Origin of the sequence: Luteimonas aquatica (assembly GCF_022662575.1) — a bacterium.
GTDB classification, from domain to species: domain Bacteria; phylum Pseudomonadota; class Gammaproteobacteria; order Xanthomonadales; family Xanthomonadaceae; genus Luteimonas; species Luteimonas aquatica.
The window spans coordinates 1-50568 of the sequence record NZ_JALBFU010000014.1; the positions used below are offsets into that span (position 1 = coordinate 1).

Here is a 50568-nt window from a genome sequence, read left to right on the forward strand (position 1 = left end):
CCGCTCGGCTTCGACCCGCTCGGCTTCGACACGCTCGGCTTCGACGCGTTCGGCTTCGACACGCTCGGCTTCGACACGCTCGGCTTCGACGCGTTCGGCTTCGAGACGTTCGGCCGCAAGCCGCGCTTCTTCCTCGCGACGTACGACATCCAGCAGCAATGCTTCCGTTTCGGCGCGCGCGGCTTCGGCAGGATCGTTCGCGGCTTCCGGAACCGCGCCGGAGCCGTCGAGCAGTTCCCGGCTGTCGTCCAGCTGGACGATGTCGTCCTCGAAGGGATCGAAGTCAAGGGACGGCGCGGCGACCTCCGGCAAGGTGTCGCGCAGCGCGCCCAGACGCGCCGCCTGCGGCACGCAGGTCGGCACATGCGGCGAGGCGGCATGCAATCCGGCGATCGTCGCGCGGATCAGCGCGGCCAGCTCGCCCATCGCCGCCACGCCCTCGCCGTCGGCGTCGCGCCTGGCGGCCAGCAGCCGCCGTACCCAGGCCTCCGCCGGCCCGAGCGCCTCGTTGATCACCGGCACCTCGGCCATCGCGAAAGCGCCGTTCATGGTGTGCACCGCGCGCAGCAAGGCGTCGCTGGCGGGCGTGGGCGCGCCGCGCGCCTGTTCCAGCCAGGCGTCGACGGTCGTCAGGTGCCCGGCCACCTCGGCGTCGAGGATTTCGAGCAGCAACGCATCCACCGATGCGGGCACGGTCGCGGGGACCGGCGGCGAAGCCGGCACGACCGCCGCCGCTGCGACGGTCGCCGCCGGCGTCCCGGTGGCGACCGGCACGGCGACCGCGGCCACGAGGGCGGCGGGCACGTGCACCTCCTCGCCCTCGGCGATGCGATCGGCGAACGCCTGCAATCCGGCGAGATCGACGGCGACGGCGCCGCCGTTGCGCAGGGCCTCGTGCAGGTGCGGCAAGGCGTCGAAGGCGCGCTCCACCATGCCTACCACCGCAGGGGTGGGCGCGCGCGCGCCGTCGAGCACGCGATTGAGCAGGCTCTCGATCTTCCAGCTGAACTCGCCCAGCGTGCGCGCGCCGACCAGGCGGCCGCTGCCCTTGAGCGTATGGAACACGCGCCGGATCGGGCGCAGCCGCTCCAGCTCTTCCGGCTGCTCGCGCCAGGCGGGCAGCAGGGTTTGGAGATTGAGGGTCTCCTCGGCGAACTCCTCGAGGAACACTTCGCGGATCTCGTCGTCGATCTCGTCGCCGGCGGCTTCGAAGCCGCCGCTGCCGACCGCCGGCGCGGGCGCCGCGACCGGTGCAGGCGCCTTCGCCGCCCCGGCGGCGGCCTGCGTGGCGACGACGTCCGCGGGCGATTCGGCCACGATCGCCTCGACAACGGCTTCGTCGGCGGCCATTTCGTCGACGGCCGCTTCGTCGACGGCCGTTTTGTCCTGCGCCGCGTCCGCGATCGCGACGACGGCGGCCGGCTCGTTGGCCTCGACCGCGTCGGGCTCGGGCAGCGGCCAGTAGCCCAGGCTTTCGAGGCTGCCGCGGGCCACGTCGAGGATTTCCTCGCGATTGGCGCGATGCTCGCGCAGCGCCTCGGCGTAGTACTCCAGGCTGGTGAGCACGTCGGCCACGGTGTCGAGCTGGCGGCCGCTGGGCACGCGCTTGCGCCCCAGCAGCTCGGTCTCGGTGTACAGGCGCATGCCGCTCAGGTATTGCGCCGGCTGCGACAGATCGAGCATGGCCATGGCGCCGGCCACCTCGCGCAGCAGGCGCGGCACCTCGCCGAGCTGGCTGTGGTCCCAGCCGGTCTCCACGAACGCGACGAACGCCTGCCGGGCATCGGCGAAATTGACGCCCGCCTCGCGCGAGACGTTCTCGATGATCTTGCGCGATTCGCCGCCGAGCGAAGCCTCCTGACCGATCTCGGCGTCGCTGTCGGCCAGGCGCGCGACCTGCTCGTCGAGCGTCACGTCCACGAACAGCAGGGCGCTGGCGATGTCGAGCAGGGAATCGTCGTCGGCCGGGCGCGTGCCGGCGGCGATCGCCTGCACCGCATCGCGCTGCTGCTGCACGAGGCCGCGGGCGACGCCGAGGCCGAGCATGCCCAGGGTGTCGGCGACGCGATCCAGGGTGTCCGCCTGCGCCTTGAGGCCGGCGACTTCGCCGCCGCCGCTGCGCACGTGCAGGTCGAGCACGTCCTTGACCCGCAGCAGTTCCTCCTTCACCCCGGCCGCCACGGTTTCCAGCAGGGTGCGGTTGCGCCCGCGCAGGCTGCCCTGCGCATGGTCGATCTCGGTCTCGCTGGGCGTCTGCACCGGCCCCGGCGCCGAGGCGAACAGTACGCTTTCGTTCAATCCGGTTTCGCCGCGCGCCGCGCGCAGCTCGTTGAGCAGCGGCAGCAGCACGATCGGGATGTCGCGATGGCCGCTCTGCAGGCGCTCCAGGTAGTCGGGCAGCAGCAGGGCGCCGCGCATCAGCGCGGCGCAGGCGCCGTCGCGGTCGCCGAGGCCGCCGGCCTGCAGGGCCTGCGCCAGGCGCTCCATTTCCTCGGCCACCATCGCCGGGGCATACAGTTCGAGCATGCGCAGCGTGCCCTGCACCTGATGCAGGAACTCGGCGCACTGGCGCATGCGCCCGGCGTCGCCGGGCTCCTCGGCGAAGCCCTCGATCTCGGCGCGCGCCAGGCGCAGCGTCTGGTCGAGCTCGGGCTTCACCCAGCCCAGCGTGGTGTAGTCGATGGCGGTGCGCAGGGCAGCGGTCATGCGATGGCCGTCCTTGCACCGGTGCTCGGCCACGGCAGGATCGCCGCGGCCATCCATGGCGCAGCTCGACTGGCTCCGGAACGCCCGGCCCCCTCACCGCGCTGACGGCACGGTTCGAAATCCATGGCCGGTCGTTCGTTCGGCCACGACAAGATCGCCGCGGCCATCCATGGCGCAGCATGGGCGGCTCCGGAACGCCCGGCCCGGCCATCCATGGCCGGGCGTTCGAGGGCGCAACGAACGCCTTGTGGGCGTTCGTTAAGCACGCGCCCTCTCACCCTCGCCCGGCAGCTTGAAGTCGGCGACCGAGCGGCGCAGGTCGGCGGCCAGCTGGGCCAGGTTGCCGATCGACTCGGCGGTCTGGTTCGCGCCCTGCGAAGTCTGCGCGGTGATCGACTGGATGGTGTTCATGGTCGCGGTGATGTTGGAGGCCGCGGCCGATTGCTGCTGTGAAGCCGTCGAGATGCCCTCGATGAGCGAGGCCAGGTTGGTGGAGACGTTTTCGATCTCGCCCAGCGCGGTGCCGGCGTCCTCGGCCAGGCGCGCGCCGGCGACCACCTCGGAGGTGGTCTGCTCCATCGAGCTGACCGCCTCGTTGGTGTCGGACTGGATCGCCTGCACCAGGGTCTCGATGCGCTTGGTGGCGTTGGAGGCGCGTTCGGCCAGCCGCTGCACTTCGTCGGCCACCACCGCGAACCCGCGTCCCGCCTCGCCGGCCGAGGCGGCCTGGATCGCCGCGTTGAGCGCCAGGATGTTGGTCTGCTCGGAGATGTCGTTGATCAGTTCCACGATCTGGCCGATCTCCTGAGAGGACTCGCCCAGCCGCTTGATGCGCTTGGAGGTTTCCTGGATCTGGTCGCGGATCGAGTCCATGCCGGCGATGGTCTCGCGCACCACGCCGGCGCCCTTGGTGGCGATCTGCACCGAGCGCTGCGCCACGTTGGCCGACTCGGTGGAGTTCTTCGACACCTGGCTGATGCTGGCCGCGATCTCGTTGATGCGGTCGGTGGCCGAGGAAATCTCCTGCGCCTGGTGCTCGGCGGCCTCGGCCAGGTGCATGGCGGTAGCCTGGGTTTCCTGGGCGCTGGAGGCCACCTGCACCGAGGTGTCGTTGATGGTGGTGACCAGGCCGCGCAGGTTCTCCACGGCGAAGTTGATCGAGTCGGCGATCGCGCCGGTCATGTCCTCGGTGACGGTCGCCTTGACGGTGAGATCGTTCTCGGCGAGCGCGCCGATCTCGTCCAGCAGGCGCATGATCGCCTCCTGGTTGCGGTTGTTGAGCTCCATGGTGGTTTCGTAGCGCTCGCGCTGCGCGCGGCTGAGGCTGATCATCAACAGCACGATCGCCGCCAGCACCACCAGGCCGGAAAGGATGCTGATCCACAGGTTGCCGAGCACGCTGGTGTCGCGCATCGAGCCGAATGCGGTGAAGGCGCGGAACAGGTCGACGCTGTCGGAGAGCAGCTTGTCCGAGCCGGTGGTCAGGCTCGCCGCGGCGGACTGCGCCGCGAACAGGTTCTTCGAGCTGGCCAGGATCGCGTCCAGGTCGCGCTTCATCTCGGTCCACTGCGCCGTGGCCTGATCGAGCGCGGCGATGGCGGCGCGGTTGCCCAGCGGCTGCACGTTCATGGCCTGGTCGCCGGACTTCAGGCCGGCGAGCACCTGCTGGAACACGCCGGCCTCGTTGGCCAGCGCCTGCCCGGCCACCGCCGCGCCGGTGCCGCCGGCGCGCACCTCGGTGACCCGGCGCGAGAGGTTGCCGGCCAGTACGTTCTGGCGCAGGGCGATGTAGATCTGCGAGGCCGGCGAGCCGCTGGAGGACATCGCGCGCACCACCTCGTCGAGCTGGGCCTGCAGCTGCGGCACCGCCTTGGTGAAGCGGTCGGCGTGGCCGGACAGGGCCAGCACGGCCGATTCGCTGGCGATCACCTGCTGCGCGCTCTTCTCCAGCGGCGTCCAGGTCTCGCTCAGGGTCTGGATCGGGCCGCTGAGGCCGGTGGTCTGGCCGTAGCTGCCGTTGAGCTGCTGGATGTCGCCGTCGATCTGCGCCTTGGTGGCCTTGAAGGCCTTGAAGGCCTCGGCCTTGCCCTCGACCGCCTCGCGGCCCTGGTTGGCGAGCTTCTGCGAGTTGACCTGCAGGTTGGAGGCCGCGGTGCTGGCGCCGCCGAGCCGCGCCGCCTTCCAGATGGCGTAGCCGGTATTGGCGCTGAAGACCACCAGCGCGACCGCCAGCACGATCAGCCAGAAATTGCTGTTCAGGAACCGGCGCTTGCCGGCTTCGCCATCCATCCTCGTGCTCATGCTGCGATCCCCTCAACCATTGCTTGCGCCGCTCATGCCGCGGCTTGTCTGAATTCGGGCGTGCGGGTCAGCCGGTCCAGGCTGAAGACCCCCCACGCATGATCGGCCACGCGATAGCCCCGGTCGACGAAGTGCGCATAGCGCCCGGACCCCAGCGGGCTCTCCGACAGCGTGTCGGCCTGCATCGCCTGCTCTTCCAGGAAGCTGCGCTGGCCGTAGAGCTCGTCGATGGTCACCGCCACGTCGCCGCCGGGCTGGCGCACCAGCAGGATGCGCTGGTCCTCGTGCAGCACGGTGCGCTCGCCTTCCAGGAACTGCTTCAGGTCGACCACCGGCAGCAGGTTGCCGCGCAGGTTCGCCACCCCCAGCATCCACGGCTGCGCGCCGGGCACGGGCGTGACCTGCGGCATCGGCAGGATCTCGATCACCTGGTCGAATTCCGAGGCCAGCCGCCGCTTGCCGATGCGGTAGCCGACGCCGCGCCACAGGCCGGGCGCATCGAGCTGTTCGGGCAGGCCGGCGACGTGCGCAAGGCTCTTGCGCTCGTACTCGGCCAGGATCTCGAACGGGTCGCGCGCCAGGCTCATCTCAGGTCCCGAGCACCGCGTTGATGCGGCTGATCATGTCGCTTTCCACCGGCGGCTTGACGATGTAGTCCTTCGCGCCCTGGCGCAGGCCCCAGGCGCGGTCGGTCTCCATGCCCTTGGTGCTGACGATCAGCACCGGGATGGCGCGGGTGGCGTCGTCGCGCGCCAGGGCGCGGGTGGCCTGGAAGCCGTTCATGCCCGGCAGCACCACGTCCATCAGCACCAGATCCGGCCGTTCGCGCCGGCAGACCTCGATGCCGGCCTCGGCGGTCACCGCCGCCAGGACCTGGTGGCCATTGCGTTCGAGCAGCGACGTGAGCACCGCCGTGTCGGTCGGCGAGTCCTCGATCAGCAGGATGCGTGCCATTAGGTGCCTGCCCCCCGGTCAGGCGTTGACGTGCTTGTGGATCGCGTCGAGGAGCTCCTCGCGCGTGAACGGCTTGGTGACGTACTGCTCGGAGCCGACGATGCGCCCGCGCGCCTTGTCGAACAGGCCGTCCTTGGAGGACAGCATGATCACCGGCGTCTGCTTGAACAGCTGGTTGTTCTTGATCAGCGCGCAGGTCTGGTAACCGTCCAGCCGCGGCATCATGATATCGACGAAGATGATCTGCGGGCGCTGGTCGACGATCTTGGCGAGCGCTTCGAACCCGTCCGTGGCGGTCACGACGTCGGCGCCTTCCCGTCTGAGCAGCGTTTCGGCGGTGCGGCGGATGGTTTTCGAATCGTCGATCACCATCACGCGCAGCCCGTCGAGGCTGCCGGCGCGTGCTTCTTCTTGCGTCATCGTCATTCCCCTGGCGCGACGCTTCATGCCTGCCGGCGTCGCTGCAAACCGCCTTATATCCCAGTCAAATGACGCACTGTCAAGCATCCCGTCGCACGCCCGGCCGTGATTGGAACGCAGTCCGCACTTACCCGTGCCGGACGCGCCGCCCGTCGCCGGAGCGCCTGCTAACATTTGTCACAATCTGCCCCAGGTGGTACGCATGATTTTCGACGTCGTCGTGGTGATGGACCCGATCGGATCCATCAAGATCGCCAAGGATTCGACCTTCGCCATGCTGCTGGAGGCGCAGCGCCGCGGCCACCGCCTGCATTACGTGCTGCCCGGCGGGCTGTCCATGCGCGGCGGCCAGGCGGTGGCCCGGATGGCCGCGCTGCAGGTGGCCGACGACCCGGCCGGCTGGTACGCGCTCGGCGAGGCCGCCACGCGCGCGCTGGGCGGGGACGACGTGGTGCTGATGCGCAAGGATCCCCCGGTCGACGCCGACTACATCCACGACACCCAGGTGCTCGGCTTCGCCCAGCGCGCCGGCGCCCGGGTGGTGAACGACCCGCAGGGGCTGCGCGACATCAACGAGAAGCTGGGCGCGCTGGAATTCCCGCAGTGCTGCCCGCCAACCCTGGTCAGCCGCGACCAGGCCGCGCTCAAGGCCTTCGTCGCCGAGCACGGCGACGCCGTGCTCAAGCCGCTCGACGGCATGGGCGGGCGCTCGATCTTCCGCGCCCGCGCCGGCGAGTCCAATCTCAACGTGATCCTGGAGACCCTCACCGAGGGCGGCCGCCACTTGGCCATGGCACAGCGCTACCTGCCGGAGATCAAGGACGGCGACAAGCGCATCCTGCTGGTGGACGGCGTGGCGGTGGACTACTGCCTGGCGCGCATTCCCCAGGGCGACGAGTTCCGCGGCAACTTGGCCGCGGGCGGACGCGGCGAAGGACGGCCGCTGAGCGAGCGCGACCGCTGGATCGCCGCCCAGGTCGGGCCGGAGATGCGCCGGCGCGGCATGCGCTTCGTCGGCCTGGACGTGATCGGCGACTACCTCACCGAGGTCAACGTCACCAGTCCCACCTGCATCCGCGAGCTCGACGCGCAGTTCGGCATCAACATCGCCGGGCTGCTGTTCGACGCCATCGAGGCCGCGCCGCGCGCGGACCGGCGCGACTGACGGCGGCGCAAAACCCGCCGCAAACCGAGACCGCCTGCCAAGGACGACGAAGCGATTCCCCGCCGCGGGCCCCCCGCGGACGCGGGAATGACAAAATGGACGCGATGGCCACCCCCGCCCCACTGCCCGGCACGATCGACGACCACCAGCGCCTGAGCGCGACCCTGGTGCTGTCGCTGGTGCTGCACGGCCTGCTGATCCTGGGCGTGGGCTTCTCGCTGGAGAAGGCCGCGCCGGTGCTGCCGACCCTGGACGTGATCCTGACCCAGACGCAGAGCCCGCTCACCAAGAAGCAGGTCGACTTCCTCGCCCAGGCCAACAACCAGGGCGGCGGCGAGCACGACAAGACCACGCGTCCGCGCGACGACCAGACCGGCGTGGTGCCGCAGGTCGAGGACGGCATCGCGCCGCGGCCGCTGGAGGCGCAGTCGCCCTCGGCGCGGCCGCCGCCGGAGGCGCGGGTGATCAGCAGCCTGCGCGCCGAGCAGCGCCTGCCGGCGCCCGACGCGCGCCAGCAGGCCGACGCCTCGCCGCTGAAGGCCGGCCCGGAAAAGATCGAGCGCGACCTGGCGATGGCGCGCCTGGCCGCCGAGATCCACCTGCGCTCGGAACGCTATGCCAAGCGGCCCAAGCGCAAGTTCGTCTCGGCCAGCACCCAGGAGTACGCCTGGGCCGGCTACCTGCGCGCCTGGGTCGACCGGGTCGAGCGCGTGGGCAACCTGAACTACCCCGACGAGGCCCGGCGCCGCAAGCTGGCCGGCACCCTGGTGATCAGCGTGGCGATCCGCCGCGACGGCTCGGTGGAGCGCGCCGACGTGATCCAGAGCAGCGGCATCAAGCTGCTCGACGCCGCGGCGCTGCGCATCGCCAAGCTCGCCGAGCCCTACCCGCCCCTGCCCAAGACCGACGAGAACGTCGACGTGCTGCACGTCACCCGCACCTGGAACTTCCTGCCGGGCGGCACCCTGCTGGACGAATGACCGTCGCCGGCCGGCGCGCGGCCGGCCGTGACGGGTGCGGCCGCCCAATTGCGATCTAGGGAAGGACTGGCGGAATCCGGCCGCTCACGAGATGAAGCTCGCGGAAGGGATTCGCAGCAGGACGCATGCCGGCCGGATTTCCCAGTCACCGGCGCCGCGCGCCGCGGCCTAGCGCGCCGCCAGGCCCGGGCCCAGCTGGCGCTGCAGCTCGCGCGCCTTGGCCAACTGCACGGCCTGCGGCCACAGCCGCCGCTCCATTACCGGCAAGGCCTGATCCAGCAGTTGCCGCGCGCGGCTCCTGTCGCGCTGCGCGAAAGCGATCCGCGCCGCGGCGACCCGCAGCGCCGCGGCGTTCTTCGGATCGATCTCCGCGCCGCGCGCCTGGATGGCGCACAACGCCCTGTCGACGTCGCGCGAGGCGGCGGCCGGATCGCCGCTGGCCTGCCGCAGCCGCGCCTCCAGCATCAGCTGCGCGATGCCGGCCGGGGTCCGCTCGTCGATGCCCTGCGCCTGGTTGATGCGCTTGGCGACGGCCAGCGCGCGCGCGCTTTCGCGCAGCCGCCCGGCCTCGAGCAGGGCCTGGGCGTAGGGCAGCAGCGCCTGGGCGTACTCGAAGGAGTCCGCGCCGATGCGCAGCGCCAGCCGCTGCTCCTGCTCGAAGTCCGGCCACGCGCGCGGGTAGTCGCCCAGCGCGGCATGGGCGCGGGCACGCAGGCCGTGCGCCGCCATCAGCCACAGTTCCTGCGCCGGATCGTCGGCGGGCAGCTGGGCCAGCGCGCCGTCGAGGACGCGGATCGCCTCGCGGTGCTGCCCCCAGCTGATCTGATTGGTCGCCAGCTCGACGTCCAGCTGCGCCAATGGCACGCCGCCGACCCGCAGCGCCGCGCCCAGTTCGCGCGCGGCCCGCAGATGCGCGATCGCCTCCTGTTCGCGGCCGAGCTGGTAGAGGATGCTGGCGATGCGCTTGTCCTGCCAGACCAGCCGCACGGTGCGTTCGCCGTAGGCCCGGCGGATGCCGGCCATGGCCAGCTCGGCCTCCCGCAGCGCCTCCAGATAGCGGGTCTGGTTCAGGCGGATCTCCGACGCGGCGTTGTGGATGCGCCCCCAGTCCAGGTCGTCCGGACGCAGCACCCGCTTGGCGATGGGCAGGATGCGCCCCAGGAAGCGATCGGCCGCGTCGAAGTTGGCGCGGGAAATCTCCAGCGTGAGCATGTTGAGCAGCACGCCCAGGCGCCGCCTGTCCTCGCGCGGGACCTCGGCGCGGTCCATCAGGGACAGGGCGAGCCGGAACTGCGCGTCGGCCAGCGCGAACTCGCGCGCGTCCACGGCCGCCGTCGCGTAGGCATGGTGCGCCTGCGCCTGCGCCAACGGATTCGGGCGCTTTTCGCGCAGCGCCACCAGGGCGCGCATCTGCGCCAGCGCCTCGCCATGCCGCTCCATGTCGCGCAGCGCCGAGCCGCGCAGCTCCAGGATGCGCGCGCGCGCGTCCGCGTCCTCGCCCGCCTGCCGATAGGCGGCCTCGGCCTCGCGCACCGCGCTCAGCACCTGCTGCGGGTGGCGGACGTTGCCGTAGATCTCGGCGATCGTCAGCCAGCTCAGCATGCGCGCATGCGGCTCCAGCTCCCGGTCGGCGCGCAGCCGCGCCGTGGCGGCATCGAGCAGCGCGTCGAGGGTCAGCGACCTGCCCTGCAGCTCCTCGGGATTGGCCGCCCCCAGCACGGAAACCAGGAAATCGCGCGAAGCCTTCGCGCCGAGCGTTTCCCGCTCGGCCTGGGCCTCGGCCTGCAGCGCGCGCTGGCGCTCGGCGTCCAGGCGCCAGACGAACGCGCCGGCCATCAGCAGCGCCGCGACGCCGGCGGCGACGGCGACGCGGTGGCGGCCGACGAACTTGCGCAGGCGATAGCCGAGCGCATCCGGCCCGGCCGACAGCGGTTCGCCGCGCAGGTAGCGGCGGACATCCTCGGCCAGGGCGGTCGCGGCCGGATAGCGCGCCTCGGGCGCCTGCGCGGTGGCTTTCAGCACAATGCGATCCAGGTCGCCGCGCACGGCGTGGCGCAGGGCCGCATCGGCCACGTAGCGGCTCGGCGCCGGCACCGCCGCCTCGCCCTTGCGCACCGCGTACAGCCGCGTGTCGGCGAGCAGATCGAACAGCAGCGCGCCCAGGCCGAAGACGTCGGTGGCGGTGGTCGCCGGTTCGCCGCGGATCTGTTCCGGCGCGGCGTAGCCCGGCGTGAAGGCGAGCGTGACGGTGCGCTCCCCGGCCTCCTCGCCCAGCGGCCTGCCAACGCCGAAATCCAGCAGCACCGGCGTGCCGTCCTCGCTCACCAGGATGTTCGCCGGCTTGATGTCGCGATGCAGGACCAGGCGCTGGTGCGCGTGCTGCACCGCGTCGCAGCACTGCAGGTACAGCCGCAGCCGCTCGGCGAGGCCGGGGCGATGCCGGGCCAGGTAGTCCGACAGCGGCTCGCCCTCGACATAGTCCATCACCAGATAGGGCCGTCCGTCGTCGCTGAGGCCGCTGTCGACCAGCCCGGCGATGTGCGGATGATGGAGACCGGCGAGCAACTCCCGCTCCCTGGCCAGGCGCCGCCTGGCGGTGTCGCCGGGGACGCCGTGCAGCAGCTTCAGCGCCACGCGCCGCGGCGTGCCGTCCACGTCGCGCTCGGCCAGCAGCACCCGCCCCATGCCGCCCTCGCCCAGCACCCGCAGGATGCGATAGGGGCCGACCTGCGCGGGCGCCGGATCGACCAGCCCGCCGACGTCCTGCAGGCGCGTTTCCAGCGGCCCCGGGCCGGCGTCCTGGACGTGCCGCAGCAGCCGCAGGACCTCCTCGCGCACGCGCGGGTCGGTCTCGTGGGACTGCAGGAACGAAGCGCGCGCGTTCTCTGGCTGCGTGATGGCCGCATGGAACAGCGACTCGACGCGCCGGAAATGCTCGGACGTCACGGCGACAGGCGCTCGCGCAACCATGCCCGCGCGAAACGCAGGTCGCGTTCCACGGTGGAGAGCGATACGGCCATCGCCTCGGCGATCTCGGTCTGCTCCAGGCCGAGCAGCAGCGCCATCTCCACGATCCTGCACTTGCGCTCGTCTTGGCGCTCCAGCTCGCGCAGGGCCTCCTCCACTTCCAGCCATTGCCCGCCGGTCACCGGCTCGCCGTCGGCGAGGGCGAGCGAGACCGGCGCCTGCCCCGCTCCGCGCTTCTCGGCGCAGCCATGGCGGACGATGTCCACCAGCGTGCAACGGATCGCGGCGGCGGCGATCCTGAAGAAGTGCTCGCGATCGCGCGAGTCGGGCACGCTGGCCAGCAGGCGTAGCATGGCCTCGTTGACCAGCTCGGTGGCATCGACCAGCCTGACGCCGGATCTGGCGATGCGCCGCAGGGCGATGCCCTTCAATTCGCGGTAGACGCGGTTGAACAGCCGGTCCTGCGCGTCCGCGCTGCCGCGGCGCCAGTCGCGAAGCAGCTGCGTGATCTCGCCTGGATCCGAAGCCGATTCCGGCAACATCTGCGCCCCTTGCTCGCGCGGCTAACGCCCTCGGCCGAGTGTAGGAAATATCGGCGACACGAGCCTTCACACCTCTTTAACGCACCGGCGAGAACGGCCACGCCGCGCCGCTGCGCGGATTCAGCGGTTCTCGCGCAGCGCGCGCTGCTGCGCGAGGGTCAGCGCCACCTGGTTGCGCAGGTAGGCCGGCTCCAGGCGTTCGGGCGCGAGTCCCTCGCCGCGCGCGAAGGCCATCGCGCCCAAATGGGCGACATCGGCCGCGTGCGGCAGTGCGCTCGCGTCCACGCCCGACAACCGCGGCCGCAGCCGTTGCTCCAGGGCGCGGTCGGCGGCGGCGAATCCCGTGCCCACGCCCCACCACGGCCCGTCCGCCTCCGGCGGCGCCACCGCATCGGGCGCGCAAACGGTTTCCTCCGACAGCGCGCGCGGCGCCTCGCCCTCGCACGCGAACGCCGCCGCGTACACCTCGCCCATGCGCGCGTCGATGGCGGCCAGCACCCGCGCTTGCGCGGCCGGCGCGCGCATGGCCAGCGCCGCCAGCGTCGACACCGGCAGCACCGGACGCTCCAGCGCCAGCGCGATGCCCTGCGCCAGCGCCACCGCCAGCCGCACGCCGGTGAACGCCCCCGGTCCGCGGCCGACGGCGATCGCGTCCAGGCGCGATTTCGCCACGCCCGCCTCGGCCAGCAGCGCCTCCGCCCATGGCAGGGCCAGTTCGGCGTGCCGGCGCGGCGCGATCTCGAAGCGCTCGCGCACCGCTCCGTCGATCCACAGGGCGACGGAACAGGCTTCGGTGGCGGTTTCGAAAGCGAGCAGGTGCATGGGCGTCCGGAAGGAATCGATCCGCGCGATGAAGGATGGCGCGCGGGAGGCGGCAACTTTACCGCACGGGGCCCGCCGCATCGCACCGCGAACAAAAGGAAACGGCCCGCGCGGGGCCGTTTCCGATGACGCACGCCCTGCCGCGCGACGGCAGGTCAGTTCACGCTGGCCGCGCTCCAGGCCCTGGCCACGGTGGCGGCCTCCGCCGACCCCGCGCCGTACAGCTCGGTCGCCGCCTCGATGCTCGCCGCGCGTGCCTGCGGATACGAGGCATTGGACGTGAGCTTGGTGGTCAGCGTGCGGTACCAGATCTTCCCGGCCTTGTCGCGTCCGATGCCGACGATGCCGGTGTCGCCGTTGCAGACCAGCTGCGCCGGCGTCAGGCCGCTGCCGCTCGGCGGCACCGCACCCTCGGCCAGCAGGAAGAAGAAGCGGTTGCCGACCCCGGAGGTGTAGTGCGGATCGTGCGCGCTGTTGCTGGTGCTGAAGCCGCCCGCCGGATAGCAGTTGAACGAGCTGCCGTCGGAAGCCTGGTCGTACATCTTGCGCAGGCCGCCGTTGCTGGAGACCAGTTCGCCGATGATGTAGTCGCCCGGATCGTTGGGATTGTTGGCGAAGAATTCCACCAGCGTGCCGAAGATGTCCGAGCTGGATTCGTTGAGTCCGCCGGCGTCGCCCGAATAGGCCAGGTTGGCGGTGGCCTCGGTCACGCCGTGCGTCATCTCGTGCCCGGCGACGTCGATCTCCACCAGCGGCTTCGGGAAACCGAACAGCGCGTCGCCGTCGCCGTAGAGCATGATCTTGTGGTCGCCCCACCAGGCGGCGTTGGCGCCGGTCAGCCAGAACGGGAAGCCGGGGATCACGTCGAACTTGGCGTGCGCGTAGCTCTTCACGCCCTGCCCGTCGTCGAAGATGCCGTTGCGGCCGTGCGTGGCCTTGTAGTAGTCCCAGGTGATGCCGACGCCGTAATGGATGTCGGACGCGGCGCTGGCGCGGTCGGAGGTGGCGTTGTTGCCCCAGGTGTTGTCCGCGTCGGTGAACAGCGTCGGGCTCGACGATGTCGGAATGTTGGCGTAGTAGAGATCCTTGCCGTCCCACACCTGCCCGTTGCCGCGAGTGGGATCGACCATGCGGAAGCTGCTCGCGCCGACCTGGTCGGTGGTGAAGCCCACGTTGCCGTAGAGCACGGTCTTGCCGGTGCCGGTCGCCGCGGCGGTCTGCAGGCGGCTTTGCGCGTCGAGCACCTTGCCGGTGGCGGCATCGACGTAATACAGCATCAGGCCGAGATGGTCCCGGGTGGCCTGGCCGTCGACGCGCACCTCGTAGGCGAGCTTGGGCTTGCCGTCGCGCGCCCAGATCACCAGCTCGTTGCCGCTGATCCTGTCGACGCGCCCGCCGAAGCGCGCGCCGGCCTCCACCGCGGCGCTGGCGGCATCCAGGCGCGGCTTGCGCGACAGCGGCCGCTGCTGGGTCTTCAGGCTCATCTCGACGCCGCGCATGCGGCCGTTGCGCGAGGACACGATCACGTCGCCGCCGATCACGCGCAGGCCGCCGCTGAGGCGATCCATGTGCACGATCTCGGTGCCGTCGCCGTCGCGGGCGATACGTCGGGCGCTGAAGGTATCGCCGTCGGCGCGCTGCAAGGCCTTGGCGTTGGCGGGCGTATCGACCAGGGCCTGGGCGCGCAGCGAGGCGCCGCTCGCGGAGAGCGGCTGCGCCGCCAGCGCGGACATGGGCAGGACGATTGCGCCGAGGATGGCCAATCCGAGCGGATGCATCTGCAGTTTCATGTTGAGGCTACTCCCTGTGATGACGACGGAAACATCGAATGCGACGATGCGATTCGACGTGGCATCAAGCCAAGGCAATAGTCATCAGTGGCGCGGCGCCTGTCATGCTGCGCGTGCGCACGGCGCGCGCCGCGAACATCCGCGAATCGCCACCGCGTGCGGAACTTCGTGCTTCGGCGTCATGCCCGCGCGCGGCGCGATCCCCGTAAATCGCCGTTCGCCAAGGGATTTCCGGCCAACGATCGCCGGCGCCGGCTGCCGATCGCCGTCGCGCCCGCGCTTTGCAGAAAGCGGGGTGACAATTTTTTGCAGCTCCTTCTACGGACGATGCAAGACCTTCACGCGCCCTACACGCCGATGTCGCCGGCTCCGTCTTGCCGTTCGCTTGCATGCTCCGCGTCGAAGAAGGCCTCGACGTCGCCGATCGCGCGCGTCCTCGGGAACGGCGGCAGCGAATCCAGGAACACCTTGCCGTAGCTCTTGCCGAGCAGGCGCGGATCGCACAGCACCAGCACGCCGCGATCGGTCTCGGTGCGGATCAGGCGGCCGGCACCCTGCTTGAGCGCGATCACCGCCTGCGGCAGCTGTTCGTCGCGGAAGGGATTGCCGCCGCGGTTGCGGATCGCGTCCAGGCGCGCTTCGAACACCGGATCGTCCGGCGCGGCGAAGGGCAGCTTGTCGATCACCACCACGCTGAGCGCGGCGCCGGCCACGTCCACGCCCTCGCGAAAACTGGCCGCGCCCAGCAGCACGCCGCTGCCGGATTCGCGAAAGCGCTGCAGCAGCACGTGGCGCGGCGCGTCGCCCTGCACGAACAGCGGCCAGGGGCCGTGGCGCAGGTGCTCGGCGGCCTCGCGCAGCGCGCGGTGCGAGGCGAACAGCACGAAGGCGCGGCCCTGCGAGGCGCGCAGCACCGGCAGCAGCGCCTCGGCCACCGCGGCGGTGTAGTCGCGCGCGTTCGGCTCGGGCAGGCGCGGCGGCAGATAGCACAGCGCCTGCCGCGGCCAGTCGAACGGGCTCGGCGCCAGCAGGGTTTCCGGCTCCAGCAGGCCGAGCCGCTCGGAGATGTGCTCGAAATGGCCGTCGACCGCGAGCGTGGCCGAGGTGAACACCCAGGCCGCGCGCGCGCGTTCGCGGTGCGCGCGCAGCGGCGCCGAGACGTCCAGCGGCGTGCGCTGCAGGCGGAAGCCGCGCGGCGAGAGCTCGTACCAGCGCACGTCCTCGTCGCCGGCCTCGAAGTCCTCGTCGAACTCGCGCCTGACGCGCCAGCGCGTCAGGCGTCCGAGCTGGTCCTGGGCGCGCACATGGCAGGTCTCGAATCCGGGCGACGCGTCGCGCAGCGGCGCCACCGCCTCGGCCAGGCGCACCAGCGCCTGCGCCAGCGCGTCCAGCGCCTCCTCCACGCCCGGCGCCTGCAGCGCGCGCCATTGCGTGCCGCGCGGCGGCAGTTCGTCCATCGCGGCGCGCAGCGCGCGCGCGGCGTGTTCGAGCTCGCGCGCCGGCTGCTGCACGATCGCCAGCGAGCCTTCGACGTCCTTGCATTCGCCCAGCGCGTCGCGGCCCAGCTCGACCAGCGGCCGCGCCGACAGGCCTTCGCCGAAGAACTGCGCGGCCAGGTCGGGCAGCTGGTGCGCCTCGTCGACGACGAAGGCCTCCGCGCCGGGCAGGATCTCCCCGAAGCCCTCCTGCTTGAGCGCGAGATCGGCCAGCAGCAGGTGATGGTTGACCACCACCACGTCCGCGCTCTGCGCCCGCGCCCGCGCCTGCACCACGAAGCACTCGCCGTAGAACGGGCACTCGCTGCCGAGGCAGTTCTCGACGGTGGAGGTCACCATCGGCTGCAGCGGCGAATCCTCCGGCAGCGCGTCGATCTCGGCCAGGTCGCCCTGGCGCGTGCGGCCGCTCCAGGCGACGATGCGCTGGAACTGCGCGATCTGCTCGCGCGAGGCGAAGCGCGGCTCGCCCTTGGCGCGTTCCAGGCGGTATTTGCACAGGTAGTTCGCGCGCCCCTTGAGCAGCGCGGTCTTCAGCCCGACGCCGAGCGCGTCGCGCACCCGCGGCAGGTCGCGGTGGTAGAGCTGGTCCTGCAGCGCGCGCGTGCCGGTGGAGATGATGGTCTTGGCGCCCGACAGCAGCGCCGGCACCAGGTAGGCGAAGGTCTTGCCGGTGCCGGTGCCGGCCTCGGCGAGCAGCACCTGGCGCCCGTCGAAGGCCCGCGCCACCGCGCCGGAAAGCGCCTGCTGCGCGGGGCGCGGCGCGAAGCCTGGAATGCGCACCGCCAGCACGCCGCCCTCGGCCAGGGCCGCGCGGCTGCGCTCGGCGAGCGATCCCGCCGCATCCGCGTGTCCGGCCTCCGGCGCCGCGGCAGCGGGCGCTTCAGAACCTGTCGACACCGGGAACCTTGCAGGCATCCACCTGCGTCTTCGCGTTCGCCGCGCCGGCGGCGTCGCCGGCGTGCAGGCGCGCCTGTTCGATCAGGCCCCAGTGGCGGCGGCACAGCGGGCCAACCTTGGAGCCGAGCTCGAACGCGCGCCGCGCCAGCGTCTCGGCGTTGGCGTAATCCTCGAGCAGCAGCGCCGCCTCGGCGCGCTCCTGCAGCAGCGCGGGATCGTCGGGCACGATGGCCAGCGCCTGGTCCAGCGCCTTGGCCTGGTCGGCATAGCGGCGCTGGGCCTCCAGGCGCTGCGCGTCCTCGCGCAGGTCCTCGACCTGCGGATCGCGCAGCGGCTGCACCGCCAGCTCGCTGTCGCCGCTGCCGGCGGCGCCGCGGATCGCCGCCACCATCTGCTCGGGCGTGGCGCTGCTCAGCGGGGCCGGCGCCGGCGGCGGTGGCGGCGTGCTGGTGCAGGCGGCCAGCGACAGCAGGGCCGCGGCGGAAAGGAGGAAAAGCGGGAGACGGGACAGGCGGGGGAAGGGAATCGACATCAAGCACCTCGAACGGTCAACGTTGGCGCGCCCGATCCCCGGTCCGGCGCATGGGCCCCCTGGCTGATTCCCCGATCCTGCGACACTTCGCGCGACACCGTTTCCACGCCCCTCATTCAGCGCGGCGCCTGCTGCGGCTGGGATGGCTGCGGCTGCTGCGGCTGCTGCGGCGGTTGCGCCTGCGGCTGCGGCGCCGGCTCGCGCCGGTCGCCGCGGAACAATCGGCTCCACCAGCCGTCGCCGCCCTGCTCCTGCGTCGCCGGCTGGCCCTCGCCGTAGGGCGCGGCCGGCGCGGCGTACGGACACGGCTCGTAAGGCGGCGCGTAGCCGGCGGCGAACGGGAAGCGCCGCGCGCCGGGACAGCCGGCATCGGTGCTGCTGGATTGCGCCACCCACTGCCAGTCCAGGCCCTTGGCGCCGAACTGCAGCGGCGCGCTCGGCAGGCGCGAGAACAGTCCCGACCAAACGCGCATCGCGCCGGTGGCGCCGTACAGGCCAGTCATCTCGTTCTGGTCGTTGCCGACCCAGACCACGGCGAGGTGATCGCCGGTCCAGCCGGCGAACCAGCTGTCGCGGCCGTCGTTGCTGGTGCCGGTCTTGCCGGCGGCATTGAGCCGGCCCAGGCCGTCGTTGACCAGCTGGTGCGCGGTGCCGGAGGTGACGGTGTGCTGCAGCGCCGTGGTCACCAGCCGCACCGCGATCGAATCGCCCTCCTGCGCCGGTTTGGGCGGCTTGTCGTAGCGCTTGACCGTCTTGCCCTGCGCGTCGAGCACGCCGCGCACCAGGTGCAGCGGCTGGATCTCGCCGCCGGAGGCCAGGAACTGGTACAGCTGCGCCATCGCATACGGGCTCTGGTCGACCGCGCCGAGGATCAGCGAGGGATTGCTCGGCGCCTCGATCCCGGCCAGCGTGTGGATCAGGTCGGCGACCACCGCCGGCTTCACCTGCATGCCCACGCGCACCGTGGCCTGGTTGTAGGACTGCGCCAGCGCATCGATCAGGCGCACGCTGCCGTGGCTGCGGCCGTCGGAATTGCCGGGCGTCCAGCGCTTGCCGTTGTCCAGGGTGACGGTGACCGGCGAATCGTCCACCCAGGTGGCCAGCGACCAGCGGTCCGGCAGCGCCAGCGCGCGCAGGTAGACGAAGGGCTTGAGCAGCGAGCCGACCGGGCGCTGTGCCTCGATGGCGCGGTTGAAGCCGGGCTGGGCGAAATCGCGGCTGCCGACCGCGGCGACGACGTCGCCGTTGTGCACGTCGGTCACCACCAGGCCCGCCTGCAGCGGCGGACGGCGCTTGTTCTCCAGCGATTTCAGCGTGCGCGTCACCGCGCCCTCGGCATAGGCCTGCGCCGAGGGCGACATGCCGGTCATCACCGACAGGCCGGCGCCCTGCAGCGCGTCGGCCGGATAGTCGCGGATCAGCTGGCGGCGCACCAGGTCGACATAGGCCGGAAAACGGTTGGCCGCCAGGCTGCCGGGCGCGTGGCTGATGCCCAGCGGCATCTTCAGCGCGCGGTCGTAGTCGGCCTGCTGGATCAGCCCCGTTTCCAGCATCTCGCCCAGCACGAAGTTGCGCCGCTGCAGCGCGTTGTCCGGATTGCGCCGCGGGTCGTAGTAGGACGGCCCCTTGACCATGCCGATCAGCAGCGCGATCTGCTCGGTGCCCAGGTCCTGCAGTTCGCGCCCGAACCAGAACTCGGCGCCGGCCGCGACGCCGCGGATCGCCTGCGCGCCGCGCTGGCCGAGGTAGACCTGGTTGAGATAGGCCTCCAGGATGGTGCGCTTGTCGTAGCGCGCCTCGATCAGCAGCGCGTAGAGGATTTCCTTGAACTTGCGCGAAGGCGTCTGTTCGCGGCCGATGCCGAGCAGGCCGCTGCGCGCCAGCTGCTGGGTCAGCGTGCTGGCGCCCTGCCTGGTCTTGCCGCCGGACTTCACGGTGACGAACACCGCGCGCAGCATGCCGCTGAGGTCGATGCCGTGGTGGTGGGCGAAATCGCGATCCTCCACCGCCTGCAACCCGGTCACCAGCAGCTCGGGCACATCCTCGATGCGCACCAGGCGGCGCTCCTCCTGGCTCTGGCCGTAGAGGGTCGCGATGCGCGCCGGATCGAGCCGCACCGACTTGAGCGCACGCCGGTTGCCGGCATCGCGCAGACCCTGCAGGCGGCCGCCGGAGACGGTCAGCTCGACGCGGCTGGGCGCCACGGCGCGGTCGACGTCGCGGAAGCCGCGGCTGGCGATGGTCCAGCGCGCGCCATCCTGCACATAGGTGCCGGCACCGGTGCCGCCGTCGCCGCGATAGGAGGCGGCGTCCAGCTCGGTCTTGAGCGTGCGCGCGTCCATCGACATCCCGGGCTCGAGCAGCAGCGGCCGCCCGTACACGCGGGTCGGAATCTGCCACTTCAGCTGGCCGAAGCGTTGCGAGACCTGGTGGTTGAGATAGAGCGTGTACGGGATGAGAAAGCCCAGTCCCAGGCCGATCGCGGCCAGTACCCAGGTCAGGACGCGTCGGCGCCAATCCGGGGCGTGGTCGCCGTCCTCGTCGTATTCGTCTTCGTCGTAATCGATGCGGGCCACGTTCGGCGGTGTCTGTTCGGAGCGGGAGGGTGCTGACCTGTGCCGGCGCGGCCATGCCTGGCACGCACGCGGCGGCTGAGTCTAGCGCAGACGGCCGCGGCCTCCGGCGCGCACCCTTGGCCGATGGCCGATTCCGGGGGCCCGCACGTTCCTCCCTAACCGGGCGTTCAGGCACGGGCGCGAGGCTCGGCGGGCATCCGCTAAACTTGCATCGCTACGCAATCGATGCCGTCCCCCGGGCCTCGATGGCCGTGCGTTCGCCATACGGCGGTTGTCTTGCGGGCATCCGCCAGGCGCGTGTCCCCCTACCCGGAGCAGCCCCGGAATGTCGTTTTCACTGGTCGATGCGCGCTTCCTGTTCGATCGCGCCACCGGCCTCCTTCATCGCGGTCTGCTCAGCCTGCGCACGCGCGGCTGGCGCGCCACCCGCGAACGCCTGATCGCGCAATTCGGCCCCGTCTCGGCGACGCGGCGCTCGGCGCTCTACCTGCCGGCCGCCGATCCGAACGCCGACGGCCTGCCGGCACCGGCCGCGCTGGCCACCAGCGGCGAGCCGCGCGTGAGCATCGTGATTCCCGTCTACGGCCGCCTCGGCCACACCCTGACCTGCCTGCGCGCGCTCGCCGAGCATCCGCCGCGCACGCCCTTCGAGGTGATCGTGGTGGACGATGCCTCTCCCGACCACAGCGCCCAGGTGCTGCCGCGCATCGCCGGCCTGCACTACCACCGGCGCGGCGAGAACGGCGGCTTCGTGGCCGCCTGCAACGACGGCGCCGCGCTCGCGCTCGGCGAGTACCTGGTCTTCCTCAACAACGACACCGTGCCCCAGCCCGGATGGCTGGAAGCGCTGCTGCGCACCTTCGACGAAGTGCCCGACGCCGGCCTGGTCGGCGCCCAGCTGCTCTACCCCGACGGCCGCCTGCAGGAAGCCGGCGGCGTGGTATTCGCCGACGGCAGCGGCTGGAACTACGGCCGCTTCCAGGCGCCGGGCGACCCGCGCTTCGCTTACCTGCGCGAGGCCGATTACGTCAGCGGCGCGGCGATCGCCATCCCGCGCGCGCTGTTCGCGCGGCTGGGCGGCTTCGATGAGCGCTACGCGCCGGCCTACTACGAGGACACTGACCTCGCCTTCGCCGTGCGCGCCGCCGGCCTGCGCGTGCTGTACCAGCCGGCCGCGCGTGTGGTGCATGCCGAAGGCGCCACCGCCGGCACCGACACCGGCAGCGGCGTCAAGGCGTACCAGGTGCGCAACCGCGAGCGCTTCGCCGCGCACCGCCGCGACATGCTCGCCCGGCAGCTGCCGGCGGGCACCGTGCCGACGCCGGCGCTGCTGCACCGCGGGCAGAAGCAGGTACTGGTCATCGACGCGCTCACGCCCACGCCCGATCGCGATTCCGGATCGCTGCGTCTGCTCAACATGATGCGGCTGCTGGTCGAGGAAGGCGCGCACGTGGTGTTCCTGCCCGCCACGCCCAAGCATGCCGGCGGCTATACCGAGGCGCTGCAGCAGCTCGGCGTGGAGACCTGGTATGCCCCCTACGCCAGGCGCGTGCCGGCCTGGCTGCGCGAGCACGGTCCGCGCTTCGACGCCGTCGTCGTCTGCCGCCACTACGTCGCCCGCGAATTCCTGCCGCTGCTGCGCCGCTACGCGCCGCAGGCGCGGATCGTGTTCGACACCATCGACCTGCATTACCTGCGCGAGCGCCGCGCCGCCGAGGTCGCCGGCGACGCCCGCCTGCAGCGCGCGGCCGAGCGCACCCGCGCGCTGGAGCTGGACGCCATCGCGCACAGCGACATCACCCTGGTGGTAAGCGCGGCAGAACGCGAACTGCTGGCGCGCGATGCGCCGCAGGCGCGGGTGGAGCTGCTGTCCAACCTGCACCGCATCGCCGGCGCCGGCCTGCCCTTTCCGCAGCGGCAGGACCTGGTCTTCGTCGGCGGCTTCCGCCATCCGCCCAATGCCGACGCCGTGCGCTGGTTCGTCGAGGAGGCGTTCCCGCTGGTGCGCCAGGCGCTGCCGCAGGTGCGCCTGCACTGCGTCGGCGGCGACGTCACCCCCGAGGTGCAGGCGCTGGCCGCGCACGAGGGCGTGCTGGTGCACGGCCACGTGCCGGAGATCGCGCCCTACATGGACGGCGCGCGCGTCGCGGTCGCGCCGCTGCGCTTCGGCGCCGGCGTCAAGGGCAAGATCAACCTCAGCATGGCCCATGGCCAGCCGGTGGTGGCGACTTCCTGCGCGGTGGAGGGCATGCACCTGCAGGACGGTTTCGACGTGCTGGTGGCCGACACGCCGGACGCCTTCGCCCGCGCCGTGGTGCAGCTCTACCGCGACGAGACGCTGTGGCTGGCGCTGAGCATCCACGGCCTGGAAAACGTGGCGCGCCACTTTTCCCCGGACGCGGCGCGCGAGACGGTGCGCCGGGTATTCCTGGAAAACACATCCCGGGAAGCGTGAGTCCGGCGCGACGCCCGCCGGCGCTCAGCGCTCGCCGCGCATCGCCCTGCCGAGCCGTTCCTCGAATTCGGCGATGCCCGGCGTGGCCGGGTCCAGCCGCCGCGCCGAGGCCAGCGCCGAGGACGCGGCCTGCACCTCGCCCGCGCCCAGCCGCTCGTCGCCCACCGCCAGCCAGCGCTGCGCCAGGCGCCGCCTGGCCTGCGCCAGCGACGCGCTCTCGCCTTCCGCGGCTCCCTCGACGATCACGCGCGCGTCGAGGCAGCCGCCGGCGCGGGCGAGATTGTTGCTGCGCAGCTCCTCCTCGAAACAGCGCTTGGCCGCGGGCAGCAGCCGCGCCGAGGCGCGCTTCACCGCCGGATCGTCGGGCGCCAGCGCGCGGGCGGCGCGCAACTTGTCGAAGGCGCTGTCGCCGGGCGGGGTGAGCAGGTCGCCACGCGCCTCGGCGGCGGCGGCGGCCTCGAGCAGGACATTGGCGCGCCTGGCGCGCTCGCGCGGGGACAGGCCGCTGTCCAGGCGCGCATGCGATTGCCGCGCGCGGGCGATGTGGCGCTCGGCCTCGGCCAATGCCGCGGGAATCGCCGCGGTGGCGCGCGCGCGCGCCAGCAGGCGGTCGGCCTCGGCGAAGCGGAAGTCGCTGGCGGCCGTTTCCGCGTGCCGCAGCAGCGCCCTGGCCACCTGCGCCAGGCCGGTCTCCGATTCGACCTTCAGCCCCGCCTCGCCCAGCATGCGATAGCCGTCCGCCGCGCGTTCCAGCCGGTCGGCGCGCAGTTCCGCGCCGGCGCGGCGGCGCACGTTCTCCAGCTCCTCGTTCAGCCGCGCCTGGGTCTCCGGCAGATCGACGTGGCCCGCGTCGTACTCGCGCGCCACGGCGATCGCCGACACCGCCTCGGCCAGCCGCCCCTCGCGCAGCTGCGCGCGTGCCTGCTGCAGCAGATTGCCGAGCGCGTCCTCGCGCCCTTCCAGCGCGGCGTTGTTCTCCGGCTGCAGGCTCAGCACGCGCTTGTACAAGGGCAAGGCGGCGGCCTCGTCGCCGACCAGGCGGCCCGCGGCGGCGGCGGCCCCGGCCTTCGCCAATAGCGCCGGCAGACCGGCATGCGCGGCCTCGCGCGCGCGCAAGGCCGCCTCCACCGGCGCCATCTGGCTGCGCGGAGCGGACAGCTCCTGCGCCAGCCGGAGCGCAGCATGCGCCTCGTCGAAGCGGTTGCGCGCGGCCAAGGCGCGCGCCTGCGCCAGCGCCGCCACGGCCACGCGCGCCAGGCCGGCCCGCGCCTCGTTGCGATCCGGGTCCATCGCCAGCGCCGCCTCGTACAGTTCGCGGGCGCCGCTGCCGTCCTCCGCGCTCAGCCGCCCCTGCGCCAGCGCCTGGGCCGCCTGCGTGCGCAAGGCCTGCGCGCGCGTCTCCGGCCACAGGAAATCGGCCAGCGGCCGTCGCAGCAGCAGGGCCGCGAGCAGCAGCACGATCACGGCCGCCGCCGCCCAGCCGCCCCAGCGCACCGTCCGGGGCGCGTCGGCCATCCTGCGCGACACAGCGCGCACGTCCAAGGCACGCAGGTCGAGGGCACGGAAATCGAGATCGTCGAGCCAGCCCATGCGCGGCTCGCGGCGACCGTCCGTCCTGCCCGCGTCACCGGCGTCGCCCGGACCCTCCTGCGCTGGCGTCTTGCGATCGCGGCTCACCCGCGCAGCATAAAAGATGCCCTGCGGGAATCCAGTGCGGCGCTGCCGGCCGGTTCAGCCGGGCGGCGCGCGCTCGTCCGCGGAGCGCCACGAGGCCGTTCCCGCACGCTCCAGCGAATCGCGCAGCGGCGGCCCGACGATCTCCACGCCGAAGCGTTCCTCCAGCGATCGCGCCGTCGCCTCGTCCAGCGCCTGCGTGCCCGCCTCGCTGAACACGACGAGCACGCGATCGTAGCCTCCGGGCGTCATGAGGTTGATCACCCGCACCGGCGGCTGGTCCGGCCGCAGATTGTCGAAGGTATGCGCGGTGCCGGGCAGGAACGTCACGAACTCGCCCGGTCCCACCTCGAACACCCGCTCTCCGCTCTGCACCGTCAGGATGCCCTCGAGCACGTAGAAGCTGTCCTCCTCGACCCTGTGGCGATGCAGCGGCGGACCGCTGCGATACGCCACCTCGCCGACCAGGAAATCGAAGCGGCCGCCGGTGTCGTCGCCGCAAGCCTTCACCCGCCAGGGCGCGATCGCCGTGCCCTCTTCGCGGCACAGATGGCGGGCGCCCTCGAGATCGGGCATGCCGTCCTTCATGGCGCGCCCTCCGCCTTCGCGTCCAGGCCGAGCAAGGCGGCCGCGTTGCGGTCCAGGATCGCGCCGATGGCGTCCTCGGCCAGCCCGGCGCGCGACACATAGTCCACGGCCGCGCGGAACAGATCGTCCGCCTGGTACGGGAAGTCCGTGCCCAGCAGCAGGCGGTCGGCGCCCAGCGTGTCGACCGCCGCGCGCAGCGCCGGCGGATGGTTGTGGCCCACCGTGTCGTACCACATGCGCCGCGCCGCCAGTGTCGGGCGCTCGGGCGTGCCGGGTGCCTCCCAGGGCACCTGGTGCTCGACGCGCTGCAGCACCATCGGCAGCGCGCCGCCCAGGTGCGAGAGCACGATCTTCATGCGCGGATAGCGCTTGGGAATGCCGGCGAGGATCAGGTGCAGCGCCGCCACGGTGTCTTCGATCGGCGCGCCGATCGACCAGGTCAGGTGGTGATCGGCGCTCAGCGGCGAACACCCCCCGCAGCCGGCCGGGTGCGGGGCGTGTTCGCCGCTGATCGCCGACCACCACCTGACCTGGTCGATCGGCGCGCCGATCGACCAGGTCAGGTGGTGATCGGCGATCAGCGGCGAACACGCCCCGCAGCCGGCCGGATGCACGTAGAGCAGCGCGCCGCGGCGGTCGAGCTCGACGTACAGCGCGTCGAAGGCTGGATCGGCGATGGAGCGTTCCAGCACCGAGGTGGTGATGCACGCGCCCAGCATGCCGAGCCCGTCCATCGCGCGCGCCAGCTCGGCCAGCGAGGCCGCCACGTGCGGCAGCGGCAGCGAGGCGAAGGCGCGGAACCTGGCGGGATGGCGGCGCGCCAGTCCGGCGTATTCGTCGTTGACGAAGCGCGCCGCCCGCACCGCGGCCGCCTCGTCGGCGAAATGCGGCGAGGCCGGCGTGGCCGAGAGCACCTGCAGCGCGATGCCGGCTGAGTCCATCAGCGCGAAGCGCGCCTCCAGCTCCTCCGGCGTGGTGCCGGCGCCGAGTCCGCGGTGCACCGCAGTGCGGTCGTTGCCGAGTTCGGCGAGCAGGTCCAGGTAGGCCTCGCTCCAGGCGTGTGCGTGCACGTCGATGCGCATGTCGATGTCTCCGCGGGGGAATCGGCTGCGGCCCGCGTTGCATCATCGACGCCGCGCCGCCGCGATGCAGCGGATTCTGCGCGCGCCCGTCCCCTTGTCCACCCCGAACGCTGCAACTGATCATTCCATCGCGCCTGAACAGGCGCGATCCGGGACGCGTCAGGCGCGCCGCGCCTGCTGCACGCCGGGCAGGCTGTCGAGCTTGCCGAGCAGGCGCGAGAGCTGGCCGTAGTCCTGCACGCGCAGGCGCAGGCGCAGCCGCAGTTGTCCCTGCGCGGCGTGGTCGCTCTGGATGGACAGCACGTGCACGTCCTCCTGCGCGATCAGGTTCGTGATGTCCTTGAGAAGATACTTGCGGTCGATGGCGTCGATGGCGGCGCCGGCCTCGTAGCCGCCGCCGGTGCGGCCCCACTCCACCGGCAGCACGCGCTGCGGCTGCCCGGCCGACAGGCGCAGGAAGGCGGCGCAGTCGGCGCGGTGCACGCTGACGCCGCGATTGCGGGTGAGATAGCCCGCCACCGCCTCGCCCGGCAGCGGCTGGCAGCAGCGCGCCACCTGCACCAGCAGGTTGTCCACGCCGACCACCGTGAACGCCGAGTCGGAGACCTTGGGCGCCTTGCGCGGCTGGCGCAGCGCGAGCTCCGGCGGCACCAGGTTGTCGGAGCCTTCTTCGCGCTGGCGGCGCGATTCGATGTGCTCGTGCAGCGCCCGCGCCACCTGGTGCGGGCCGACGTCGCCGAGCGCGACCTGCACGTAGAGATCGTCGAGCGTGGCGGCGTTGAAGCGCGCCAGCGCCGGAGCCAGGTCGGCGTGATGCAGCCCCAGGCGCTTGAGCTCCTTCTCCAGCAGCTCGCGTCCGGCCTGCACGTTGCCGGCGCGGTCGAGCTTGTGGAACCACACCCGCACCTTCTCGCGCGAGCGCGCGCTGGCCAGGAAGCCGTTGGCGACCAGCAGCCAGTCGCGGCGCGGCTCGGCGACCTTGCCGGTGAGGATCTCCACGCGCTCGCCGCTGCGCAGCCGGTAGTCGAGCGGCACGATGCGTCCGTCGACCTTGGCGCCGCGGCAGCGATGCCCGACCATGGTGTGCACGTGGTAGGCGAAGTCCAGCGGGGTGGCGCCGTTGGGCAGGTCGATCACCTCGCCCATCGGCGTGAGCGCGTACACGCGGTCCTCGACCAGTTCGGTGTCGAAGCCGCCTGCCAGCGCCGCCTCGTCGCCCTCGCGGCCGCCCTCGGCGTGCGCCTCCAGCAGGCGCCGCATCCATTCGATCTTGCGGTCGTTGGCGGCGTTGCTGGCGGCCGAGCGCTGCGATCCGCCGGTCTCCTTGTAGCGCCAGTGCGCGGCGACGCCGAGCTCGGCCTGCGCGTGCATCTCGAAGGTGCGGATCTGCACCTCCAGCGTCTTGCCTTCCGGCCCCACCACGGCGGTGTGCAGCGAACGGTAGTCGTTGTTCTTCGGCCGGGCGATGTAGTCGTCGAACTCGCTGGGGATCGGCGCCCACAACGCGTGCGCCACGCCGAGCGCGGCGTAGCAGGCGGGCACGTCATCGACCAGCACGCGCACCGCGCGCAGGTCGTAGAGCTCGCCGATGGGCACGTCCTTCTTCTGCATCTTCTTCCAGATGCTGTAGATGTGCTTGGGCCGTCCGGCGACCTCGCCGCGCACGCCCTGCGCCCGCAGCGCCTCGCCGAGCAGGCGCTTGACCTGCTCGATGTAGCGCTCGCGCCCGACGCGCTTGTCGTCGAGCAGGCGCGCGATCTTCTGGTAGGTATCCGGCTCGAGGATGCGGAAGGCGAGATCCTCCAGCTCCCACTTCAGCTGCCAGATGCCGAGCCGGTTGGCGAGCGGCGCATGGATGTCGCGGGTGAGCCGCGCCAGCGCGCGGCGCTCGTCCTCCGGCAGTTGCGCGGCGTGGCGCATGCGCGCCAGTTGCCGCGCCAGCAGGATCGGCACCACGCGCAGATCGCGCACGATCGCCAGCAGCAGGCGCCGCAGGCCTTCCACGCCGCCGCGGCGGCCGCGCTCGGCATGCAGCGTCCACACCTGCTGCGCGGCGCGCTGGCCTTCCAGCAGCGCCAGGATGCCGGTCTGCTCGCGCGCGAGCCTGGGTTCCAGGCGTTCGGCCCAGGGCCTGGCGGCGTGCAATACCGTGGCCAGCACCGATTCGCCGTCGGCGCCGAGCAGCGCCAGCGACTGCAGCGTGTCGGCGAGCACGGGCAACGGCTCCGACAGCGCCAAGCCGTCCGCCGCGCCGCCGCCTTCGGCTGCCTCGCGCAGCAATAGGCGCAGACGCTCGGGCAAGGCCGCCACCGCCGGAAGCGCCAGCAGCGAATCGAGCATGTCGTGCGCGGGGGAAGGCACAGCGGTACCGGGCGGGAAACGGGAGGTCTACACTAGCAGCCCGTCGCACGATCGACACCTGCACGCCTGTCGCCCGTCCGCGGACGGCGGCGCGCCCTCCGTCCCGCCAGGAGCCGTCCATGCGCCTCACCCGCCGCCTCTTGCCCGTCCTGCTGCTGTGCTGCGCCGCGCCGGCGACGGCGCAGCAGCGCATCGAGCAGCAGATGACGCCCGAGCAGTTCAAGGCTGCCGGCCTGGACAAGCTCAGCGCCGACGAACTCGTCCGTCTCAACGCCTGGCTCAACCGCACCCTGGACGCCGAGACCGGCAAGGCCGCCGCGCAGGCGAAGAAGCGGGTCGAGGACGAGAATCGCGGCTTCTTCAATTTCGGTTCGTCCGAGCCGATCGTCTCCAGGCTGGTCGGCGAATTCCGCGGCTTCGCGCGCGGCCGTCAATACGCCCTGGAAAACGGGCAGGTCTGGCGCCAGACCGACGAGGCCACGCTGGCCGGCGTGCGCCTGAACCAGGCGACGGCGACGATCAACCCGAGCATGGTCGGCAACGCCTGGTACCTGCGCGTGGAGGGCTACAACACGCGCGCCAAGGTCGAGCGGCTGAAATAGCCGCGCCGTCGCGCCTGGCCTCGGCCCTCAGCGCAGCTGCGCCAGTCGCGACGACAGCCGTTTGGCGGAGACCCCGCCCTTCGCGCCGAGCTCCTGCGCGAACAGCGACACGCGCAGCTCCTCCAGCTCCCAGCGCAGCGCCTGCCAGCCGGGCTCCTCGCCGCTGCCCTCGAGCACGGCCTCGGACAGCGCGTCCAGGAAGGGCTTGATGTCGAGCATGCGCTGCTGGTCGCGCAACGGATCGTTGAGCGCGCGCTCGGCGCGCACGGCCAGCGCCTTCAGGTAGCGCGGATATTCCGCCAGCGCCGAGGCCGGCACTGCGCGCAGGAAGCCCGGCGGCACCAGCGCGGCGAGCTGCGCCTGCATGTCGTCCAGGTTCGCGCGCGCCCAGCCGACCAGCTTGGAGTCCAGCTTCGCGCGCACGTCGGCGACCAGCGACAGGATGGTCTCGGCCTGCTGCAAGCGCCGCATCGCCTCGCCGAACAATCCCTTCGCGATGGCTTCGCGGCGCGCCTCGAACGCCTGCGGGTCGCGGATCGCGTCGAGGCCGTCGGCGGCCAGTGCGGCGAAGGCGCCGTCGACCAGATCCTCGCGCAGATGGTCGGCCGGCCGCCCGGCCGTCGCCGCGCGCGGCGCCTGCGACTCGATCGCCGCGTACAGCAGCGCGGTCTTCGGCGAGACCGGCAGCTGCTTGCGCGCCTGGCGCGCCTTGTCGGCGAGCGCGAGGGCGAGCAGCCGGCGCACGCCGCGCGGATGGTGGCGGCGGGCATCGGCGCGGTCGGCGTGCACGGCCAGCGAGACGGTCTCGCCGTCGTCGTGCAGGGCCGGGAACGCGGGCACGCCGCCCACGCCCGGCACCGATTCCGGGATCGCCGTCGACGGGAAGTCCGTCAGGCCGCGCTGCGCCAGGCCCTGCGCGGCACGCGCCGCGAATGCCTGCGCCGCGCGCGCGCCGAAGCGGGCGCGCAGCTCGCCCAGGTCGCGCGACTCGGCCAGCACGCCGCGCCCGTCGCCGTCGAGCAGGCGCAGGTTGGCGCGCAGGTGCGCCTCCAGCGCGGCCTCGTCGAACTCGGTGGCGGCCACGTCCACGCCGGTCAGCCGCTTCAGGAAGCGCGCCAGCGTGCCCTTGAAGTCGTCGGCCTCCGGCGCCGCGTGCGCCTGCGCGAAGGCGCGCGCGAAGTCCGGCGCCGGCACGAAGTTGCGCCGCAGCGCCTTGGGCAGCGTGCGGATCATCGCCGCGGCCTTGTCCTCGACGAACCCCGGCGCCAGCCACGACAGGCGCGGCTCGTCGAGCGCGTTGAGCAGGTGCAGCGGCACGGCCACGGTCATGCCGTCGTCGGGTGCGCCGGGCTCGAAGCGATAGCGCACCGCCAGCCTCGCCTCGCCCAGGGCCAGGTAGGCCGGAAACCGGTCTGCGTCGGCGCCGTCGGCCACCAGCAGGTCCTCGCGCGACCATTCCAGCGCCTGCTTCTTCTCGGCCGGCAGCTTGGCGTACCAGGCATCGAGCGCCTGCGCGCTGACGATCTCCGCCGGAATGCGCTGCGCGTACCAGTGCGCCATCCAGTCCTCGTCGACCACCAGGCCGGCGCGGCGCTGCTTGGCCTCCTCCTCTTCCGCCGACGCCAGCGTCCTGCGGTTGCGGGCGAGGAAGGCGCTGCGCGTATTGATCTCGCCGCTGACCAGGCCGTCGCGCAGGAATAGCGCGCGCGCCTCCTCCGGATACAGGCCGCCGTAATGGATCGGCTTGCGCGGCGCCAGCACCAGGCCGAACAGGCTGATCTGCTCGCTGCCGATCACCCGTCCCTGGCCGCGCGACCAGCGCGGATCGAAATGGCGCCGCGCCAGCAGCGCCGGCAGCTCGGCGATCACCCATTCCGGCTCGATCGCCGCGTTGGTCAGCGCCCAGACGCGCTCGGTGTCGAGCAGCGTCGCCGACAGCACCCACGGCGGCGGCTTGGACGCCAGCGGCGAGCCCGGGAACAGCTGGAACTTGCGTCCGCGCGGTCCGTCGTACTGGCCGCCGGATTTTCCGCCGGCCTGCTCGCCGCGGTGGCCGATCTGCGTGGGCAGGCCGGCGATCAGCGCGCGGTGCAGGGCGACGGACTGGTCCTTGTCTTCCGTCGCCGTTGGCCGGGCGTTCGCGGCGCCGGCGGCGCCGCTCGCCCAACCCAGCTCGTCGCACTGCAGTTTCAGCTGGCGATGCAGCTCGCGCCATTCGCGCATGCGCAGGAAGCCGAGGAAGCGCTTCTCGCACCATTTGCGCAGCTGCGACTGGGTCAGTTCCTCGTGCGCGGCGCGATAGGCGTCCCACAGCTTGAGGATGCCGGCGAACTCCGACTTCGCGTCGCGGAACTCCGCGTGCGCGGCATCGGCGGCGGCGCGCTGGTCGGCCGGGCGCTCGCGCGGGTCCTGGATGCCGAGGAAGGCCGCGATCGCCAGCATCTCCTGCAGGCAGCCGTGCGCCTGCGCGGCCACCAGCATGCGCGCCAGCTTCACGTCCACCGGCCATCGCGCCATGGTGCGGCCGATCGGCGTCAGCCGGCGCTGGGCATCGACCGCGCCGAGCTCGGCCAGCTGCTGCCAGCCGTCGGCGATCGCGCGCGGATCGGGCGGCTCGACGAACGGGAACTGCTCGATCTCGCCCAGCCCGACCGACAGCATGCGCAGGATCACCCCGGCCAGCGCGGCGCGGCGGATTTCCGGGTCGGTGTACTGCGGCCGCGTCTGGAAATCCGCTTCCGAATAGATCCGGTAGCACACGCCCGGCGCCACGCGCCCGCAGCGGCCCTTGCGCTGGTCGGCGCTGGCCTGGCTGATCGGCTCGATGTGCAGGCGATCGAGTTTCTGCCGGGGGCTGTAGCGCTTCACCCGCGCCAGCCCCGGATCGATCACGTAGTGGATGCGCGGCACGGTGAGCGAGGTCTCGGCCACGTTGGTGGCGAGCACGATGCGGCGCTGCGGCCCGGGATTGAACACCCGGTCCTGGTCGCGCGCCGACAGCCTGGCGTACAGCGGCAGCACCTCGGTGTGGCGGTACTTGCGGCGTTCCAGCGCCTGGTGCGTGTCGCGGATCTCGCGCTCGCCGGGCAGGAAGATCAGCGTGTCGCCCCATGCGCCGCCGGCGCCCGGCCGTTCCCGCGCGATCTCGTCGCAGGCGGCGACGATGCCGTCGACCACGGTGCGCTCGCCCGCATCCTCGCCATCGCCTTCCAGCGGTCGGTAGCGCGTTTCCACCGGGTAGCCGCGCCCTTCCACGTTCACCACCGGCGCGTCGCCGAAGTGGCGCGAGAAGCGCTCGGTGTCGATGGTCGCCGAGGTGACGATCACCTTCAGGTCGCGGCGCCGGCGCAGCAGCTGCTTGAGGTAGCCGAGCAGGAAATCGATGTTGAGGCTGCGCTCGTGGGCCTCGTCGATGATGATGGTGTCGTAGGCCGACAGCCAGCGGTCGGAGGCGATCTCCGCGAGCAGGATGCCGTCGGTCATGAACTTCACGGCGGTGTCGGCACCGACGTTGTCGGTGAAGCGCACCTGGTAGCCGACGGCGCCGCCGAGCGGCGTCTGCAGTTCCTCGGCCACGCGCCGCGCCACCGCCCGCGCGGCGATGCGGCGCGGCTGGGTGCAGCCGATCATGCCGGCGGCGCCGCGCCCGGCGCGCAGGCACAGCTTGGGCAGCTGCGTGGTCTTGCCCGAGCCGGTTTCGCCGGCGATCACCACCACCGGGTGCTCGCGGATGAGCGCGACGATGCGCTCGGCTTCGGCGGCGATCGGCAGGGCCGGGACGACCTCGGCGCGCGGCAGCCGTTCGGCCCGCGCCTGGCGGCGCGCCAGCGACTGCGCCAGCGCCGCCGCGAAGGCCTCGCGGGCCCCGTCGTCGTCGGCGCGCGCGCGCCAGCGACGCCATAGCCCGTGCAGGCGGGCGGCGTCGCGGCTGCAGGCGCCGTCGATGGCGCGCAGCCCCTGTTCCAGGGCCGGCGCCGACGTTAACGCCGCGCTTGCATCGGGTTCGATAGGCTTCATGGATCGTTTCGATCGCGACGGCGATCCTGTGCCGCACGCCGCCGTCTCTTGTGTTTCCCGGTTCCTGCCACAACCTGTTTCGTGACACCCTGTTATTTTGACGGCAATCCCTTCCCCAGGAGAAATCCGATGGCCAAGACCAAACCGAAAGCTCCGAAATCGACGAAGCTCGAGCCGGCGGCCTCGCCGGGTCCGAACGACCGCGCACCCGACATCGATATCGGGATCAAGACCGCCGATCGCAAGAAGATCGCCGAGGGGCTGTCCGCGTTCCTGGCCGACAGCTACACGCTCTACCTGAAGACCCACAACTTCCACTGGAACATCACCGGGCAGATGTTCAACAGCCTGCACCTGATGTTCGAGACCCAGTACAACGAGCAGTGGGCCGCGCTGGACGAGATCGCCGAACGCATCCGCGCGCTCGGCTTCAACGCGCCGGGTTCCTACGGCGAGTTTACCCGCCTGACCTCGATCCCGGAGGAACCGGGCCTGAGCGACGCCGCCGACTGGCGCGAGATGGTCCGTCAGCTCACCGTCGGCAACGAGGCGGTCTGCCGCACCGCGCGCAAGGTGCTCAAGACCGCGGACGGCGCCGGCGACGACCCTTCCGTCGACCTGCTCACCCAGCGCCTGCAGACGCACGAGAAGTACGCCTGGATGCTGCGCTCGCTGCTGCAGTGAGCCTCGCCCGCCGCCTTCGCCCGCGGGCGGAGGCGGCGTGGCCCCGCGCACCGAGCACGATCCCTGGCCACGGCCGGGGATTTTTCTGACAGCCACGCGCCGCCCAGCCGGTATTCTAGTCGTCATCCATGGCGCTTCCCGACTCCCTCTCCCCGGCCCGTCCGTCCGGCCCGGCCGCATCTTCCGCGGGCTCCGCGGCGCTCGAGGTGCTGCGACGGGTCTTCGGCCACGCCGACTTCCGCGGCGAGCAGGCCGCCGTGGTCGCGCACGTCGCCGGCGGCGCCGACGCGCTGGTGCTGATGCCCACCGGCGGCGGCAAGTCGCTGTGCTACCAGGTGCCGGCGCTGCTGCGCGAGGGCTGCGGCATCGTGGTCTCGCCGCTGATCGCGCTGATGCAGGACCAGGTGGACGCGCTGCGCCAGCTCGGCGTGCGCGCGGCCTACCTCAATTCCACGCTCGATGCCTTCGACGCCGAACAGATCGAGCAGCAGCTGCTCGCCGGCGAGCTGGACCTGCTCTACGTCGCGCCCGAGCGCCTGCTCACCCCGCGCTTCCTCTCGCTGCTGGATCGCAGCAGGCTGGCCCTGTTCGCCATCGACGAGGCGCACTGCGTCTCGCAGTGGGGGCACGACTTCCGGCGCGAATACCGCGAACTGACCCTGCTGCACGAGCGCTGGCCGCAGATCCCGCGCATCGCCCTCACCGCCACCGCCGACCCGCCGACCCAGCGCGAGATCGCCGAGCGCCTGCAGCTGGAGGGCGCGCGCCGCTTCGTCAGCTCCTTCGACCGGCCCAACATCCGCTACACCGTCGTGCAGAAGGAACAGGCGCGGCAGCAGCTGCGCGACTTCCTCGGCGCGCATCGCGGCGAGGCGGGCATCGTCTACTGCCTCTCGCGCAAGAAGGTGGAGAGCACCGCCGAGCAGCTGGTCGAACTCGGCTTCGACGCCCTGCCCTACCATGCCGGCCTGGACGCCGCGACGCGCGCCGCCCACCAGCGCCGCTTCGTGCGCGAGGAAGGCGTGATCATCGTCGCCACCATCGCCTTCGGCATGGGCATCGACAAGCCCGACGTGCGCTTCGTCGCCCACCTCGACCTGCCCAAGTCGATCGAGGGCTACTACCAGGAAACCGGCCGCGCCGGCCGCGACGGCGAGCCCGCCGAGGCCTGGCTCTGCCATGGCCTGGGCGACGTGGTGCTGCTCAAGCAGATGATCGAGCAGTCCGAGGCCGGCGAGGAGCGCAAGCGGCTGGAGCGGCGCAAGCTCGACGCCCTGGTCGGGTATTGCGAGACCACGCGCTGCCGCCGGCAGGTGCTGCTCGCCAACTTCGGCGAGGACTACGTGCCCGACGGCGGCCAGGCCGGCGATCCCTGCGGCAACTGCGACAACTGCCTGCAGCCGGCCGAGACCTGGGATGCCACCGTCGCCGCGCAGAAGGCGCTCAGCTGCGTGTTCCGCACCGGCCAGCGCTTCGGCGCCGCCCACCTGATCGACGTGCTGCGCGGCGGCGACACCGCGCGCATCGCCCAGTTCGGGCACGACCGCCTGCCCACCTACGGCGTCGGCGCCGATCTGGACGCGCGCACCTGGCGCGGCGTGTTCCGCCAGCTGGTCGCGGCCGGCCTGCTCGACATCGACGCCGAGGGCTACGGCAGCCTGCGCCTGACCGCCGACAGTCGCGCGATCCTGCGCGGCGAGCGCAGCGTGCTGCTGCGCAAGGAGCTCCCGCGCAAGCGGGAACGCGAACGCGGTGTCCGCGGCGGCGCCGCGCCGGCGCTGGCGGCGGCGGACCTGCCGCTGTTCGACGCCCTGCGCGAGCTGCGCGCGCGACTGGCGCGCGAACAGAACGTGCCCGCCTACGTGATCTTCCACGACAGCACCCTGCGCGGCATCGCCGACGCCAGGCCGGATTCGCTCGACGCGCTGGCGCGCATCGGCGGCATCGGCACCACCAAACTGGAGCGCTACGGCGAGCACGTGCTGGCCGTGATCCGCGAAGCCTCGGCCTAGCGCGCAGCTTCGCGCGCGCGGGATAGCCCGCGGCCGGACTTCAGGCCGCCGCGGGCATGGCGCGGGGCGCGGCGACCGCTATTGCACGGTGCAGCTGATCTTGATCGTCACCGAGCTGTTGGCGGTCAGCGACGGGATCACGACGCCGGCGCCCTGCAGGTTGGCGATCGACAACTGCCCGGCGCCGGCGCCGGCGGTCGGACAACTCGCCATGCCCGTGCTCACCGCGCAGGCCGGCGTCCCCAGTACGCAGCCGGTGAGCCCGGTGGGCGCGGGATCGCGCAGCGTCGCGTTGCTGGCCGTGGACGGGCCGGCGTTGCTCACCACCAGGTCGTAGCTCGTCTGGCTTCCCTGCAGGACCTGGTCGCCGCTCTGGTCGACCGGCCCGATCCCGGGCGTGTTGGTCTTGGTGACCGACAGGTTCACCAGGTTGGGCGTGTTGACGAAGGTGCAGGTCAGGTTATCGCCCGGCGCGGGCGTGACCGCGATGCTGGTACCGCTGCCGGCCGGGACCGTGGTGGTGCCGGGACCGGCATTGGTGCAGCTGTAGGTGGTGGTGTATTGCGCCAGGTTCGCCGGCGGCGTGCCGGCGCCGGTTTCGCTCAGCTGGTACGCGGTGCCCGGCACGGCGGTGAAGACGGGCGTGCTGACCGTGGTGGCGGCGCCGGTCGAGGTCACGCTGGGGCCGCCGTTGTTGATGGCGAGCGTGAACTGGTCGGTGGTGGCGGCGCGCCCGACGATGGTCTTGGACAACGTCAGGCGGGCGACGGCGGTATTGGTGAAGGTGCAGGTCCAGTCGTCGTCGTAGGTGGGCGTGATCGTGACGGTGGTGCCGCTGCCGTTGCTGGTGGCGCCGTTCCTCGCGTTCACGCACTGGTAGGTGGTGACGTAGTTGGCCAGGTTGGTGCCGCCCAGCCCGACCTCGTAGAACACCACCGGCGCGTTCGGCGCCACGGATTTGGGGCCGGTGGTGACCGTGGATGCGCCGCCGGTCGTCGTGCCCGTGGTATTGACGCTGGTGAAGTCGGTGCCGCCGGCCTGCATGCGCGCCTGGAACTGGTCGCCGGCCTGGTAGCGCGAGTTGACCGTCTTGCGCACCGCAGCCGACGCCACTTGCACGGCATAGGCCACCGACATCGGCGTTCCCGAGAGCGCGATGCCCGCGGTGGTGATGTTCATGTTGCCGAAAAGCCCGTTGGGCATGTCGGTGGACGCGAAGGTGGCCGGCAGCCGGGTGTCGGTCACGACCGACGGCGCACCGGTGCAGTTCGCGGTGCCGATGACGGTGGACAGGAAGATGCACGCCGTGCCGCTGCCGTCGGTGGCGGGCAGCTCCTCGAACTTGGTGATGACGCCGATCGCCGTCCACTGCATGGACTGCACGGTGGGGGGCAGGATGGTGACGCCGGTGAGCGAGGCGTCGCCGGCGATGATGCGGACCGTCGACGGGCTGCTGCCGTCGGGCCGGGTGATGCTGACGGTGGTGAAGAACAGCGTGTTGGCGTTGACGACGGTGGACAGCGAGCGCAGCACCGGTTGTCCCGGAATGCCGGTATACGCCGTGTTGCCGAGCGCCACCGTCGCACCCACCGGCGCCGCCGCGGCGGCGAAGCCGACGCCGGGCGTCCCCGCCCAGGAGGTGGCGGAAAGCCGCGAGCCGTCGTCGAGCAGCCAGGTCGACGGACCGATGTTGACGAAGGGATTGGTCCAACCGGTCCAGTCGAGCCAACAGAGCTTGTGCTGGCCGGCGGCCTGGTTGGCGGCGAGATAGCAGCGGTTGTTGAGCTGCGCCTGCGCCTGTCCAGGGACGAAAGCCAAGGATGCCAATAACACCAGACCGCAAATTCCGGATCGGAACAGCTTAACCAGGCTCATGTGCTTCCCCTTCGATTTTACGTTGCATCCAAACCACGACGGCCGATGCGCCGGCCGTACGCTCTTCGCTTCTCCATCCCGACCGGCGATGCGTCTTGCCGGCATACGCAAGACCCTTGCCTCCCGCGCAGCCCCACCGCCCCTTGACGATGCAAGCGGACACGCCGGGAAACGCTTCGGCAAAAAGACGATGAACGAGGACATGCGCACCCGCCCGGGTATCGCAGTCGGTTCAGCATCACGCTCGTTTCCTTTCTTGTTCTCCCCTTTTCAAAGAAGCATCTAGCACAGCCGGACGTCATGAAACGATGAATTCATCACATCCCATCCGCTCCGGATTCACCGAGCCTTTACTTTGTCGTTATTGCCGTTTCGCGATGCCGATTCCAGCATAGACATCACTCAGGGATTCATTACCGAGATGAGCTGGCGCGTCCACGCGTAGTCCGTCGGCACGATCGCGTCCTGGCCTTCCGGCACGCCGTCGCGGTCGATCGCATAGCTGAAGATCCCGCCCTTGCGGGTACCGGTGGGCTGCCATTGCGCGTACTTGTAGGCGCGGCTGCCGGTCATGGGCGTCGTGGTGTCCCCCCAGCGCGTGCCTCGCTCCTCGTAGAAGGAGAAGCCGATGAAGTACTTGCTGGCCGGGATGTAGGGCTTGTAGGTGTTGAAGGTCGTCTGCAGGCCGCTGACCGAACGCCCGTACGACTGCACCAGCACGTAGTCGACCATCGGCGCCACGGCGCGGAACAGGCTGTTGGTGCCGTCCTTGTTGGTGTCGTAGATGAGCAGCTTGCCGGTACCCGACTGCGGGCCCAGGCGCTTGGCCAGCGCCGCGAAGACGCCCTTGGCCCGGGTCAGCTGGGTCGAGGTCAGGTTCGACTCCATGTCCACGTCCAGGCCGTCGACGCCGTACTTGTCGACCGTGTCGGCGATGATCTTCTGCGCCAGGGCCTCGTAGCCGGCCGCGTTGTTGGGATAGGAGGTGTCCAGCAGCTTGTCGATGAAGATCGACCACACCACCTTGGTGCCCTGGGCGCGCAGCAGCGGCACGTAGTCGTCCCTGATGATCGACCACACCGGGTTGTCGTCGGCCACGTTGTAGGGAAAGACGAAGACCAGGTCCAGGCAGGCCGGCAGGTCGGCCATCGAGGTCATGTTGACCGCCGGATCGGCGGCCTCGTCGCGCCAGATGCGGAAGTAGCCGAACATCTTCTGGTGGTTGCTCGCCTTGTAGGCGAGGATGCCGGGCAGGTTTTCCGCCGTGGCCTGCGTGTTCGGGTCGGGGCAGACCGCGGCCTGGGCGAACGGCGAAACGCCGGCAAGCAACAGGGCGGCGATGGCTTTCGTAAGAGACATCAAGGTCCTCGCGGTATCAGTTGGCGGTACAGGTGAGGCTGACGGTCAAGGAGCCGCCGGAAGGCATGCTCGGAATGGCGACGCCGGCGGCGGACTGCAGATTGGCCACGGTCAGCGACGCGGGCGCCGGACAAGTGGCGCCGCCGCTGGCGCTGCAGCTCGCCGCCGCGCACGTGACGCCGGTCGGCGCCGGATCGCGCAACACCGCGCCATTGGCCGGCTGCGGGCCGGCGTTGCTGACCACGATGCTGTAGTTGACCGCGGCGCCCCGGGTGACCGTGTCGCCGGCCTGGTCGGTCGGTCCGGCCGCCGGCGTATTGGTCTTGGTGAGCGAGAGGTCGCTCAGGCTCGGCGCATTGCTGAAGGTACAGGTGATGTCGTCGGCCGCCGCAGGCGCGAGATTGAAGCTGGTGCCGCTGCCGCTGGGCATCGCGGTCGGCGAACCCGCCGTGGCATTGGTGCAGCTGTAGCTGCTGGCGTAGGCACCCGGCACCGTGGTGCCCGCCGCCGTTTCCGAGAGCACGTAGCTGCCGCCGGCATCGGCCGGATTGAAATCCGCCGTGCCGCTGGCGGTGCTGCCGGTGCCGGTGGTGGTGGCCGTGGCGGTGGTCGCGCCGCCGCCGCGCGGGCCGGCGATGACGAGCGCGAACTGGTCGCCCGCCTGGGCGCGCCCGGCGGGCAGGGTCTTCTGCAGGCGGATGCGCGGATGCGTATTGGTGATGGTGCAGGTGACCTGGGTGCCGGCCGGGATCGAGGAGAGCGTGGCCACCGGCACCGCGGCCGTACCGCCGATGCTGCCGGTCACGCCGTTGTCGCAGCTGATCCCGGTCATGCCGTAGCCGGCCGCGAGCGTCGTTTCGGTGACGCTGACGCCATTGGCCATGACCAGCGCCGGCTGCGTGCCGGCGACCGAGGTGTCCGCATCGGGCATCGCCACCGGCGTGGCGTCGACGGTATTCATGGCCAGGGGGCCGTTCTGGTTGCCCGCCGTGGTCTGGTTGGCGTCCAGGTTGGTGGTGGTGAACTGGAAATTGCCCGCGCCGTTCGGCGTGGCCTTGCGCAGGCACAGCGTGCGGTTCTCGATGGTCAGGTTGCGGACGTAGACGTCGTCCGTCGACCGGTCCACGGGATTGTTCTGCATGCGCTGCGCGCCGATCACCAGCGCGCCGGTCTGGGCGATGTTGTCCGGCAGCTGGATGCGCACGGTCGACCACACCATGGTCACGGCGCCGGCGACGTTGGTCGGCGCCGGCATCGTCCCCGACAGCAGGGTTGCGCCGTTGAGCGCGTTGATCGCCGAACCCGTGGTGGGGCCCGGAGCGGCGCGCGTGCCGCTGCCCACGTAGGACGAAGTCAGCAGCTCGAAATACTGCGTGCCGCCATAGCTGACCACCATGCGCGCCTGGTTGCCGTCCCACGGTGGCGGCGACGGCGGCGGATTGCGTTGCTGGGCGTTGTTCCAGGCGATGTCGAACTGCAGCACGGCGCCGCCGGAGACCTTGACGGGGGCGGTGTTGGCGGTGAGCGTGTCGAACCCGGTGGGTAGGTTGGCGGCGGGAATCGTGGTGTCGCCCTGGTCGTCCCAGTGCTGCGCGCCGGTGCTGCCGAGCGCGTTGCTGGTCCAGTTGGTGTCCGAGGGATTGGTGGTCGTATCGCCGTCCGCCGAGGTCCATCCGGTGATGGTGGTCGACAGGGTGCTCGCCACGCGCTGCGGCATCGGCGTGCAGCTCTGCGCATGCGCGGGCAAGGCCAGCATCGATGCGAACAAGGCGCCCAGCGCCAGCGCGCAGGCATGGCGCCCGGTATCGGCCGGTTTCGTGCGCCCGGAGCGCCTTTCGTGGATCTTCATCGTTTTACCTGTTCGCGAACGCTCTGGAGGATTCACCGCACTGCTCATTGCACGCTGCAGCTGACCGCGATGGTGACCGCGCCGCCCGCCGGCAACGCCGGAATCGGCGCTCCGGCCGCCGACTGCATCGCGGCCAGCAGCGCCGCTCCGGTTTGCGTCGGGCAGGTGGCGCCGCCGACCGCGCTGCTGCAGGTCGCCGTGGTGCACGAGAGGCCCGTTGGCGCCGGATCGCGCAGCACCGCGTTGGTCATCGGTGCCGGCCCGTTGTTGGTGACCACGACGTTGTAGCTGACGGCGCCGCCGCGGGTGACGGTGTCGCCGGTCTGGTCGGTGGGTCCTGCGACCGGCGTGTTGGTCTTGGTCAGCGTGAGGTCGCCGCTGGTGGCCGTGTTGGTGAACGTGCAGCGCACCGTCTCGCCGCCGTCCAGGTCCAGCGTCGCGGTGCGCGTCCCGGTGTTGGTGGTGGTGCCGTTGTCCGGATCGGTACAGGCCAGGCCGGTCAGGGTCCAGCCGGGGACCGCCGTCTCGGTGACGCTGTAGGCGCCTGCGGCGAGGGTGAAGGTGCGCGTGTTGGGCAAGGCCGGGTCGGCGTCGTCGTCCAGGCTGAAGCCGCTCAGGCCGGTGCCGGTGGTGGTGAAGGCGAAATCCTGCGCACCGTCCGGCACGGCGTCCTTGGCGATCACCAGCGAAACGTCGTCGTCGAGGATGGTATAGGTGGCATTGACCACGCCGGAGCTGCCGCACACCGCCGTCGAACTCGCCACGTAACGGCTCGGATTGTCGTTGATCCTGACGGTGAAGGTCTCGTTGCCCTCCACCAGCGCGTCGTTGACGATGCCCACCGGCACGGTGAAGGTGGTGCCGGCGCCGTAGTCGCCGGCGGGCACCACCACGCTGAAGGTGGTCGCGCTGCCGCCGTTGATGGTGTAGTCGGTGCCCGCGGCGGCGTTGCCGCCGATGATCGAGAACGAGACCGGCACGCCGCCCGCCGGCACCACGCCCACGATCGTCAGGGCGAGCCCCGGAGGCGATGCGTTCGATTCCAGGCTCGAGAAGTTGCCGGCCGAACCGAACTCGATGATCGGTAGCAGCGTGATCGAGATGTTGTCGAGGAAATTGCCCTGCGAGGTGCTGCCGTTGGCCGCGCTCAGCGCCTCGAATCCGAACTGCTGCACGCCCCCGCTGCCGACCGGCACCCTGAAACTGCCGGAATAATTGCCCCAGAAGCGGCCGCTGCCGCCGCTCGAAGGTCCCTGGACGCGGGCGATGTTCGTGCTCAGGCCGGGCGTGGCGAAGCCGGGCGTGCCGTCGTTGGAATCGGACACCTCGGCGATCGTGGTGCCGGACCCGAGCGCGGTGCCGCCCATGACGAAGCGGGCGACGTCGGCCACCGTCGCGCTCCTGCGCCCGAGGTGGCTGAAGCTGAAGGTGACCGTCTCGTTCGCGATCAGGCAGATGTCCTGATAGAGCCTCGCGCTGGACTGGCCGTTGAGCTCGACGAACTGGCGGCCGTCGGCCGCGTTGAGCGTGAGGCCGCTCTGGTTGTCCACCACGCCGTTGCTGTAGTACTCGAAGATCTGCGTGCCGCCCGGCGGATTGGTGCCGTTGTTGCCCACGCAGCCGTTCGGACTGTCGAAGTCCGCGGTCGGCGAGGTCAGGAACTGGTCGGTGGTCTTCCAGCCGGGAACCCGCGCCGAGTAGACATAGCCCTGGCAGCCATTGTTGATCGCGGGCTGCTCGAAGCTCAGGTTGATGGTGCTGCGCTGTACCTGCGCCTGCGCCGACAGGGCGGTGAGCGCCAGCGACAGCGCCAGGACGGCGCCGGCTGCGGATTTGACGCTCGAAGATGCGATTGGAACCATTGCGTGCTCCGGATCTGCGGTGGCTTCCCTCGCGCATGGCCGAAGCCATCCAGGCGGCATCGCCTCCGGCGATGCGCCCTTGCTCGGGACAGTGAGGTTCGTCGCCCGCCGCGATCGCGGCGGGGCTGGTCGCTTGCTGGCCGGGTGTGCACGCCCGGCCCCTGGGCTCGATCAGTAGCGGCCGACCACGTTCAGGAACACGCCCTTGTGGTCGTAGTCGAAATCGGTGAGGTCGTCACTGAATTCGGTGAAGTTGTAGCCGATGCCGATGCGGAAATTGCGGCCGATGTCGCGGTCGATGCCGGCCAGGAAGCCCTGGCGGTTGCCGCCGTCGGTGACGCCGAGCCAGCGGTATTCCAGCAGCGAATGCCACTGGTCCGCGAACTCGTAGCGCAGCTGGCCGGCGACGAAGGTCGCGGTGGAATCGGCCCAGTCGCCGGTCATGCGGCCCAGGCGCACCTCGCCGCGGCGGCGCATCAGCTTGGCGGCGTATTCCCAGCGGCTGTCGGGGTTGTAGACGCCCTCGAACGAGAGGATCTGCGTGCGCTGGTCGTAGTAGTTGGCGTTGTCGCCCACCTGCTCCAGCGTCGAGACGTCGTACAGGTAGGTGTACTTGCCGAACAGCGCATAGCGGGTCGAGTTCCACGGCCGCCAGGCGAAACCGAAGTTGCCTTCGATGAACTTGGCGCCGGCGGTGGGATCGATCTCGTCGTCGACGTCCTCGTAGTTGAAGCGCGCCGCCAGGCGGAAGCTTTCCGTGACCTTGTGCGTCAGGTAGTTTGTGGTCGCCCACTTGGTGCGGCGCTCGGCGCCGCTGTCGCGGCCCCACTCCAGCTTGCTCGACCACTGCGTCTGGTTGGAGGTGCGCCCGGCCGACACGCTGACCGTGTCGCGGTCGACGTTGCCGATCTCCTTGTCGAGCTCGGCGGTGGTCAGCACGAAGCCGAGGTTCCAGCCCACGCCCGGATAGAAGTCCATGCCGAAGGTGTGCGCCAGCCCGCTTTCGTTGGGCTCCTTGAGGAACTGGCTCTCGTTGTACATGTTGACCTGGTTCGACAGCCGCCAGCGCTGGCCGAGCGTCCAGCCCGGGACGATGCGGTTGTTGAACAGCGGGTCGTACTGGCTGGTGTCGGTCGAATAGGTATAGCCGGCGTACACCGTGTGGTCCGGCGTCAGCCGGTACTCGGCGTTGATCTGCGCCGCGTCGCCGCGATCGCCCGTGGTCGCCTCGGCGCCGACGCTCGACAGGTTGCCGAACAGATACTTGCCACCGAGGGTGAAGGCGTCGTTGTCGGCGTAGCGGCCGCCGTCGTCGTCGAGGGTGAACTGGGCGGTGCCGTAGGCCTCCCAGGACGTGCCGAAGCGCTGCTTGTACTGCAGCGCGCCCAGCGTGCCGACGGCGTCGCCGATGCCGCGCTGCTCCTGCACGCGGCGCAGCTCCGCGGCCCAGGTCGCGTCCTCGGTCACGCGCCACTCGGCGGTCAGTTGGTCCTGCTCGAGCGACTCGGCCCCGCGCTCCTTGCGGCTGTAGCGGCCGTAGATGTTGAAGTTGGGCGCGAACTGGCCGAGCACCTCGAAGCCCTTCTCCTCGATCTCCTGGCCGATGTCGGAGCGGGCGATGGAGAAGCCCTCGTCGACATGGCGCCACCAGGCGCCCGCCGACCAGTCCAGGCGCGTCCAGCCCAGCTCCTTGAGGTTGATGCGCGCTTCCACCGCGCTCGCCTCGCCCTTGCGCGGGCCGATGGTCGGATTGGTTTCCAGGAAGCTCAGGCCGCCGTTGTCGGAGAAGAACACCGGAACGCTGGTGGCCTCGGTCTTGTTGTGCTCCACCTTCAGGTAGGTGCCGCGCCCGGCCTGCAGGGTGACGTCGGCGCCGCGCAGCGAGTAGTCCTGGCCGGCGCGGTTCTCGTCGACATAGGTCGCGCCGACCGCGAGGTGGTCGCCGAACCAGTGCTTGCCGCGGAAGCCGGCGGCCACCTTGTCGGCGTCGAACCCGCGCGGCACGTACTCGTAGTCGACCAGCAGCACCTGCTCGAAGCCGTCCAGCGGCGAATCGATGGTGAGCCGCGGCTTGTACTCGGAGCCCTTGGTGGTGCCGGTGAGCGGACGGGCCAGGATGAGGCGGCCCTGGTAGGCGTCGATCTCGTAGTCCGGGCCGTTCTGCAGCGGCACGCGCGCCTCGACGCGGCCGGTGGTGGCGTCGCGGATCTCGATGAACACGCGCTCGGAACCGGGCAGCAGATCGGTGTGCTTGAGGTGATAGGTGCTGCCGCCGGTGCCGAGGAACTCGCTGTGGCCCGGCACGGTCTGCGCCTCCGAACCGAACGCGCGCACTTCCGTGCCCGCCTCGCCCAGCGAGGTGGTGCGGCGGCTGCGCCAGTTGAAGGCGCCGCCGTACAGCGCACGCGAATACTGGCCGTACTCGGTGCCGGTGAAGCCGGTGTCGAAGTTGCCCCACAGCGCCTGGTTCTTGTCCCAGTCCACGCGCACGTACAGGCGGCCCTGGGTGTCGACGTCGCGGTAGGTGGTCGAGTCGTCGCCGTAGACCGGATAGTACTGGTCCGGATCGAGGCGGCGGAACACGTCCTGCGGGTCGGCGTCCCAGAAGCCGTTGAACAGCTCCTTGACCTCGCGCTCCTGGGTGTCGGCCTGGGCGGTGATCAGGTATTTGCCCTTGACCTTGCCCTTCAGGTAGAACGCCAGGCGGCCTTCGAGCAGGAAGTTCTTGTCGAAGTTCTCGTCGCCGGCCAGCGGCTCGATCGAGCCGGACACGCTGCCGCTGGAGGCGGTCAAGTCGGCCAGCGCCACCGCGAACATGTAGCGCCCGCTCACGTCGATGTCGAGCGTGTGGTGCAGCGTCTGCTTGTTCTTGTTGGTCAGCTCGACGTCGAACTTGTGGCGCCCGATCGGCACCAGGTACTCGGCGACCAGCTTGCGTTCCAGGTCGACCGGATACGGCTCGTCGTCGATCTGGACGTTGTAGTCCTCGGGAATGTTGCGGCCCTGGATGCGGATGCGCGAGCCGTAGATGGCGATGTTCTGCTGGCGCAGGCCGTTGCTGCTGCCGAACACGCTGTCGACCAGGCTCTTCTCCTGCGCCGAGTCGTCGGTGTAGGAGATGCCGTACTTCTTCTCCACCGAGTTGCGCAACAGGTCCATGCCGCGCTGCACGTCCTCCGGACGCGCCAGCTGCATGCGGTTGGCGAAGGTCTCGTCGTAGCTGCCGTCGGCGCCGTAGGCGCGGACGATGTAGATCAGCTCGTCGCCCACGCGCGCCTCGAACCCGGCCGGCATCGCGCCGTCCCACTTGACGTCGGTCACCGCCGCCACCGGCAGCGGCACCACGGCCAGCGGATCGACCAGATCGGCGTCGGAGGCGCGGTAGACCAGGATCTCGGCGCGCTGGATGAAGGACGAATAGTTGTTGCGGGCGTAGAACTGCACCGGCTTGGTGATGCGCCCGTTCTCGAAGGCCACCAGCGACGGCGCGGACACGCTGAATTCGGGCTGGCCGAGATTGGGATCCTCGGTGGCCCAGATCACGCCGCCGTTGGGCAGCTGCACGGACCATTTGCCGATCGCCACCGCCTTGCCCGGCGTGCCCGCCGGCTTCTCGGCCTGCACGTCGACGCGCCGGTCGGGCTGCAGCGCCGCGGCCGAGGACGCCTCGCTGGTGCCCTGGGTGACCGGCTGGCGTTCGCCGCGCGTGCGCACGCGCATCACCACGCCCTGCGCGTCCGAACAGGTATCGCCGCTGCAGTCCACGGCCGGTGGCGCCTGCTGCTCACCGGTTCCGGCCGCGGCCGCCGGCGCTTCCTGCGCCGCCGCCAGGGGGGCGACGCCGGAGAGCAGGCAGATCAGGGTGTAATCGAGGAGTTTCATTTTCATGGCGGCGGCCCCCGTTATTTGCTTGAACCGACAGGGGCTGTCGGGTTGTCGCTGATTTCCACGCGCAGCTTGCTGCGCACCTGCGGGCTCAATTTCGCTGCGATGGCCTCGTACACCGCCTTGGCGCGGCGCAGGCCGAGCGCATCGTTGTATGCGCTCGCGCCGCGCTTGTCGGCATGGCCGACCACGCCGATGACGCCGCCTCCCTGTTTGTCGATGTCGGCGGCGATGCGCTCGATCACCGGCGCGAACTCCGGCTTGACCTCCGCCTGGGCGGTATCGAACAGCACCGTGCCCAGCACGGTCGCCTCGCGGCCCAGCGTCACCAGCGTGCTGCCCGGATCGGCGACGTCGGCGCGCAGGCTGACCCGCGCCGTCTTCGCCTGTTCCGGCGGCAGCTGCGCCAGCAGCGCCTTCTGCACCGCCCTGGCACGGTCGTAGGCGAGCGCCTGCGACGGGCCGTTGGCGGCGATCACCACTTCCCCGCCCTCGTGCTGCTTCACCTGCTCGGCCATCTTGTCGACGACCGGCAGGTACTGCTCGCGCAGCTCGGCGCTGTCGGCCTCGAACATCACCTCGCCGATCTCCATCTCGACCTGCTGTCCGTCGCCGCCCTGGATCAGGCCGGACGGCAGCTTGACGCCGAAGTCGAAGCGCACCGGCAGTCCGGGGGTGATGCGGCGGACCTGCGGGTTGTCGGTGGTGAACGCGCTGCCCGGCGGCAAGGTGGCCGGATCGACCTTGAGGATGAAGTTGCGTCCCCGCGTGGCCGGCCCGCCGTTGATGCCGAGCAGGTTGTAGCGGCCGAACTGGTCGGTCTCGACCAGCAGGCCTTCCACCGAGGCGATGCGCACGCCCGGGATGCCGCGTTCGTCGATGCCGGCGTTGCCGATCACATAGTCGACGCGGTAGCCGCCCTCGACCTGGCTGACGCGACGCTCCACCGTCGGGTCGGCCGCGGTCAGCCCCTTGGCGGCGTCGCCGCCGGCGCGCTCGACGCGGGTGTTGCCGGCGGCATCCATGCGCACGCTCACGCCCTGCTTCGTGGTGAGCACGAAGTCGTCGGTGAAGTCGAGCGAACGCAGCGTCTGGCTCACCACCACCTTGTGCGCGTCGGCCGTGTCGGCCTCGGACTGGCGTCCGGCGACCTCGCCGATCGCGATGCCGTGCAGCATCGGCGAGCTGGCGTCCGGCTCCGGCGTCGGCCCGGTGCCGCGGTCGACCGTGGTCGAGTTGGCCGTGTAGGCGCCCGGCGCGAAGCCGCCCTGGACGTGCACGCCGGTCATGGCCGCGCTGTCCTGCCAGCCGTCGCCGTCGCGGTCGTCGTAGACGGTACCGATGATCAGCGACTCGTCGAGCAGCGGATCGGCGACCAGCTGCACGTTGGCCGTGGCGTCGTTCGAGATCACCTTGCCGGCCTCCTGCACCATCGCGTGGTTGGTATGGATGCCCGGACCCACGCCCGCGCCGACCCGCAACAGGTAGGCCACGGTGGCGCGCTCGCCGACCTTGATCTGGATCTGGTCCACGCTGATCGGGTAGGTCCCGGTCAGGCGGCCGGCACCGTCGCCGTCGGCCACCGTCAACGAGTTGTTGACGTAGGTGAAGCCGGCAGGCGGGGTATCGACCAGCACGCCGTCGATGAGATCGGTCTCGCCGGTGTTCTCCATGCTCACCGTGTAGCGCACCAGGTCACCGATCTTCACGTCGCGCGGCGCCGCCGTCTTGATGACGTGGATGCGCGCCTTGCTCTTGATCTCGATGAACACCTCGGCCGGGTTCGAGACCAGGCCCGTGGTGTCGGTCACCGTGTACTGGATCGGCTTGGTCTTGCCGATGAAGTCCGGCTCCGGCGTGAAGGTGATGGTGCCGTCCGGGTTCACCGTCCAGGTGCCCTCGCCCGGCACGACCAGGGTCTTGCCGTCGCCGGGGGCGCCGACGATCTTCACCGTGCTCGGATCGATGTTGTTGTCCGGGTCGGTGTCGTTCGCCAGCACGTTGACCACCACCGGCTGGCCAGGGGCGCCCGTGCCCGAATCCGGGTCGGGGTTCGCCACCGGCGGCTGGCCGGTCACCGTCACCGTCACCGTCGCCGTGTCGCAGACCGGCGTCGGCGTGGAGGTGTCGCACACCTGGTAGGTGAAGGTGTCGGTACCGATGAAGTTGCGGTTCGGCGTGTAGACCACCTTGCCGTTCTCGTCGACCGTCACCGTGCCGTTGGCCGGCTGCTGGGTGATGGTCACCGAGGCCGGATCCAGCGGCGCGCCGGTCACCGTGTCGTTGTCGAGGATGGAGATCTCGACCGGCACGTTGGCGGGCGTGGTGGCGGTGTCGTCCACCGCCGTCACCACGTTCGCGGCCACGGTCACCGTCACCGTCGCCGTGGCGCAGACCGGCGTCGGCGTGGACGTGTCGCACACCTGGTAGGTGTACGTGTCCGTGCCCGAGAAGCCGGGCTTCGGCGTGTAGGTGATGCTGCCGTCCGGGTTCACCGTCGTGGTGCCGTTGGTCGGCGGCGTGGTCACCTTCACCGAGGCCGGATCCAGCGGCTGGCCGGTCGCGGTGTCGTTGGTCAGCACCGGCGTGGTCACCGGGGTGTTCTGCGGCGTGTTGGCGGTGTCGTCGACCGCCGTCACCGTGTTCGGCGCCACCGTCACCGTCACCGTGGCCGTGTCGCAGACCGGCGTCGGGTTGGAGGTGTCGCACACCTGGTAGGTGTACGTGTCCGTGCCCGAGAAGCCGGGCTTCGGCGTGTAGGTGATGCTGCCGTCCGGGTTCACCGTCGCGGTGCCGTTGGTCGGCGGCGTGGTCACCTTCACCGAGGCCGGATCCAGCGGCTGGCCGGTCGCGGTGTCGTTGCCCAGCACCGGCGTGGTCACCGGCGTGTTCTGCGGCGTGTTGGCGGTGTCGTCGACCGCCGTCACCGTGTTCGGCGACACCGTCACCGTAACCGTCGCCGTGTCGCAGACGGGCGTCGGGATGGAGTGGTCGCTCAGGTGGTAGGTGTTCTGGTGCGTGCCCGAGAAGCGGGTCTTCGGCGTGTAGGTGATGCTGCCGTCCGGGTTCACCGTCGCGGTGTCGTTGGTCAGCACCGGCGTGGTCACCGGCGTGTTCTGCGGCGTGTTGGCGGTGTCGTCGACCGCCGTCACCGTGTTCGGCGACACGGTCACGCGTACCGTCGCGGTGTCGCAGTTGCCCGGATTGAGCGTCTCGCAGATCTGGTAGGTGAAGGTCTCCGTCCCGGAGAAGCCGGTGTTCGGCGTGTAGGTGATCGTGCCGTCGGCATTGATCACCACCGAGCCGTTGGTCGGCGGCACCGTCACCGTGATCGTCACCGTGCCTGCGGTCGCCGACGCGCCGTTGAGCGTGTCGTTGCCCAGCAGCGGGATCGTCACCGGCGTGTTCTGCGGCGTGGTCGCGGAGTCGTCGTTGGCGACGATCGGCGCGGAGCCGACCGGCACCGGCGGGGTCGTGGCGTCGCAGCCCTCGCCCGTGGCCGTGGTACAGCCCGGATCGCCGCCACCGCTGGTGTTCACCGTGTTGACGATGCCGGCGGCATTGGGCGCCGTCGGGGTGACGTTGATGGTGTAGGTCGCGCTGGCGCCCGCGGCCAGGCCGGCCGGCGTCGTGCAGGTGACCGTCTGGCCGCTCTGCGTGCAGCCCGCACCGACACTGTTGATCGTCAGCGTGGCGTTCACGTTGTCCACGCTCACCGCGTCGGCCGTGGTCGGACCCGTGCCGTTGTTGGTGACCGTGATCGTGTACGTCGCCGCCACGCCCACCGTCATCGGGTTCGGCGCCACCGTCTTGGTCGTGCTCAGGCTTGCACCCGTGTTGACCGGGGTCGGCGGCGTGCTGGTGTCGCAGCCCTCGCCCGTCGCCGTGGTGCAGTTCGGATCGCCGCCACCGCTGGTGTTCACCGTGTTGACGATGCCCGTGCTGTTGGCGGCCGTCGGGGTGACATTGATGGTGTAGGTCGCGCTGGCGCCCGCGCCCAGGCCGGCCGGCGTGGTGCAGGTCACCGTCTGGCCGCTCTGCGCGCAGCCCGCGCCCACCGAGTTGATGGTCAGCGTGGCGTCCACGTTGTCCACGCTCACCGCATCGGCCGTGGT

Annotated in this window: 29 protein-coding genes and 1 pseudogene; 7 read left to right on the forward strand and 23 right to left on the reverse strand. The window is 71.1% G+C overall.

Annotated features, from left to right (window positions below; genetic code table 11):
- Positions 1–512 (forward strand): pentapeptide repeat-containing protein (locus tag MD221_RS17680; protein WP_425602294.1); only part of this gene is annotated, 512 nt, incomplete at its 5' end.
- Between the two features lie 328 nt (positions 513–840).
- Here the strand turns inward: MD221_RS17680 and MD221_RS15935 are convergent.
- The 5 genes and pseudogenes from MD221_RS15935 to pilG all read right to left on the reverse strand — a co-directional run.
- Positions 841–2706: pseudogene (locus tag MD221_RS15935) on the reverse strand (Hpt domain-containing protein); the annotation flags it as partial.
- Between the two features lie 258 nt (positions 2707–2964).
- Entirely contained in the window at positions 2965–5007 is a 2043-nt protein-coding gene (locus MD221_RS15940) for a methyl-accepting chemotaxis protein (protein WP_242112944.1), read from the reverse strand.
- Positions 5008–5039: 32 nt separating this feature from the next.
- Positions 5040–5594, reverse strand: a complete 555-nt coding sequence (locus MD221_RS15945) for a chemotaxis protein CheW (RefSeq protein ID WP_242112945.1) — start codon at positions 5592–5594, stop codon at positions 5040–5042.
- A 1-nt stretch (position 5595) separates the two neighbouring features.
- The gene (locus MD221_RS15950; RefSeq protein ID WP_242112947.1) at positions 5596–5961 is read right to left on the reverse strand and encodes a response regulator; all 366 of its coding nucleotides are present in this window, start codon (positions 5959–5961) and stop codon (positions 5596–5598) included.
- A gap of 18 nt (positions 5962–5979) precedes the next feature.
- Positions 5980–6381 (reverse strand): twitching motility response regulator PilG, encoded by a 402-nt coding sequence (gene pilG / locus MD221_RS15955; RefSeq protein ID WP_242112948.1) that lies wholly within the window; start codon positions 6379–6381, stop codon positions 5980–5982.
- A gap of 202 nt (positions 6382–6583) precedes the next feature.
- Here pilG and gshB point away from each other — a divergent pair, with 202 nt between their 5' ends.
- Positions 6584–7546, forward strand: a complete 963-nt coding sequence (gene gshB / locus MD221_RS15960; protein ID WP_242112950.1) for a glutathione synthase — start codon at positions 6584–6586, stop codon at positions 7544–7546.
- A 104-nt stretch (positions 7547–7650) separates the two neighbouring features.
- Positions 7651–8526 (forward strand): energy transducer TonB, encoded by an 876-nt coding sequence (locus tag MD221_RS15965; protein ID WP_242112951.1) that lies wholly within the window; start codon positions 7651–7653, stop codon positions 8524–8526.
- A 168-nt stretch (positions 8527–8694) separates the two neighbouring features.
- On the opposite strand, the gene MD221_RS15970 is transcribed toward MD221_RS15965, so the two are convergent.
- The 7 genes from MD221_RS15970 to mrcB form a co-directional block, all read right to left on the reverse strand.
- Positions 8695–11472, reverse strand: a complete 2778-nt coding sequence (locus tag MD221_RS15970; RefSeq protein ID WP_242112952.1) for a serine/threonine-protein kinase — start codon at positions 11470–11472, stop codon at positions 8695–8697.
- A complete protein-coding gene (locus MD221_RS15975) occupies positions 11469–12035 on the reverse strand; it encodes an ECF-type sigma factor (protein WP_242112953.1) in 567 nt (188 codons plus the stop codon). The genes MD221_RS15970 and MD221_RS15975 overlap by 4 nt, the downstream gene beginning before the upstream one ends.
- A 120-nt stretch (positions 12036–12155) precedes the next feature.
- Entirely contained in the window at positions 12156–12857 is a 702-nt protein-coding gene (tsaB, locus tag MD221_RS15980) for a tRNA (adenosine(37)-N6)-threonylcarbamoyltransferase complex dimerization subunit type 1 TsaB (RefSeq protein ID WP_242112954.1), read from the reverse strand.
- Positions 12858–13012: 155 nt separating this feature from the next.
- A complete protein-coding gene (locus MD221_RS15985; protein ID WP_242112955.1) occupies positions 13013–14647 on the reverse strand; it encodes a M4 family metallopeptidase in 1635 nt (544 codons plus the stop codon).
- 347 nt (positions 14648–14994) lie between these two features.
- On the reverse strand, positions 14995–17058 hold the full coding sequence (gene yoaA / locus MD221_RS15990; RefSeq protein ID WP_242112956.1) for a DNA repair helicase YoaA: 2064 nt from the start codon (positions 17056–17058) through the stop codon (positions 14995–14997).
- Positions 17024–17551 carry a hypothetical protein gene (locus tag MD221_RS15995; RefSeq protein WP_425602295.1) on the reverse strand — a complete coding sequence of 176 codons (528 nt, stop codon included), beginning with the start codon at positions 17549–17551 and terminating at the stop codon, positions 17024–17026. Before MD221_RS15995 ends, yoaA begins: the two co-directional genes overlap by 35 nt.
- Positions 17552–17688: 137 nt before the next feature.
- Positions 17689–20148, reverse strand: coding sequence for a penicillin-binding protein 1B (gene mrcB / locus MD221_RS16000; RefSeq protein WP_242112959.1), 2460 nt, complete (start codon positions 20146–20148; stop codon positions 17689–17691).
- A gap of 325 nt (positions 20149–20473) precedes the next feature.
- On the opposite strand from mrcB, the gene MD221_RS16005 reads away from it, so the two are divergent.
- The gene (locus MD221_RS16005; RefSeq protein ID WP_242112960.1) at positions 20474–22603 is read left to right on the forward strand and encodes a glycosyltransferase; all 2130 of its coding nucleotides are present in this window, start codon (positions 20474–20476) and stop codon (positions 22601–22603) included.
- Between the two features lie 24 nt (positions 22604–22627).
- Here MD221_RS16005 and MD221_RS16010 read toward each other — a convergent pair whose 3' ends face one another.
- The 4 genes from MD221_RS16010 to MD221_RS16025 all read right to left on the reverse strand — a co-directional run bounded on the left by MD221_RS16010 (position 22628) and on the right by MD221_RS16025 (position 28287).
- Positions 22628–24193: a hypothetical protein gene (locus MD221_RS16010; RefSeq protein ID WP_242112961.1), complete on the reverse strand. Its 1566-nt coding sequence runs from the start codon at positions 24191–24193 to the stop codon at positions 22628–22630.
- A 141-nt stretch (positions 24194–24334) separates the two neighbouring features.
- Positions 24335–24865, reverse strand: a complete 531-nt coding sequence (locus MD221_RS16015; RefSeq protein WP_242112962.1) for a cupin domain-containing protein — start codon at positions 24863–24865, stop codon at positions 24335–24337.
- Complete coding sequence (locus tag MD221_RS16020) at positions 24862–25947, reverse strand: amidohydrolase family protein (protein ID WP_242112963.1); 1086 nt, start codon at positions 25945–25947, stop codon at positions 24862–24864. The genes MD221_RS16015 and MD221_RS16020 overlap by 4 nt, the downstream gene beginning before the upstream one ends.
- A gap of 159 nt (positions 25948–26106) precedes the next feature.
- Positions 26107–28287 carry a bifunctional (p)ppGpp synthetase/guanosine-3',5'-bis(diphosphate) 3'-pyrophosphohydrolase gene (locus MD221_RS16025; protein ID WP_242112976.1) on the reverse strand — a complete coding sequence of 727 codons (2181 nt, stop codon included), beginning with the start codon at positions 28285–28287 and terminating at the stop codon, positions 26107–26109.
- Positions 28288–28427: 140 nt separating this feature from the next.
- Between MD221_RS16025 and MD221_RS16030 the strand changes: the two genes are divergently transcribed.
- The gene (locus tag MD221_RS16030) at positions 28428–28910 is read left to right on the forward strand and encodes a hypothetical protein (RefSeq protein WP_242112964.1); all 483 of its coding nucleotides are present in this window, start codon (positions 28428–28430) and stop codon (positions 28908–28910) included.
- Between the two features lie 27 nt (positions 28911–28937).
- On the opposite strand, the gene hrpA is transcribed toward MD221_RS16030, so the two are convergent.
- Positions 28938–32927 (reverse strand): ATP-dependent RNA helicase HrpA, encoded by a 3990-nt coding sequence (gene hrpA / locus MD221_RS16035; protein WP_242112965.1) that lies wholly within the window; start codon positions 32925–32927, stop codon positions 28938–28940.
- Between the two features lie 129 nt (positions 32928–33056).
- On the opposite strand from hrpA, the gene MD221_RS16040 reads away from it, so the two are divergent.
- The gene (locus MD221_RS16040) at positions 33057–33611 is read left to right on the forward strand and encodes a Dps family protein (protein ID WP_242112966.1); all 555 of its coding nucleotides are present in this window, start codon (positions 33057–33059) and stop codon (positions 33609–33611) included.
- A 206-nt stretch (positions 33612–33817) separates the two neighbouring features.
- A complete protein-coding gene (gene recQ, locus MD221_RS16045; RefSeq protein WP_242112967.1) occupies positions 33818–35623 on the forward strand; it encodes a DNA helicase RecQ in 1806 nt (601 codons plus the stop codon).
- A 78-nt stretch (positions 35624–35701) separates the two neighbouring features.
- On the opposite strand, the gene MD221_RS16050 is transcribed toward recQ, so the two are convergent.
- The 6 genes from MD221_RS16050 to MD221_RS16075 form a co-directional block, all read right to left on the reverse strand.
- Positions 35702–37441 carry a prealbumin-like fold domain-containing protein gene (locus MD221_RS16050; RefSeq protein ID WP_242112969.1) on the reverse strand — a complete coding sequence of 580 codons (1740 nt, stop codon included), beginning with the start codon at positions 37439–37441 and terminating at the stop codon, positions 35702–35704.
- A 459-nt stretch (positions 37442–37900) separates the two neighbouring features.
- Positions 37901–38857, reverse strand: a complete 957-nt coding sequence (locus tag MD221_RS16055) for an endo-beta-N-acetylglucosaminidase family protein (RefSeq protein WP_242112970.1) — start codon at positions 38855–38857, stop codon at positions 37901–37903.
- A 16-nt stretch (positions 38858–38873) separates the two neighbouring features.
- Positions 38874–40706, reverse strand: a complete 1833-nt coding sequence (locus MD221_RS16060) for a DUF11 domain-containing protein (protein WP_242112971.1) — start codon at positions 40704–40706, stop codon at positions 38874–38876.
- A 44-nt stretch (positions 40707–40750) separates the two neighbouring features.
- Complete coding sequence (locus tag MD221_RS16065) at positions 40751–42568, reverse strand: prealbumin-like fold domain-containing protein (protein ID WP_242112972.1); 1818 nt, start codon at positions 42566–42568, stop codon at positions 40751–40753.
- Between the two features lie 171 nt (positions 42569–42739).
- A complete protein-coding gene (locus MD221_RS16070) occupies positions 42740–46456 on the reverse strand; it encodes a hypothetical protein (protein ID WP_242112973.1) in 3717 nt (1238 codons plus the stop codon).
- 14 nt (positions 46457–46470) lie between these two features.
- Positions 46471–50568 (reverse strand): Ig-like domain-containing protein (locus tag MD221_RS16075; RefSeq protein WP_242112975.1); only part of this gene is annotated, 4098 nt, incomplete at its 5' end.

Coding starts and splice junctions, on each gene's coding strand:
- MD221_RS15940 (WP_242112944.1), bottom strand. CDS start 5,007: ATGAGCACGAGGATGGATGGCGAAGCCGGCAAGCGCCGGTTCCTGAAC.
- MD221_RS15945 (WP_242112945.1), bottom strand. CDS start 5,594: ATGAGCCTGGCGCGCGACCCGTTCGAGATCCTGGCCGAGTACGAGCGC.
- MD221_RS15950 (WP_242112947.1), bottom strand. CDS start 5,961: ATGGCACGCATCCTGCTGATCGAGGACTCGCCGACCGACACGGCGGTG.
- pilG (WP_242112948.1), bottom strand. CDS start 6,381: ATGACGCAAGAAGAAGCACGCGCCGGCAGCCTCGACGGGCTGCGCGTG.
- gshB (WP_242112950.1), top strand. CDS start 6,584: ATGATTTTCGACGTCGTCGTGGTGATGGACCCGATCGGATCCATCAAG.
- MD221_RS15965 (WP_242112951.1), top strand. CDS start 7,651: ATGGCCACCCCCGCCCCACTGCCCGGCACGATCGACGACCACCAGCGC.
- MD221_RS15975 (WP_242112953.1), bottom strand. CDS start 12,035: ATGTTGCCGGAATCGGCTTCGGATCCAGGCGAGATCACGCAGCTGCTT.
- tsaB (WP_242112954.1), bottom strand. CDS start 12,857: ATGCACCTGCTCGCTTTCGAAACCGCCACCGAAGCCTGTTCCGTCGCC.
- MD221_RS15985 (WP_242112955.1), bottom strand. CDS start 14,647: ATGAAACTGCAGATGCATCCGCTCGGATTGGCCATCCTCGGCGCAATC.
- yoaA (WP_242112956.1), bottom strand. CDS start 17,058: ATGCCTGCAAGGTTCCCGGTGTCGACAGGTTCTGAAGCGCCCGCTGCC.
- MD221_RS16005 (WP_242112960.1), top strand. CDS start 20,474: ATGTCGTTTTCACTGGTCGATGCGCGCTTCCTGTTCGATCGCGCCACC.
- MD221_RS16010 (WP_242112961.1), bottom strand. CDS start 24,193: ATGGGCTGGCTCGACGATCTCGATTTCCGTGCCCTCGACCTGCGTGCC.
- MD221_RS16015 (WP_242112962.1), bottom strand. CDS start 24,865: ATGAAGGACGGCATGCCCGATCTCGAGGGCGCCCGCCATCTGTGCCGC.
- MD221_RS16020 (WP_242112963.1), bottom strand. CDS start 25,947: ATGCGCATCGACGTGCACGCACACGCCTGGAGCGAGGCCTACCTGGAC.
- MD221_RS16025 (WP_242112976.1), bottom strand. CDS start 28,287: ATGCTCGATTCGCTGCTGGCGCTTCCGGCGGTGGCGGCCTTGCCCGAG.
- MD221_RS16030 (WP_242112964.1), top strand. CDS start 28,428: ATGCGCCTCACCCGCCGCCTCTTGCCCGTCCTGCTGCTGTGCTGCGCC.
- hrpA (WP_242112965.1), bottom strand. CDS start 32,927: ATGAAGCCTATCGAACCCGATGCAAGCGCGGCGTTAACGTCGGCGCCG.
- MD221_RS16040 (WP_242112966.1), top strand. CDS start 33,057: ATGGCCAAGACCAAACCGAAAGCTCCGAAATCGACGAAGCTCGAGCCG.
- MD221_RS16055 (WP_242112970.1), bottom strand. CDS start 38,857: ATGTCTCTTACGAAAGCCATCGCCGCCCTGTTGCTTGCCGGCGTTTCG.
- MD221_RS16060 (WP_242112971.1), bottom strand. CDS start 40,706: ATGAAGATCCACGAAAGGCGCTCCGGGCGCACGAAACCGGCCGATACC.
- MD221_RS16065 (WP_242112972.1), bottom strand. CDS start 42,568: ATGGTTCCAATCGCATCTTCGAGCGTCAAATCCGCAGCCGGCGCCGTC.
- MD221_RS16070 (WP_242112973.1), bottom strand. CDS start 46,456: ATGAAAATGAAACTCCTCGATTACACCCTGATCTGCCTGCTCTCCGGC.